This window comes from Hymenobacter amundsenii (assembly GCF_002204745.1).
Lineage (GTDB): Bacteria > Bacteroidota > Bacteroidia > Cytophagales > Hymenobacteraceae > Hymenobacter > Hymenobacter amundsenii.
Genome location: NZ_NIRR01000010.1, coordinates 56,540 through 113,748, shown reverse-complemented (window position 1 = coordinate 113,748; position 57,209 = coordinate 56,540). Strand labels below are relative to the sequence as shown.

General features: G+C 61.3%; 50 protein-coding genes and 2 pseudogenes (2 of these 52 running past the window's edge). 24 read left to right on the top strand and 28 right to left on the bottom strand.

Annotation, left to right across the window (positions count from 1 at the left end; all coding sequences use genetic code 11):
- The 3 genes from CDA63_RS08560 to CDA63_RS08550 all read left to right on the top strand — a co-directional run.
- Positions 1-776, top strand: the 3' portion of a protein-coding gene (locus CDA63_RS08560; RefSeq protein WP_088464033.1) for a TolC family protein. Its footprint begins 583 nt before the window's first position; 776 of the gene's 1,359 nt are visible here — the last part of the coding sequence; its start codon lies beyond the left edge, outside the window; its stop codon occupies positions 774-776.
- A 23-nt stretch (positions 777-799) separates the two neighbouring features.
- Complete coding sequence (locus tag CDA63_RS08555; protein ID WP_088464032.1) at positions 800-1,942, top strand: efflux RND transporter periplasmic adaptor subunit; 1,143 nt, start codon at positions 800-802, stop codon at positions 1,940-1,942.
- Positions 1,943-2,168: 226 nt separating this feature from the next.
- On the top strand, positions 2,169-5,387 hold the full coding sequence (locus CDA63_RS08550; protein ID WP_088464031.1) for an efflux RND transporter permease subunit: 3,219 nt from the start codon (positions 2,169-2,171) through the stop codon (positions 5,385-5,387).
- A 50-nt stretch (positions 5,388-5,437) separates the two neighbouring features.
- On the opposite strand, the gene CDA63_RS08545 is transcribed toward CDA63_RS08550, so the two are convergent.
- Positions 5,438-5,725 carry a hypothetical protein gene (locus CDA63_RS08545; RefSeq protein WP_126546786.1) on the bottom strand — a complete coding sequence of 96 codons (288 nt, stop codon included), beginning with the start codon at positions 5,723-5,725 and terminating at the stop codon, positions 5,438-5,440.
- A 215-nt stretch (positions 5,726-5,940) separates the two neighbouring features.
- Here CDA63_RS08545 and CDA63_RS08540 point away from each other — a divergent pair, with 215 nt between their 5' ends.
- Both CDA63_RS08540 and CDA63_RS08535 read left to right on the top strand, forming a co-directional pair.
- Positions 5,941-6,462 (top strand): hypothetical protein, encoded by a 522-nt coding sequence (locus CDA63_RS08540; protein WP_088464029.1) that lies wholly within the window; start codon positions 5,941-5,943, stop codon positions 6,460-6,462.
- 100 nt (positions 6,463-6,562) lie between these two features.
- Positions 6,563-7,036, top strand: coding sequence for a YybH family protein (locus CDA63_RS08535; RefSeq protein WP_088464028.1), 474 nt, complete (start codon positions 6,563-6,565; stop codon positions 7,034-7,036).
- An 83-nt stretch (positions 7,037-7,119) separates the two neighbouring features.
- Here CDA63_RS08535 and CDA63_RS08530 read toward each other — a convergent pair whose 3' ends face one another.
- Entirely contained in the window at positions 7,120-7,524 is a 405-nt protein-coding gene (locus CDA63_RS08530) for a DUF779 domain-containing protein (protein ID WP_394335387.1), read from the bottom strand.
- A gap of 138 nt (positions 7,525-7,662) precedes the next feature.
- A complete protein-coding gene (locus CDA63_RS08525; protein ID WP_088464026.1) occupies positions 7,663-9,189 on the bottom strand; it encodes an aldehyde dehydrogenase family protein in 1,527 nt (508 codons plus the stop codon).
- Between the two features lie 209 nt (positions 9,190-9,398).
- Here CDA63_RS08525 and CDA63_RS08520 point away from each other — a divergent pair, with 209 nt between their 5' ends.
- Together CDA63_RS08520 and CDA63_RS08515 are read left to right on the top strand one after the other, a co-directional pair.
- Entirely contained in the window at positions 9,399-10,328 is a 930-nt protein-coding gene (locus CDA63_RS08520) for an AraC family transcriptional regulator (protein WP_088464025.1), read from the top strand.
- 100 nt (positions 10,329-10,428) lie between these two features.
- Positions 10,429-11,643, top strand: coding sequence for an MFS transporter (locus CDA63_RS08515; RefSeq protein WP_242434611.1), 1,215 nt, complete (start codon positions 10,429-10,431; stop codon positions 11,641-11,643).
- 534 nt (positions 11,644-12,177) lie between these two features.
- On the opposite strand, the gene rfbD is transcribed toward CDA63_RS08515, so the two are convergent.
- The 4 genes from rfbD to CDA63_RS08490 all read right to left on the bottom strand — a co-directional run bounded on the left by rfbD (position 12,178) and on the right by CDA63_RS08490 (position 15,710).
- The gene (rfbD, locus tag CDA63_RS08505; protein WP_088464023.1) at positions 12,178-13,035 is read right to left on the bottom strand and encodes a dTDP-4-dehydrorhamnose reductase; all 858 of its coding nucleotides are present in this window, start codon (positions 13,033-13,035) and stop codon (positions 12,178-12,180) included.
- 54 nt (positions 13,036-13,089) lie between these two features.
- Complete coding sequence (locus CDA63_RS08500) at positions 13,090-14,037, bottom strand: TIGR03915 family putative DNA repair protein (RefSeq protein ID WP_088464022.1); 948 nt, start codon at positions 14,035-14,037, stop codon at positions 13,090-13,092.
- 133 nt (positions 14,038-14,170) lie between these two features.
- Positions 14,171-14,350, bottom strand: a complete 180-nt coding sequence (locus CDA63_RS08495) for a hypothetical protein (RefSeq protein ID WP_088464021.1) — start codon at positions 14,348-14,350, stop codon at positions 14,171-14,173.
- A 91-nt stretch (positions 14,351-14,441) separates the two neighbouring features.
- Entirely contained in the window at positions 14,442-15,710 is a 1,269-nt protein-coding gene (locus tag CDA63_RS08490; RefSeq protein WP_088464020.1) for a putative DNA modification/repair radical SAM protein, read from the bottom strand.
- A 219-nt stretch (positions 15,711-15,929) separates the two neighbouring features.
- Between CDA63_RS08490 and CDA63_RS08485 the strand changes: the two genes are divergently transcribed.
- The 10 genes from CDA63_RS08485 to CDA63_RS08440 all read left to right on the top strand — a co-directional run bounded on the left by CDA63_RS08485 (position 15,930) and on the right by CDA63_RS08440 (position 30,546).
- Positions 15,930-17,843 carry a BamA/TamA family outer membrane protein gene (locus CDA63_RS08485; RefSeq protein ID WP_088464019.1) on the top strand — a complete coding sequence of 638 codons (1,914 nt, stop codon included), beginning with the start codon at positions 15,930-15,932 and terminating at the stop codon, positions 17,841-17,843.
- Between the two features lie 464 nt (positions 17,844-18,307).
- On the top strand, positions 18,308-19,621 hold the full coding sequence (locus CDA63_RS08480) for a hypothetical protein (RefSeq protein WP_088464018.1): 1,314 nt from the start codon (positions 18,308-18,310) through the stop codon (positions 19,619-19,621).
- Between the two features lie 53 nt (positions 19,622-19,674).
- Positions 19,675-22,923: a T9SS type B sorting domain-containing protein gene (locus tag CDA63_RS08475; protein ID WP_088464017.1), complete on the top strand. Its 3,249-nt coding sequence runs from the start codon at positions 19,675-19,677 to the stop codon at positions 22,921-22,923.
- Between the two features lie 105 nt (positions 22,924-23,028).
- Complete coding sequence (locus CDA63_RS08470; RefSeq protein WP_088464016.1) at positions 23,029-23,997, top strand: PorP/SprF family type IX secretion system membrane protein; 969 nt, start codon at positions 23,029-23,031, stop codon at positions 23,995-23,997.
- A gap of 631 nt (positions 23,998-24,628) precedes the next feature.
- Positions 24,629-25,375 carry a hypothetical protein gene (locus CDA63_RS08465; protein WP_088464015.1) on the top strand — a complete coding sequence of 249 codons (747 nt, stop codon included), beginning with the start codon at positions 24,629-24,631 and terminating at the stop codon, positions 25,373-25,375.
- Positions 25,376-25,425: 50 nt separating this feature from the next.
- A complete protein-coding gene (locus tag CDA63_RS08460) occupies positions 25,426-26,133 on the top strand; it encodes a hypothetical protein (RefSeq protein ID WP_088464014.1) in 708 nt (235 codons plus the stop codon).
- Between the two features lie 986 nt (positions 26,134-27,119).
- Positions 27,120-28,025, top strand: a complete 906-nt coding sequence (locus CDA63_RS20810; protein WP_165768244.1) for a T9SS type A sorting domain-containing protein — start codon at positions 27,120-27,122, stop codon at positions 28,023-28,025.
- A 228-nt stretch (positions 28,026-28,253) separates the two neighbouring features.
- A complete protein-coding gene (locus CDA63_RS08450) occupies positions 28,254-29,084 on the top strand; it encodes a CvfB family protein (protein WP_088464012.1) in 831 nt (276 codons plus the stop codon).
- A 170-nt stretch (positions 29,085-29,254) separates the two neighbouring features.
- Positions 29,255-29,923 carry an NAD-dependent epimerase/dehydratase family protein gene (locus tag CDA63_RS08445; RefSeq protein WP_088464011.1) on the top strand — a complete coding sequence of 223 codons (669 nt, stop codon included), beginning with the start codon at positions 29,255-29,257 and terminating at the stop codon, positions 29,921-29,923.
- Between the two features lie 59 nt (positions 29,924-29,982).
- Complete coding sequence (locus tag CDA63_RS08440; protein WP_088464010.1) at positions 29,983-30,546, top strand: hypothetical protein; 564 nt, start codon at positions 29,983-29,985, stop codon at positions 30,544-30,546.
- Positions 30,547-30,646: 100 nt separating this feature from the next.
- Here CDA63_RS08440 and CDA63_RS08435 read toward each other — a convergent pair whose 3' ends face one another.
- The 6 genes from CDA63_RS08435 to CDA63_RS08410 form a co-directional block, all read right to left on the bottom strand.
- The gene (locus CDA63_RS08435; RefSeq protein WP_088464009.1) at positions 30,647-31,318 is read right to left on the bottom strand and encodes an OmpH family outer membrane protein; all 672 of its coding nucleotides are present in this window, start codon (positions 31,316-31,318) and stop codon (positions 30,647-30,649) included.
- A gap of 98 nt (positions 31,319-31,416) precedes the next feature.
- Positions 31,417-32,526: a succinylglutamate desuccinylase/aspartoacylase family protein gene (locus tag CDA63_RS08430; protein WP_242434610.1), complete on the bottom strand. Its 1,110-nt coding sequence runs from the start codon at positions 32,524-32,526 to the stop codon at positions 31,417-31,419.
- A 119-nt stretch (positions 32,527-32,645) separates the two neighbouring features.
- Positions 32,646-33,551, bottom strand: coding sequence for a 30S ribosomal protein S6--L-glutamate ligase (gene rimK, locus CDA63_RS08425; RefSeq protein WP_088464008.1), 906 nt, complete (start codon positions 33,549-33,551; stop codon positions 32,646-32,648).
- A gap of 84 nt (positions 33,552-33,635) precedes the next feature.
- Entirely contained in the window at positions 33,636-34,109 is a 474-nt protein-coding gene (locus tag CDA63_RS08420; RefSeq protein ID WP_088464007.1) for an ATP-dependent zinc protease family protein, read from the bottom strand.
- A 77-nt stretch (positions 34,110-34,186) separates the two neighbouring features.
- Positions 34,187-35,311, bottom strand: a complete 1,125-nt coding sequence (locus CDA63_RS08415) for a PQQ-dependent sugar dehydrogenase (RefSeq protein ID WP_088464006.1) — start codon at positions 35,309-35,311, stop codon at positions 34,187-34,189.
- A 91-nt stretch (positions 35,312-35,402) separates the two neighbouring features.
- Positions 35,403-35,690 carry a 2TM domain-containing protein gene (locus CDA63_RS08410; protein ID WP_088464005.1) on the bottom strand — a complete coding sequence of 96 codons (288 nt, stop codon included), beginning with the start codon at positions 35,688-35,690 and terminating at the stop codon, positions 35,403-35,405.
- Positions 35,691-35,879: 189 nt separating this feature from the next.
- Between CDA63_RS08410 and CDA63_RS08405 the strand changes: the two are divergent.
- Positions 35,880-36,460 (top strand): annotated as a pseudogene (locus CDA63_RS08405) (O-acetyl-ADP-ribose deacetylase).
- 18 nt (positions 36,461-36,478) lie between these two features.
- Here CDA63_RS08405 and CDA63_RS08400 read toward each other — a convergent pair.
- From CDA63_RS08400 to CDA63_RS08380, 5 genes are all read right to left on the bottom strand, one after another.
- Positions 36,479-37,033: a DUF502 domain-containing protein gene (locus tag CDA63_RS08400; protein WP_088464004.1), complete on the bottom strand. Its 555-nt coding sequence runs from the start codon at positions 37,031-37,033 to the stop codon at positions 36,479-36,481.
- Between the two features lie 267 nt (positions 37,034-37,300).
- On the bottom strand, positions 37,301-38,191 hold the full coding sequence (locus CDA63_RS08395) for a 4-hydroxy-3-methylbut-2-enyl diphosphate reductase (protein ID WP_088464003.1): 891 nt from the start codon (positions 38,189-38,191) through the stop codon (positions 37,301-37,303).
- Positions 38,192-38,365: 174 nt separating this feature from the next.
- Positions 38,366-39,067, bottom strand: coding sequence for a (d)CMP kinase (gene cmk, locus CDA63_RS08390; protein ID WP_088464043.1), 702 nt, complete (start codon positions 39,065-39,067; stop codon positions 38,366-38,368).
- A gap of 53 nt (positions 39,068-39,120) precedes the next feature.
- Positions 39,121-39,513 carry a hypothetical protein gene (locus CDA63_RS08385; protein WP_088464002.1) on the bottom strand — a complete coding sequence of 131 codons (393 nt, stop codon included), beginning with the start codon at positions 39,511-39,513 and terminating at the stop codon, positions 39,121-39,123.
- Between the two features lie 10 nt (positions 39,514-39,523).
- Complete coding sequence (locus CDA63_RS08380; protein ID WP_088464001.1) at positions 39,524-40,180, bottom strand: hypothetical protein; 657 nt, start codon at positions 40,178-40,180, stop codon at positions 39,524-39,526.
- 284 nt (positions 40,181-40,464) lie between these two features.
- On the opposite strand from CDA63_RS08380, the gene ade reads away from it, so the two are divergent.
- Complete coding sequence (gene ade, locus CDA63_RS08375; RefSeq protein WP_088464000.1) at positions 40,465-42,150, top strand: adenine deaminase; 1,686 nt, start codon at positions 40,465-40,467, stop codon at positions 42,148-42,150.
- A gap of 105 nt (positions 42,151-42,255) precedes the next feature.
- Here the strand turns inward: ade and CDA63_RS08370 are convergent, their stop codons facing one another.
- Complete coding sequence (locus CDA63_RS08370; RefSeq protein WP_088463999.1) at positions 42,256-42,666, bottom strand: response regulator; 411 nt, start codon at positions 42,664-42,666, stop codon at positions 42,256-42,258.
- Between the two features lie 44 nt (positions 42,667-42,710).
- Positions 42,711-43,685: pseudogene (locus CDA63_RS08365) on the bottom strand (PLP-dependent cysteine synthase family protein); the annotation flags it as partial.
- A gap of 269 nt (positions 43,686-43,954) precedes the next feature.
- Here CDA63_RS08365 and sucD point away from each other — a divergent pair.
- Complete coding sequence (sucD, locus tag CDA63_RS08360; protein ID WP_088463997.1) at positions 43,955-44,836, top strand: succinate--CoA ligase subunit alpha; 882 nt, start codon at positions 43,955-43,957, stop codon at positions 44,834-44,836.
- Between the two features lie 114 nt (positions 44,837-44,950).
- Here sucD and CDA63_RS08355 read toward each other — a convergent pair whose 3' ends face one another.
- The 3 genes from CDA63_RS08355 to CDA63_RS08345 form a co-directional block, all read right to left on the bottom strand.
- Positions 44,951-45,742: a hypothetical protein gene (locus tag CDA63_RS08355; RefSeq protein WP_126546783.1), complete on the bottom strand. Its 792-nt coding sequence runs from the start codon at positions 45,740-45,742 to the stop codon at positions 44,951-44,953.
- A 59-nt stretch (positions 45,743-45,801) separates the two neighbouring features.
- Positions 45,802-46,536 (bottom strand): hypothetical protein, encoded by a 735-nt coding sequence (locus CDA63_RS08350; RefSeq protein WP_088463995.1) that lies wholly within the window; start codon positions 46,534-46,536, stop codon positions 45,802-45,804.
- Positions 46,537-46,722: 186 nt separating this feature from the next.
- Positions 46,723-47,457 carry a hypothetical protein gene (locus CDA63_RS08345; RefSeq protein ID WP_126546782.1) on the bottom strand — a complete coding sequence of 245 codons (735 nt, stop codon included), beginning with the start codon at positions 47,455-47,457 and terminating at the stop codon, positions 46,723-46,725.
- A gap of 141 nt (positions 47,458-47,598) precedes the next feature.
- Here CDA63_RS08345 and CDA63_RS08340 point away from each other — a divergent pair, with 141 nt between their 5' ends.
- From CDA63_RS08340 to CDA63_RS08330, 3 genes are all read left to right on the top strand, one after another.
- A complete protein-coding gene (locus CDA63_RS08340) occupies positions 47,599-48,999 on the top strand; it encodes a mercuric reductase (RefSeq protein ID WP_088463993.1) in 1,401 nt (466 codons plus the stop codon).
- Between the two features lie 108 nt (positions 49,000-49,107).
- Positions 49,108-49,800, top strand: coding sequence for a hypothetical protein (locus CDA63_RS08335; RefSeq protein WP_088463992.1), 693 nt, complete (start codon positions 49,108-49,110; stop codon positions 49,798-49,800).
- A 102-nt stretch (positions 49,801-49,902) separates the two neighbouring features.
- Positions 49,903-50,436 (top strand): GNAT family N-acetyltransferase, encoded by a 534-nt coding sequence (locus CDA63_RS08330; RefSeq protein ID WP_088463991.1) that lies wholly within the window; start codon positions 49,903-49,905, stop codon positions 50,434-50,436.
- Between the two features lie 18 nt (positions 50,437-50,454).
- Here CDA63_RS08330 and CDA63_RS08325 read toward each other — a convergent pair whose 3' ends face one another.
- From CDA63_RS08325 to pheT, 5 genes are all read right to left on the bottom strand, one after another.
- A complete protein-coding gene (locus tag CDA63_RS08325) occupies positions 50,455-51,198 on the bottom strand; it encodes a hypothetical protein (protein ID WP_126546781.1) in 744 nt (247 codons plus the stop codon).
- Positions 51,199-51,373: 175 nt separating this feature from the next.
- The gene (gene rny, locus CDA63_RS08320) at positions 51,374-53,002 is read right to left on the bottom strand and encodes a ribonuclease Y (protein WP_394335388.1); all 1,629 of its coding nucleotides are present in this window, start codon (positions 53,000-53,002) and stop codon (positions 51,374-51,376) included.
- A gap of 219 nt (positions 53,003-53,221) precedes the next feature.
- Positions 53,222-53,512, bottom strand: coding sequence for a cell division protein ZapA (locus CDA63_RS08315; RefSeq protein ID WP_088463989.1), 291 nt, complete (start codon positions 53,510-53,512; stop codon positions 53,222-53,224).
- A 39-nt stretch (positions 53,513-53,551) separates the two neighbouring features.
- On the bottom strand, positions 53,552-53,851 hold the full coding sequence (locus CDA63_RS08310) for a hypothetical protein (RefSeq protein ID WP_088463988.1): 300 nt from the start codon (positions 53,849-53,851) through the stop codon (positions 53,552-53,554).
- A gap of 129 nt (positions 53,852-53,980) precedes the next feature.
- Entirely contained in the window at positions 53,981-56,416 is a 2,436-nt protein-coding gene (gene pheT, locus CDA63_RS08305; protein ID WP_088463987.1) for a phenylalanine--tRNA ligase subunit beta, read from the bottom strand.
- A gap of 313 nt (positions 56,417-56,729) precedes the next feature.
- Here pheT and CDA63_RS08300 point away from each other — a divergent pair, with 313 nt between their 5' ends.
- On the top strand, positions 56,730-57,209 hold the 5' portion of the coding sequence (locus tag CDA63_RS08300; RefSeq protein WP_088463986.1) for a T9SS type A sorting domain-containing protein. It continues 1,983 nt past the right edge of the window; the window shows 480 of its 2,463 coding nt (coding positions 1-480); it begins with the start codon at positions 56,730-56,732; the stop codon falls past the right edge of the window.

Here is a 57,209-nt window from a genome sequence, read left to right as displayed (position 1 = left end):
TGGGCATTGCCGACAAAACCGAGTACCTGCAGGCCGAAGTTTCGCTCAACAACTCGTTGGTGGGCCGCAAGCAGAGCCAGGAAGCCGTGCGGGCGCGGCTGGCCTACCTCAAGCAGCTGATGGGCGTGCCCCCCGAGCGCCCCTTGGCTTTGCAGTACGACACGCTGCAGCTGGAACTGAACGCCACCCTGGACACCACGGCGGCCCTTAACTTCAGCAACCGCATCGAAATCCAGCAGCTCCAGACCCAGAAGGCGCTGCAGGATCTGACGGTGGACTACTACCGCAACGGGTTTCTCCCGTCGGTGTCGGCGTTTGCCAACTACAACTCGGTGTTTCAGAACAATGCGGTGAGCGACCAGTACCGCACCCGTTTCCCCAACTCTTATGCCGGTGTGCAGCTGGGTTTGCCGTTGTTTACGGGCTTCCGGCGCACTCAGAACATCCGCCGGGCGCGCCTGCAGAATACCCGCCTCGACGAGGACCTAACGAACACCCGCAACCAGATCAACACCGAGTACGCCACCGCTTTGGCCAATTACCAGGGCTACTACACCCAGTACGTGCTGGGCAAGCGCAACCTAGAGGCCTCAAAGGAGGTGTACACCGTCATCAACCTGCAATACCGGGAAGGCATTAGGGCCTACGTGGACCTGATTGTGGCCCAGACTACCCTGCGCACTTCCCAGCTCAACTACTACACCGCCCTGTTCCAGCTACTCGCCAGCAAAGTGGACGTGCTGCGGGCCCGCGGCGAACTGCCGACGGACTACTGATTTACCGCTGTTTGCTGACCCTCATGAAGAACCCAAACTTAATTGCCGGCAGCCTGCTGAGCCTCGCGCTGCTGGCCGGCTGCGGTAAGAAAGAAGACGAAAAAGCGGCCGGTCCGCCGCCCGCTACACCCGTAACGCTGGTGGCGGCCCGCACCACCGACGCCGTGTACTACGACGAGTACCCCGCCACCGTGGTGGCCCTCAACAGCGTGGAGCTGCGCAGTCAGGTGGCCGGTTTTATCACCAATATCTACTTCAAGGAAGGTGAGGTGGTGGCGAAGGGCAAAACGCTCTACGAAATCGACCGACGCAAGTACGAAGCGGCCTACCAGCAGGCGCTGGCCGGCCTGCGCAGCACCCAGGCCACCGTCCAGAATGCCAAAACCAACCTCGACCGGTACCAGCGCTTGGCCCAGCAGGACGCCATTGCCCTGCAAGTGGTAGACAATGCCGCCACGGCCTACGCCACCACCCAGGCCCAGGTAGCCGCCGCCCGGGCCCAGGTAGCCGCCGCCCACACCGACCTCGACTACTCGCTCATCAAAGCCCCATTCAGCGGGCGCATCGGCATCTCCCAGGTGCGGTTGGGCTCTCAGGTCAGCCCGGGCACCACGCTGCTTAACGCCATCAGTGGCGAAGACCCGGTGGGCGTGGATTTCGTGGTGACCCAGTCGGACCTGGGACGCTTCGTAGAGTTGCAGCGCAGCGCCGGCAGCAACCCCGATTCGCTGTTCCAGCTGGAGCTGTCCGGGGGCGTCATGTACCCGCAGCCGGGCCGCATTCTGGCTATTGATCGGGGCGTGGACCAGCAGACGGCCACCATCCAGATCCGGGTGCAGTTCCCGAATCCGCAGCGCGAGCTCAAGGATGGCATGAGCACCGTGCTGCACGTGCTCAACCGGCAGTCGGGCCAGCGCGTGGTGATTCCCTTCAAGGCCGTAACCGAGCAGATGGGGGAAAACTTCGTGTTCGTGGCCGGCGACAGCAGCAAGGCCGAGCAGCGCAAAGTGCAGCTCGGCCCCCGCCTGCGCGACCAGGTCGTCATCATCGACGGCATCAAATCCGGCGACCAGGTTATCACCGAAGGCATCCAGCGCCTGCGCGACGGCGGCGCCATCCAGGCCGGTACCCCGGCCGCGGCGGCAGCACCAGCGGCTAAGAAGTAGTGCTAGGACCTAGCTCCCCTCCTCAGCTGAGGAGGGGTTGGGGGTGGTTGACCTGCCGTTGAACGATGACTAGAGCTAGTGCTAAAAACCGTTCGCCCATCATCAACCACCCCCAGCCCACACTCGCTCTATGCGCGACATTTTCCAAGGAGGGGAGCTAGGTTCTAGTCTTAGCCTAACAACGCTGAACATCAAGCGAATAGCCATCAGCTAACAGCTCAACCACATGATTGCAGAAACCTTTATCCGGCGTCCCGTTACGGCCATTGTCATCTCGCTGGTGATTGTGCTGGTGGGCGTGCTGGCCATCCTGAACCTGCCCGTGGGGCAGTACCCGGAAATCACGCCGCCCACTGTTTCCGTTTCCGGTATCTATACCGGGGCCGATGCCCAGACGGTGGAGCAGACCGTGGCCACGCCCGTGGAAGTGCAGGTGAACGGCGTGCCCGGCATGACCTACCTACAGAGCAACAGCACCAGCAACGGGCAGATGAACATGACGGTGAACTTCGAGCTCGGCACCGACGTGAACATTGCCGCCCTCGACGTGCAGAACCGCGTGGGTATTGCCCTGCCCACCCTGCCCCAGGAGGTGCAGCGCCTGGGCCTCACGGTGCGCAAGCGGAACCCCAGCATTCTGATGCTGGTGGCCCTCTACGCGCCCAAAGGAACTCACAACACCACCTTCCTCGACAACTACGCCAACGTGTTCGTGAAGGACGCGCTGCTGCGCACCAAGGGCGTGGGCGACATCGTGAGCCGGGCCGACGACTTCTCGATGCGCATCTGGCTCAAGCCCGATAAACTCTCCCAGCTCGGCATCACGGCCCAGGAAGTAACGGCCGCCATTCAGGAGCAGAACGCCCAGATTGCGGCCGGCTCCATCGGTGCGCCCCCGGCCCAGTCGGGCCAGACGTTCGAGTATATCGTGTTCGTGCAGGGCCGCCTCACCGATACCGAGGAGTTCGGCAACATCATCGTCAAAACCCGGCCCGAAGACGGCTCCCTGGTCTACCTCAAAGACGTGGCCCGGGTCGAGCTGGGTAAGTTCAACTACGCCAGCAACTCCTTCGTGGATGGCAAGCGCGCCGCCTACCTGCTGGTGTACCAGGCCCCCGGCGCCAACGCCCTCGAAACATTCGAGAACGTGAAGACCACCATGGAGCAGCTCAAGCAGAAGTTCCCCACCGACCTGAGCTACATTGTGCCCTTCGAGGCCGCCACGGTGGTAAAAGTGTCGATTGAAGAGGTGCTGCACACGCTCATCGAGGCCCTGGTGCTCGTGATTATTGTGGTGTACCTGTTCCTGCAAAGCTGGCGCTCCACGCTCATTCCGGTGCTGGCCATTCCGGTGTCCATCATCGGCACGTTCATCCTGTTCATTCCGCTGGGCTTCACCATCAACACGCTCACCATGTTCGGCTTCGTGCTAGCCATCGGTATCGTGGTCGATGACGCCATTGTGGTGGTGGAAGCCGTGGAGCACAACATGAACGCCCGCAACATGCCCGTGCTGGAAGCCACGCTGGCGGCCATGCGCGAAATTTCGGCCCCTGTAATTGCCATTGCCCTCATTCTGGCGGCAGTATTCGTGCCGGTGGGCTTTATTCCGGGCATCACCGGGCGGCTCTACCAGCAGTTCGCCATCACCATCGCCATTTCGGTGGTTATCTCGGCCTTCGTGGCCCTCTCGCTCACGCCGGCGCTGTGCGTACTGCTGCTCAAGCCCCACCAGCGCGACGAGAAATCGAAGGGCATCGACCGGCTGTTTTTCCGCTTCAATACCTGGTTTGATAAAGTGACCAGCAAGTATGGCAACGGCGTGCAGCGCGGCATCAAGCACTCCCGCTTCGTGGTCATTATCCTGATCTGCATCATCGTGGGCACGGGTTTCCTGTTTGTAAAGAAGCCATCGTCCTTCATCCCAACCGAGGACGAGGGCCGGATTTTCGTGACCTTCACCCTTCCCGAAGCCGCTTCCACCGAGCGTACCGTGGCCACGCTCAAGGAGGTAATGAAGGAGCTGAGCCAGATCAAGGGCATTGCCCACTACGCCGGTCTGGGCGGCCTGAACGTGGTGACGTTCTCCTCCAAATCGAACAGCGGCACCGTCTTCTGCCAGCTCGAACCCTGGGAAGACCGCACCGACAAGGAGCTGCAATTGCAAGCTTTGATGGCCACCGTGCAGCAGCGCCTGAGCCGCCTCAAGGAAGCCAACATCGTGGTTATTTCGCCGCCGCCTATTCCGGGCCTCGGTAACAGCGGCGGCTTCTCGTTTATTCTGCAGGAACGCGACGGCGACGGTAAGGTCCAGACCTTCGATAAGAACCTGCAGAAATTCCTGGCCGACCTCAACGCCCGCCCTGAAATCGTGCGGCCCTTCTCGTTCTTCACCGCCAACACGCCCGGCTACCAGCTCACCATCAACCGCGAAAAGGCCAAGAAGCTGGGCGTTTCGGTGGCAGAAATCGGTACCGCTTTGCGCACCTACCTAGGCTCGGCCTACGTGAACGACTTTACGCTCTACGGCCGCAACTTCCGCGTAGTGGCGCAGGCCGACAGCATGTACCGCGGCGACATCAAGGACCTGGGCCAGTATTTCGTGCGCAACTCCACCGGCGGCATGGTGCCCCTGAGCGCCCTCACCAGCTACCAGCGCACCGAGTCGGCCCCGCTGATTTCGCACTTCAACCTGTTCCGCTCGGCCGAAATTAACGGCAGCGCCGCCCCCGGCTATTCCTTCGGCGACGCCATTCAGGCCCTCAAGGAAACGGCCGCCAAGTCGCTGCCCCAGGGCTACGACTACGAATTCTCGGGCCTGACCCGGGAAGAGCAGCTGGCCGGCGGCCAGACGATTTACATCTTCGCTTTGTCCATCGTGTTCGTATTCCTGTTTCTGGCGGCATTGTACGAAAGCTGGTCGGTGCCGTTTTCGGTGCTGCTGGCCGTGCCGGTGGGCGCGTTCGGGGCTATTCTGGCCCTCACCTTCCTGCCCAGGCTCACCAACAACGTCTACGCCCAAATCGGCCTGATCACGCTCATCGGCCTGTCGGCCAAAAACGCCATCCTCATCATCGAATTCGCCAAGGAGCGGGTCGATAAGGGCATGCCGCTGGTGGATGCCACCCTGGAAGCCGTGCGCCTGCGCCTGCGACCCATCGTGATGACCTCCCTAGCCTTTATTCTGGGCGTAACGCCGCTGGTATTTGCCTCGGGCGCGGGCGCCATCAGCCGCCAAACAATAGGCTGGACGGTGCTCGGCGGCATGCTTTCGGCTACGCTGCTGGCCATTTTCATCGTGCCGGTGCTGTATGTGCTCATCACGCGCTTCGCCTACGGCAAGGAGAAGCTGGCTGAGTTGGAAGCCAACTACCAGCCCGATGAAGAGCACGGCGGCCCCGCTGGGGCCGGTGAAGGCGACCATCCGGCTCCGCAGCCGGCGTAAGCAGTAGTGCAGCCACGTGCAGGGCTGAGCGGGCGTGAGCATCTGCAGGGCTAGATTAGCTGCTCCCAACTGGGTTCATTGCCACTCGCCCAGACTTCCGTTCCGGCCGGGGGCAGTACGGCATCAGGCTGCGTGAGCAGCAAAGCGCGCACGGCCGGCTGCCCTGGCCGGGCGATTTCCTCTACGCTGGCAATGGCGGAAATCTCCTGTTTATCAGGGTAACGCAGGCGGACCGCCAGGGCAGTATGCAAAGGCCAGTTCGCCAGTTCCGGAGCAGCTGATTCGGGATGCAACAACATGCCCAGGCCCGTTAGCGAGTGGCTTTCTAACACGCGCATGATTATTTTTTCATCCATTGCAGCATTTACGCAAAAACCGCCGTAACTAGCCGTAAATACGCATTCACCGCTTCTCTGAGCTGAACTGAAAATCGTCGTTTCACAGAATCCGGCAACTGAACTGCCCCCCGAATTTGTACGTGTTGGCATGGTGCTTGTAAACTACCCTTCAACACCGGGCCGCAAGTGCCCTCTCCACTTAAAGATTCCACGCCATGAAAAAGATCAGTTTGCTTCTCGCCTTTGTACTGTTTCTCACCACTGCGTTCAGTGGTTTCGCTCAGGACCGCAAAGTTAGCTCCAGCGCCAAAGGAGCAGTGCTCGGTGGCCTGGGTGGCGCTGCCGCCGGTGCCATTATCAACAAGAAAAACCGCGTAGTAGGCGGGGCTGTGGGTGGCGCTGCTGGTGCCGGTATCGGTTACAGCATCGGCCGTACCGCCGACAACAAGCGTCGGGCCGAAGCCGCCCGCATAGCTGCTGCCAACCGCGCCGAAGCTAACCGCCGCGCAGCTTACCGCTCGGGCGTTGCCCAGGCTAAAGCGGATGCCGCTCGCAACAACGCCAACGCCATGGCCGCCGCTCCTGCCCGTCAGGCTCCGGCCATGATGAGCAGCTTTGCTGCTCCCGGCGCCGCCCCGGCCGCTTTTGCCATGAGCTCGGGCTACCTGCCCAATGAGGCCTACGGTCAGCGCGAAGCCGCTTACCCAACCTCGGAAGTTCGTCGGAAGAGCTGGTAATCCGGTTGCCTTCCGTAATTTCAAAGCCCAGGCCTTCGGGTCTGGGCTTTTTGTTCCGCGCTATTTTGTAGTTCTGCTCTTCAACCTAACCCCTGTTCTCATGAAATCCATTTTCGGCCTATTGCTGGGCGGCGCCCTGCTGGCTTCCTGCTCCGCTCCCAACCCCAACGGGGCCACCGATGCCAATGCCGTGAACGTGCAAAGCCTCAACCAACAGTTCATCGGGGCCTGGAACGCCAAGAACACGGTGCAGCTCGATTCCCTGCTGGCCGACGACGTGCAGTATGCCCAGGGCGCCACGCGCTTCAACGGTAAATCGGAGGTATCGGACAAGTGGGTACGCGCCACGATGGGCACCATTGCCGACCTGAAACTCTACGCCACCACCTCCGGCAGTGGCCCGGCCATGGCCTACGAGGCCGGTACGTTCTCCACGGAAGTGCTGCCCGAAGGCCCCGACCAGCCCCGGGGCGAAGGCGAAGGCAACTTCATCCTGCTCTGGAAGAAGAACGCCAAGAACGCCTGGAAGCTCAGCTACGTACAGCTCGAAGGACTGCCTGTAAAAGTAAAATAGCCGTCATTCAGACGACATAAAAAGCCCCGTCGGTAGTTGCCGACGGGGCTTTTTGGGTTATCGGGGCAAAGCAACACGATGCGCTACCCTGCCAGTTCCGGCCGGGTCAGGTACTCCTCACCGTCGTAGACCGGCGCCATCTGCTTGGATTCTTCCTCAGTAAAAATGCGGGAACGAATCAGAAACCGGACGCCCAACGGAATTTCCAGCGAGAAGCTGGCTCCGCGACCCTTCACTACGTCCACGGTCAGTTGGGTGTGCTGCCAATACTCGAACTGGGAGGCACTCATGAAGAAGTCGCAGCCGTGAATCTGGCCCAGCCATACGTCGTTGGTTCCTACCCGGAATTCGCCCTTCGTGAAGCACATGGGCGAAGATCCGTCGCAGCAACCCCCACTCTGATGGAACATGAGCGGGCCGTTTTCGTCGCGGAGCAGGTCAATGGTGGCTTCGGCGGCGGTCGTAACGAGGACGCGGGGAGTTTTCACGATGGGTAGCTAGGTGAATGGAATAACGGGGAATTGATTTGTCGCCCTGAGCTTGCAAAGCACCCTAAGGCACTTTATCGACGGTGTTACAAGGTCCTTGCAAGCTCAGGATAACAGTTGTCCTTATCAACTTAACGTTTAAAAGAAGCCCAGCTTCTGCTGGCTGTAGCTGATGAGCATATTCTTGGTCTGGCGGTAGTGGCCAAGCATCATTTTATGGTTCTCACGGCCGAAGCCCGAGTTTTTGTAGCCTCCAAACGGCGCACCGGCGGGGTAATCGTGGTAGCAGTTTACCCACACGCGGCCGGCCTGGATGGCGCGAGGCACCTGGTAAAGCTCGTGGGCGTCGCGGGTCCAGACGCCGGCGCCCAAGCCGTAAAGCGTGTCGTTGGCTAGTTCGATGGCCTCGTCCATGTCCTTGAATGTCGTCACGGACACCACCGGGCCGAAGATTTCCTCCTGGAAGATGCGCATTTTGTTGTGGCCCCGGAACACGGTGGGCTTGATGTAGTAGCCCTCGGCCAGCGCCCCGTCTTCCTGGGTAAACGCCTCACCGCCGGTCAGTACCTCGGCCCCCTCGTCCTTACCAATTTCGAGGTAGCTCAGGATTTTCTCGAACTGGTCGTTGCTGGCCTGGGCGCCCATCATGGTCTGCATATCGAGCGGGTTGCCCAGCTTGATGGCCTTCACGCGTTCCACGACGCGGGCCATGAACTCATCGTAGATATCTTCCTGCACCAGAATCCGCGAGGGGCAGGTGCAGATTTCGCCCTGATTGAGCGCAAACATCACGGCACCCTCAATGGCCTTGTCGAGGAAGTCGTCGTCGGCGTCCATCACGCTCTTGAAGAACACGTTCGGCGACTTGCCGCCCAGTTCCATCGTAACGGGAATCAGGTTTTCGGCGGCATACTGCATGATGAGGCGGCCGGTGGTGGTTTCGCCCGTAAACGACACCTTGTTAATGCGCGGCGACGAAGCCAGCGGCTTGCCCGCTTCCAGCCCGAAACCGTTCACCACATTTACCACGCCGGGCGGCAGCACATCCTGGAGCAGCTCCATGAGCACCATAATGCTGGAGGGCGTTTGCTCAGCGGGCTTCATGACTACGCAGCAGCCGGCGGCCAGGGCCGGGGCCAGCTTCCAGGTAGCCATCAGCAACGGGAAGTTCCAGGGAATGATCTGACCCACCACGCCCAGCGGCTCCTCAATAATAAGCGACAAGGTGTTGCTGTTGAGTTCCGTAGCCGAGCCTTCTTCGGCCCGGATGACGCTGGCGAAGTAGCGGAAGTGGTCGACGACCAGCGGCAGGTCGGCGAGCATGGTTTCGCGGATAGGCTTGCCGTTTTCCACGCACTCGACGGCCGCCAGGTGGGGCAAGTTTTCCTCGATGATGTTGGCGACCTTGTTGAGGATGTTGCTGCGCTCGGTAGCCGAGGTTTTGCCCCAGGTTTTGAATGCCTCATGGGCCGCGTCGAGGGCTAGGTTGATGTCCTCTTTGGTGCTGCGGGCTACTTTGGTGAACACCTTGCCGTCGATGGGTGAGATGTTGTCGAAGTACTGGCCTTTCACCGGCGCTACCCACTTGCCCCCGATAAAGTTATCGTAGTGGTCTTTGAACTTGGGCCGGTCGACGAGGGTACTGGGCTTTTCGAGCGTTTCCATGAATAGGTAGGGTTAAGGATTTGATGATGAGTCAAATTACGACGCATTTATGCCTAATTTGGTGTAGTATTCTCTCACAAACCGGGCATATCATCTCAATTTGTGAGTACATACTCACTTAGACAACGGTTCAGGTTAAGCCTTTGTTTGTTCGTGTCCGTTTCCCGGCCGGTTGTTAGCTACCCCACTCCGTTTTTCGCCCCCGACGTATGGCCCACCTGCCTGCTCCCATTGCGCTGCTTGCCCCCCACCAGCTCAGTACGCTGGTGGAAAACCGCACCGTGTACTCGTTGGATGCGTTTGAGCTCAGCGTGTTTGAAACTCACCAGCGGGCTTTGCACGTGCCCCTGAGCCTGGGCCAAGTGGTGCTTACCACCATGTTGCGGGGCAAAAAGGTGATGCACTTGGCTGGCCGCGACGCCTTCGAGTATCTGCCCGGCGAATCGGTGGTGGTGGGCGAGCACGAAACCATGCACATCGACTTCCCGGAGGCCGACGTCGCCACGCCTACCCAGTGCCTGGCCGTGGCCATCCCCACCGATACCATCCGCCAGACGGTGGACCTGCTCAACGAAGACTACCCGCGCGCCGAGGCCCACCAGCCTTGGCAGCTAGATACGCGCACGCCCGCCCACGCCCATTTCCACAACCCGCCCGAGCTGACCGGTACGCTGGAGCGCCTCGTGCAGCTTTCGCGCAGCACCGGCCGCGTTAAGGATGTGCTGGCGGGCTTCACCATCCAGGAGATGCTGGTGCGCCTGATGCAGACCCAGGCCAGGCAGCTGCTGTTCCACAACTACCGCCAGCACGCCACTTCTCACCGGTTCGCGGCCGTGGTGCAGTACGTGAAGCAGCACCTCAGCGAGCCGATTACGGTGGAGAAATTGGCCGGACTGGCCTGCATGAGCAAGGCCACGTTCTTCCGGGTGTTCAAGCGCGAGCTGGGCCTTACGCCGGTCGAGTTCGTGAATCAGGAGCGTCTCGCGGAAGCCAAGCGCCTGTTGCGCCTGCCCGCCGCTACCGTGGCCGACGTGTGTTTCCGGGCCGGCTTCAACAACCCGGCCTACTTCCAAAAGCTCTTCAAGCAGTACGAGGGCATCACGCCGGGCCTCTATAAGCGCCAGCAGATGGCCGGGTAGCACATGATGGGGTTGAGGGGGCGCAACCTTTCCGGCGGTTCGCTGGTTTGACTGCCCGTACCTATGTCGCTGTGCCTCCCGCGCAGCGGCTTTTTAGTTGATGAGCCAATCTGTTGCCGTAGCGGCACCGCCCGAAACGCCTGCTGCCACCCCGCCACTGGCCTCTTCCCAAGTCTGGCTGATGGCCGTGACCTGCGGCTTGGTGGTAGCCAACCTGTATTATAACCAGCCCCTGCTGGCCGAAATCGGCCGCACGTTCGGCCTTTCCGAAAGCCGGGTGAGTCTGGTGGCTACTATCACGCAAATAGGGTACACGCTGGGCCTGCTGCTGGTGGTCCCGCTCGGCGACAAGCGGGAGCGGAAAAGCCTGACGCTGATCCTTCTACTGTGCGCCGCCGTCTGCATGGCCGGGGCCGCTTACGCGCCCACGTTCGCGCTGCTGGTCGGGGCCAGCCTGCTCATTGGCCTGTTCTCGGCGGTGCCCCAGCTCCTGATTCCGATGGCTGCCTCTTTGGCCAGTGATGAACAGCGAGGCCAAGTGGTGGGCAAAGTAATGAGCGGCCTGCTGATTGGTATTCTGCTCTCGCGCACCATAAGCGGCTACGTGGGCCTGCACTTCGGCTGGCGGGCCATGTACTGGGTGGGTGCTGGTATAATGGTACTCCTCACGGGCGTGCTGGCCCGGATGCTGCCGCGCAACCAGTCGCACTACGCGGGCAGCTACGCCAGCCTGCTCCGCTCCCTGGGCACCCTGGCCCGGGAACTGCCGGTGCTGCGCCGCTCGGCCATTGTGGGGGCCTGCCTGTTCGGAGGCTTCAGCGCCTTCTGGACTACCCTGATTTTTTTCCTGGAAAGCGACGCCTACCACTACCACAGCGACGTGGCCGGCCTGTTCGGGCTGGTGGGTGCCACCGGGGCTTTTGCCGCCTCCTTTGCCGGCAAATCCGCCGACCGCAAGGGGCCGGACTACGCCCTCACGCTGGGCATTCTGCTGTTTCTGGGCGGCTACCTGCTGCTGGGCTTCGGCGGCTACCACTTGGTGGGCCTGATTGCGGGCGTGGTTATCCTGGACGTGGGCCAGCAGATGGCCCACATCTCCAACCAGACCCGCGTGTTCAGCCTCCGCCCCGAAGCCCGCAGCCGCCTCAACACCGTGTACATGACGGCCTGCTTCATCGGGGCCTCCGTCGGTTCCTTCCTCGGCGGCCTCGCCTGGGATCATTTTCAGTGGCCCGGCGTCTGTGCCGTGGGCCTGGGGCTAGTGGCACTGGCCTACGGCGCGAACCGGTTTTATGGGAGGGAAGCCGGCGAGTAAAAAAACGCCTAACCCGAGTCGTGGATTGGCCGCGTAGCGGCTTTCGGTTTGTAGGTGGTAAGCCTGCCGAACGGTCGCGCCGCGTAGCGGTGCCCGAAATGGCAGCTGAATCGGACACCGCTACGCGGCGCGACGCGACTACCTCATCATTATTTTTCTACAAACCGAAAGCCGCTACGCAACCTGAACCCTATTAGTATTGAAGTTTGCTCAACTATGGCTCTGTTAATCCTTATATATGTAGTAGACGTTTTCACCCCCAAATGACCGTCTCAGAGCCTGAGCAGTAACGGTACTATGATTCTCTGCGGCACAGGTGACATAACAGATAATGGACCCCGCTTTTATATTCCCAATTGTCACATTAACGATGAGCATGTACGGTTCATCATCGTTTAGTCGCACCAACATATAGTCGTAAAAATCCTTTTCGAGCGACACACCCATCATACCAACATTAGTACAGCGAAAAGCCGATCCAGACCAGAAAAGGTGACCATCCGGAATCTGATGTAATGGGGTCAATTTCATGATTTACTCCCCCAACCGTCCCATGCACTCCACCAAACTCGTGCGCCAGTGCGGAATGGCCAGGCCCAGCGCGGTTTTGGCTTTGGTCTTGTCCATCACGGAGAAGGCGGGGCGGGTGGCTTTGGTGGGGTACTCGGCGGTGCGGATGGGCACGGTGCGGGTGGTCAGGCCGCCCAGCTCGAAAATGGCCACTGCGAAATCGTACCACGACGTGACACCCTCGTTGCTATAGTGGTAGAGGCCGTAGGCGGTGCTGCCCGATTCGATGATGTGCAGCAGCGCGCCGGCCAAATCGATGGCGTAGGTGGGCGTGCCCAGCTGGTCCCAGATCACGCGCATTTCTTCGCGCTCCTTGCCGAAGCGCAGCATCGTTTTCACGAAGTTGCCAGCGTACTCGGAGTAGAGCCAACTGGTGCGCAGGATGAAATACCGCTCGGTGTGAGCCGGAATCACTTGCTCGCCTTCCAGCTTGGTGAGGCCGTACACGCTGATGGGCGCGGTTTCGTCGGTTTCGAGCAGGGGCTCGTTGCCGGTGCCAGCAAACACGAAGTCGGTGGAAATGTGCAACATCGTGGTGCCGAACTCGCCGCAGAGGCGGGCCAGGTTTTCGGCCCCGTCGCGGTTTACTTTCCGGGCAATTTCTACCTCGTCCTCGGCCTTATCAACGGCCGTGTAGGCGGCGCAGTTGATGATGTAGGCCGGACGGTGCTGCTCGAACGTGGTCCGCAGGATATCCGGGTTCAAGATGTTGGCCTGCTCCTCGGGCAGAAACACGATATCGGTGAAGCTGCGCTGTTGGGCAACGTGTTGCAGGCACTGGCCCAATTGGCCGGAGCCGCCGAAAACGAGGGTTTTGTTCATGGGTAAGCAGTGATGACGGGGGAGGCCGCAAATTACGCCTTTCCCGCTTCCCTCCTACCCTTGCGCCACACTTCCCGCGCCTAAAGCGGGGCCGCCGGGTTGCACGGGGCGCTTGTTGTTGATGGGCTGGAAGGGCTGCTCCCGGGGCTGCTTCTCGCTCAGGTACTTCCAGTAGCGCAGCGGCATGTGGCGGCGGTGGAGCTTCATATTTTTGCGCTCCGGAATGTTCACGTGGTCGAAATACGACTGCCAGAGCAGCTGAAACAGCGGTTCCCGCTCATCCAGCACCGTGGCCGACACGGCCGCGCGGCGCTGGGGCGCGGTGTCGGCGTCGAACTGCACGATGTCGGTGCGGTGCAGGTCGTAGTAGAGGCCGTAGTGTCGGCGGCGGTCGAAAATCAGCCAGCGCTGGTCGGCGTAGCGCTTGGTGAAGTGGGCCGCGATGAGGGGCAGCACGTCGAAATCGGGCTCGATGGTGGCGTGGAACAGGCCGTCGCTCGTCTTCTCGAAGCGCACGAAGGCTTCCATGCGGTGCTTTTCGCGGTACATCTGCTGGGCCAGGCGCTGGATGCGGCGCACGTTGTCGTCGGCGTAGTTCTCGGCAATGTCACGGCCAGCGCGCATGGCCGTATCGGCGTAGCGGAAAATGAGCAGCTCCCGGTCAGGCACCTCGCTCAGAAAGGCGTGAAACAGCCGCGTGCGGGCCTCCTTATCCATGTAGCGCAGCAACCCATCCCAGACGCGGGCGGCGGCCGTTTCGTCGGTGTCTACCTGCACCGGCTGGGCAAACAGCCCGGCCTGCACCGCGCCCAGGGGCTGGATGCTGTTGGGGGCTGCCTTGCGGTCATACACCTGAAAAATCACGGTCAGCAGCCCCTCGAAAGAACCGTCGTAGGCGTAATCCAGCGGCGGGTTACGCAGCTCGGGCGCGGTCCGGCGCCGGGTAGCAGCGGCGGACAGCGCTTCGGCGGCGGAACGGCGGCGAACGGGGAAACGGGACATGGGCAGAAACAAACGGCTACGGGTCCCAGGGTCGAAACCCTGGGCTAGTCAGTGGGAAGAAAAGAAGCGGCAACCCGCAACCACAGGGAAGCTACGCAACCCAAGCCTTCGGCCCTGGCAACTCTGCCCAGCGTTACGCCGCTTTCGGCTGGCGGAATTTACCGTGGTTGCGGGCAGCCTCCTGGTGCATACGCTGCACCACCGGCAGTAGGTCGGCGAGCTTGCAGCAGCAGGCCACTCGGGCCACTTTCAGCGGTTGGGCCGCCTCCGTGGCGGTGGGTACTTCGGCGGCGTTTCGGTAGGCGACGGTCATGGTAGTTGGCAGTTTGTTTTTGGTAGGTGGTTAGTGGTTTTCGGTGGAATGTGGAGCTTGTGCCGAAGCCAAAAACCACCAACCAAAAACCTCAACTGGGTTGGGCGAAAAGGTCGAGTTGCTGGGTAACGAGGGCGGAGCGGACGGAACCGGCCCCGAACAGAATCTGGCGGCGGATGGTCTGTTCGTCGTAGTCGCGGGTAGAAAGGGCCTGGCCCCGGCAGGTGAGGAAGAACTTGGCCCGCTTGAGCACCACGCCGAACTTGTGCAGGTGGTCGAGGTGAAGCGGCCCGAACCGGCGGGCGGCCACGATGCGCTTAGCCGAGCGCGAGCCCACGCCCGGAATCCGCAAAATCAGCTCGTAGTCGGCCGTATTCACATCGACTGGGAATACGTAGCGGTTGCGCAGGGCCCAAGCCAGCTTGGGGTCCACTTCGAGGTCGAGGAAAGGATGCTCGGGGTCCAGGATTTCATCGGCCTGAAAGCCGTAGAAGCGCATGAGCCAGTCGGACTGGTACAACCGATGCTCCCGGATCAGGGGCGGCTGCGTGACCTGGGGCAGGCGGGCGTCGTCGGTAATCGGGATGTAGCCCGAGTAATACACCCGCTTCAGGCCGTAGCCCTTATACAAGGAGTCGCTCAGGTTAATGATCTGCAAATCGTTTTCGGCCGAGGCTCCCACGATGAGCTGGGTACTCTGGCCAGCGGTGGCAAACTGGGGCACTTTCTTGAAGAGCGCCTTTTCCTCCTTGTTCTGGCGGATACCGTCCCGGATCTGGCCCATCGGGGTTAGGATTTCCTCGTAGTTCTTCTCGGGGGCCAGGTTCTGGAGGGCCATTTCCGAGGGCAGCTCAATATTCACGCTCAGGCGGTCGGCATACAAGCCGGCCTCCTGAATAAGCTCCTCCGACGCGCCCGGAATGGCCTTCACGTGGATGTAACCGTTGAAGCGGTGCTCGGTGCGCAGCTTCTTAATAATACGCACCAGGCGCTCCATGGTGTAATCGGGCGAGGAGAAGATGCCGCTGCTCAGAAACAGGCCCTCGATATAGTTGCGGCGGTAGAAGTTCATGGTCAGATCCACCACTTCGTCCACCGTGAAAGCGGCGCGCTTCACGTTGTTGCTCTTGCGCGAAACGCAGTAGGCGCAGTCGAAAATACAGTGGTTGGTGAGCAGAATCTTGAGCAAACTCACGCAACGGCCGTCCTCGGTGTAGCTGTGGCAGATGCCCATGCCCTCGGCGTTGCCCAGGCCCTTGTCGACGTTTTTGCGCTTGCCGCCGCTGCTGGAGCACGAAACGTCGTACTTAGCGGCGTCTGCCAATATACTTAGCTTTTCCTGAATGCGCTGTTCGTTCATGAGGCAGTTTGCTGGCTTAAAAATAGAACCTTGTGCGCAAATACGCAATCTTTAAAAGACTAATTTCATTGGAATCGTTCCGCCGCGAGCCAGTAAAAAAGGTGTTGGGCTTAGGCTTATTCGCCGCCGCCCACTAGGATGGCCGCACCGCCAAAAACCGGCGGCTGGAACGGCGGAAAGCCCCGCCCGCGTTGTACCTTGCTTACTCGGCGTGCGCAAATGAGAAACTACCTGTGGTGGCTTGGCGGATTACTGTTCTGGCTGGGGGCCGGCCTCGGGCCCGCCGCCGCCCAAACGGCCACGCCCGGGCTAGCCGCCGATACCACCCGCCCGCAGCCGCCCGCCCGCCCCGACTCGCTGCGCCGCCGCTTCGATGAGGAGCGGATGCTCAATGGCCTGAAGGCGTACACCCGCCGCAAAACCATTATGGGCAAGGCGGCGGCGGCGCTGTTCACGTTCCGGGAGCGGCGCGAAGACCAAGCCGGCCTCGATGCCGCGCTACTCGACCGGCAGTTCGAGCAGCACAACTATAAAATCGTGCGCCGCGTCGATATCCGCACTCTCGACGCGTTCGGCTACAGCATCACCGACTCGTTACGGGCGCCGCGCAACATTCTGGAGAAAACCGGCAACACGTTTCACATGAAAACCAGCCGCTCACGGGTGCGGCAGGTGCTGCTGCTGCGCGAGGGCCGCGAGCTCGAACCCCAGGCCCTGGCCGAATCGGAACGCCTGCTGCGCCAGACGTCTGAGATTCTGGACGCCCGGGTATTCGTGGACGAGCGCACCAGCACGGCCGACAGCGTCGATGTTATCGTGATTACCAAGGACCTGTTCAGCCTCAACGGCTCGTACCAGCTACGCGACGTGGGCGCGGGCATCGTGGGCCTGCGCGACGTAAATTTCCTGGGCTTGGGCCACCAGTTCCGCAACAAGTTCGCGTACGGCCGCCGCGACGACGGCCCCCAGGCCCAGCCCTGGGCCTACGAAGGAAGCTACCAGGTGCCGTTCCGCGAGTTTATTTACGGCCGGGCCCGCTACCTCAACGAAACCCGCCACCGCGAGGGCAACATCGGGTTCTCGCGCGACTTTTACTCCATCAATACCCGCTACGCCGGGGCAGTTAATTACAGTTTCTACGACCGGCTTTTTCCTATTGGAGGCGACGGCTCGGCCGAGAGGCCCTACAATTACCAGGCGTTGCGCTTCAACGTGCAGGATGTGTGGCTGGGTCGCGCGTTTCAGCCCAAGAGCTACGATCTGGGTTACGAAAGCCCCGGCCGCATTATCGGGGCCGCTCGGGTTATCCGCACCAACTACCAGGAAAAGCCCTTTGACTACTACCAGAGCGCCAACCTGATGCTGGGCACGGTGGGCTACAGCGTGCGGCGCTATTATAAGGATAAGTACCTGTTCGGCTTCGGCCGCACCGAGGACATCCCGACCGGCTCGCTAGTGAGCTTTACGACGGGCTACGAGTTCAACCCGGCCGGTAACCGCCGCTACTACGGGCTGCGGGTATCGTCGGCCACCTACCGGCCCCAGCGGGGCTACTTGTACCTGAGCGGGGAGTTTGGCGGCTTCGTGCGCGGACGCGGCAACGACTGGCAGCAGGGCCTGTTGAGTGGGGAAGTGTTGTATTTCACCCGCCTCTACCACACCGGCAACCTGCAGTGGCGGCACTTTCTGTGGCAGCGCACCAGCCTGGGCCTCCACCGCCGCCCCGACGAATACCTGACCATCGAGGGCGAGCGGGGCCTGCGCGGGTTCCGGCCCGCGAACTTCCTCTCGGGAACCAGCCGCGTCACGCTCAACTACGAAACCACCATGTACACGCCGCTGTCGTTTCTGGGCTTCCGGATGGCGGTAGTGGGCTTTGCCGATGTGGCTTGGCTCAACGCCCGCAAGCCCGACCGGCTGCTGCCGTTCTTCGAGAAGCCCTACTCCGGCTTCGGCATGGGCCTGCGTTTCCGCAACGAGTACACGGCCATCCGCACCATCCAGATTACGCTCGGCTTCTATCCCCGGGGCCTCGACGCGCCCAATGGCGTCCGCCTGTTCGAGAACTCGCGCCCCTACTACGGCTTTTCCGATTTTAGCTTCGGCCAGCCCGGCATTACGCGGTATCAGTAGCGTGGCTGACGAATTCTATTTAGCTGACTGCTGCTGCTGCCTGGGACCAGCCTATCACCAATGAGGCACTCTATCAGGAACCATGGCAACTGAGCACCATTGAGTGCGGAAGCTGGCCAAGCGCAACGTACCAACTCCAATAACAACTCACCTAACCGCTTGATTAGCTTATCAGGTGGGTGCTGGGGCATTATTGATAGTGGCGCCTGAGTAGCTGTTTCGTCTGCCGGGTGAATACGACAACGGCGGTGGCCAGGCGCTTTTTTACAATATGAACTGGGTTCGGTGCAAACCTGGCCAGCAGTGCGTAGCTTTACTAAAGACGGGAGGTGTGTTTTTCAAATAACTGCCTATCAGGCTGCGTTTCATAAAAGCGCAAGGAAGCTTTGCTCCCTGCTTTCCAAGCCGCTTGCCCGCCTGTTTAGCTCGCCCGTCTGCCTATTCGCCTACTTGCCCGCTCCCATATGCCCGTAGAGCTCCTTCTTACCTTAGCTACTGCCCCGATTTCCACCCGCCCTATTCGCCGCCGCCGTCGGCCGGCCGGCCCTAGCGGCGCGGGGCTGCTGCGCCTTGGGTGGCTGCTGCCCCTGATGCTGCTGCTGATGGGGTTGCTGGGCGGCACAACCACCACGGCTCGCGCCCAAACCGCGCCCCCGACGTGCAGCGAGGATGAGAAGTTTGCTAACACCTGGTATTTCGGCTCCAAGGCGGGGCTCGACTTCAACCAAGCCACCGACTCCATTAAGCCTGTTGTGCTAACCGATGGCGCGATGACGGCGCCCGCCGGCGCTGGCGTAATGTCGGATGGCAGCGGCAAGATTCTGTTCTACAGCAACGGCGACACCATCTGGAACGGCAACGGCACCATCATGACCAACGGTACGGGCATGGGCGGCAACCGCCTGACCACCGACGGCCCCCTGCCCATCCGGTTGCCCGGCAGCCCGCCCCCCACGATGCCGGGAGGCGAAACGCGCTACCTGATTTTCACGCAAGACGCCAAGGGCGGCCCCAAGGGCCTGAGCTACTCGGAAATTATTATTCCCGCCGGAGGCGGGGCGGGTACGGTGGTAGCGGCCACTAAAAACACGCCGCTCACTCAGGGCACCACCGAAAAAATGACGGGGGTGTTTCACAAAAACGGCTGCGACATCTGGATTATCGTGCACGGCTGGGGCAATGCTACAACCGGCACCGCCAACCGGGGCGACGCTTTCCTGGCATACCGCGTACGGCTGGTAGCCGGGGGCGTAGGGCCGGTGCTCATCGATCCGCCGGTAATTTCTGCTGTGGGCTCTTTACACGCCCCGAGCGTGTCGCCGGAAGGCTACCGGGGGCAGATGAAAGTGACGCCCGACGGCCAGCAGCTGGCGTTGTCGCGCTACAGTGCGGTGGCCGGCGACAGCAGCAGTAGTGTGGAGCTGTTTAGTTTCGACACCTCCACGGGCATGGTCGGCAGCCCCCGAATCATTGACAGCAAGGAAGGTGGCTATTATGGCGTCGAGTTTTCGCCGGGCCGCAGCCGCCTTTATGCCACCGTGCTGGGCGCGGCGCCCCGATTGCCCCAGCTGTTGCAGTTTGATATCAGCGGCCCCGGAACCGGTATGGCTGCCAAAGCGGTTATTCCGCTCAAGCAGACCACGCCCGTCAACCTGGGCTCCATGCAGGCAGCCCCCGATGGCAAGATTTACGTGGCCCGCGAGGGCAGCCGGCGCTGGGCTTTATCCCCTACCCCGATTCGCTGGGGGCCGCCATTGCCTACGCCGACGACAGCCTGACGCTGGGCGGGCGCCGCAGCGGCCTCGGGCTCGTCAACTTCAACCAAAGCTCTTTGCTGCGCTTTGGCTTCGGGGGCCGGCCTACGGCGTGCCTCGAATACACGTTCACGGCCCCGCCCGTTGATTTCGACAAGAAGCAATACGCCTGGGATTTCGGCGACGGCACGACCTCCACTCAGCCTGACTCGGTAAAGCATACCTACCCCCGCCCGGGCGATTACGTGGTGACGCTGCGCATCACGACTGACTGTTTTTGCCGGGAAACGAAGAGTATGGTGCGCATTTTCGGACCGCCTACCCCAGGCACTATTGCGGCCGACCAGACCATCTGTGCCGGCGATTCGGCGGCCGTGCTCACCAGCGCAACGCCCGCGGGCGAAGGCACCGGGCAGTTCAACTACCAGTGGCAGTCATCAATTGATAACACTACCTGGGCCGACATCAGCGGGGCTACGGCTGAAACCTATGCGCCGGGCGTGCTGAGTGTCACGACCTACTTCCGGCGGCTGGTTACCTCGGGCTTCTGCGCGCCGCGCACGCCCTCGGCCTCAGTTAAGATTACGGTGACCCCGAAAGTTGTGGCCGGCACCATTGCCGCCGATCAGGCGCTGTGCGCCGGTGCCACCCCGGCTCCGCTCACTAGCACAACGGCCCCCACGGGCGGCACCGGCACCTTTACGTATCAGTGGGAATCGTCCGTTGACAACACGACTTTTACCGCCATCGGCGGCGCGACCAGTGCCGGCTACGCACCCGGCCCACTGACGGTCACTACTTATTACCGCCTCCGCACAACTTCCGGATCCTGCGCGCCGGTGCTCTCCAACGTGGTAACTATTACCGTGACGCCGGCGGTTGTGGCTGGCACCATTGCCGCCGACCAGGCCCTGTGCGCCGGCACTACACCAGCCCCACTAACGAGCGTAACCCCGGCTACGGGCGGCACCGGTACGGTTGCTTATCAGTGGGAAACATCTCTTGACAACGCGACCTTTACTGCTATTGCCGGGGCTACCGGGCCCACGTTCGCGCCCGGAGCCCTCGCCGTTACCACCTACTTCCGCCGCCAGGCAATTTCGGGAGCTTGCGCAAACGTACCTTCCAACGTGGTAACCATCACGGTAACGCCGGCCCTGACGGCCGGCACCATCGCGGCCGACCAGGCCGTGTGCGCCGGTAGCCCCGTGGCCCCGCTCACGAACAGCGCGGCCCCGATGGGCGGCACTAGCACCTTCGCTTACCAGTGGGAATCCTCGGTTGACAACGTAACCTTTACCGCTATTGCCGGGGCTACCACGGCCGAATATGCCCCCGGTCCACTCACGGTTACCACCTACTTCCGCCGGCAGGTAAGCTCCGGCACCTGCGCCAACGTGCCTTCCAACGTGGTGACCATCACGGTAACGCCCGCCCTGACGGCCGGCACCATCGCGGCCAACCAGACGCTGTGCGCCGGTACCGCACCCGCGTTGCTGACCAGCACTGTAGCGGCCGCGGGCGGCAATGGCACCATTACCTACCAGTGGGAATCCTCCTCTGACAACACCACCTTTACCGCCATCGGTGGGGCTACCGGGCCGACGTACCTGCCCGGCCCATTGACGGCTACGACCTACTTCCGCCGCCGCGCAACGTCGGGGCCGTGCGGGCCGGTGGTTTCCAATGTGGTAACCATTACGGTGACGCCGGCCCTGGTGGCTGGCACCATCGGCACCGACCAGGCCCTGTGCGCGGGCGCTACCCCTGCCCTGCTGACCAGCACAGCCGGCGCCAGTGGCGGTACAGGCACATTTACCTACCAGTGGGAATCGTCGGTTGACAACACCAACTTTACGGCCGTTGCCGGGGCTACCGAGGCCACTTTCGCGCCCGGTCCGCTCACGGTTACCACCTACTTCCGCCGCCAGGTAAGCTCGGGCCCCTGCTCCAACCTGCCCTCCAACGTCGTCACCATCACGGTGCTGCCGACGCTGACGGCCGGGACCATTGCGGCGGATCAGGATATTTGTGCGGGCACAGCGCCCAACCCGCTAACCAGCACCGGCCCGGCTGGTGGCGGCACCGGTACGTTTGCTTATCAGTGGGAATCTTCCCTGGATAACGTATCCTTTGCGGCCATTGGCGGCGCTACGGGCGAAACCTTCGCCCCCGGGGCCCTTACGGCTACCACTTACTTCCGCCGCCGGGTGAGCTCGGGCACCGGCACCTGCTCCACCAGCATTTCCAACGTCGTGACGGTGCGCGTTTCGCCCGTCGTGACGCCTACCGTGACCCTGACGACCCCGCCCACGCTGTGCCCCGGTACGCCGCTGACCTTCGCGGCCGCCACCACCAACGCGGGCCCCGCCCCGACTTTTCGGTGGTTCGTCAACAACATTCCCGTGGCCAGTGGGCCGACCTTTACCAGCAGCACGCTGGTTACCGGCGACCAGGTCCGGGTGGAAGTAACCGCCACAGCAGGCCTGTGCAGCACCGGCCCCGCTACGGCAACGGTGACGGTAACGCGCACCCCCACGCCCACGCCCACCCTGGCTATTGCCGCCCAAACGGGCCCACCGGTATGCCCGGGCGAACCACTAACCTTTAGCGCGACCAGCGTGACGAATGCCGGACCGAACCCGATGTACCAGTGGCTGGTCGATGGTACGGCCGTGGCCGGTGCGACGGGGCCGGTTTTCACCAGCAGCACCCTGCGCGACGGCCAGATCGTGACGCTGCGCCTGAGCACGGTCAACAGTTGCGGCCAGACCGTGACGGCCGTTTCCAATGCCGTGGCGGTACGCGTTCAGCCCCCGGTAAAAATCAGTGCCGGCCCTGACAAGCAGATTTTCCTGGGCTCATCGGTAGTGCTGGAAGGCACTGCTGATGGCACCTACCCCGTGACGTGGACCCCAGCGACGGGGCTCACGTTCCCGGGCAACGACCCGCTGCGGCCCGTGGCTGCACCTACCGTCACGACTACCTACCGGCTTTCGGCTGGGGCAGGCGGTTGCGCTGCCTTCGATGAGGTGACGGTAACCGTGCTGCCGCCCATCCGGATTCCCAACGCCTTCACGCCCAACGGCGACGGCCGCGACGACACCTGGCAAATCGAGAACATCGAGCAATTCCCCAACACCACCGTCACGGTGTTCAACCGCTGGGGCAACAAGATTTTCTCGGCCGAAAACTACAGCCGGGCCAACGAGTGGCGCGGCGACATCAACGGCCAGCCCGCACCGGTGGGCACCTACTACTACGTGGTCGTCACGAAGGGTCCCTTGGGCAAATCCTACAGTGGCTCGATTACGGTCCTTTATTGATGCGTGGTCAGCTACTGGTGGTCAGTTCTGAATCAAGAACTGACCACCAGTAGCTGACCGATCCAGCCCAGCCCTATTTCCTCAGACGCTAACGCATTTGCTGTTATGAAAAGAGCTTTCCTACTCCTGCTGCCGCTCCTGCTGCTGGCGGCCGCGCCGGTCCTGGCCCAACAGGAGGCGCAGTACAGCCAGTACATGAACAACAACTACCTGCTCAACCCCGGCGCGACGGGCGTGGAGGACTACATCGACGTCAAGTTCAGTTACCGTACCCAGTGGGTGGGGCTGGAGGGCGCCCCCCGCACCTACTACGCCAGCGTCAACTCCTCGCTGGGCAAGTGGCTCACCACCAACAAGCGCACCATTCACGACCTGCGCCGGCCGTTTCACGCGGTGGGCGGCCTCGTGTACCGCGACGTGACGGGCCCCTTGAGCCGGACTACCGCCTACGTTTCCTACGCCTACAACGTGGTACTGACGCCCAAAATCCGGGCCTCGCTGGGCGTGTCGGCCGGCGTGCAGCAGTTTGCCGTCGATGGCAGCCAATTGCAGTTCTTCGACCCCACCACCGTAGCGGCCAGCGACGCCTCGCGGGTGCTCGACGGCGCGGTGGGCCTGTGGGTGTACGGCCCCAGCTTCTACGCCGGGGTGTCGAGCACCCAGCTGCTGGCCAACAAGCTCGACTTCTCTTATAGCGACAACCAATTGGGCGCGGGCGCGGGCAACTCGCTTAGCCGCCACTACTACCTCACGGGCGGGGTGCGGCTGCCGCTCACCGACGACTGGTCGCTGGTGCCGTCGGTGCTGGTGAAGGCCGTGAGCCCGGCCCCGGTTTCGGTCGATGTCAATGCCAAGCTCAAGTACCAGGATTTGCTGTGGGCGGGCGTGTCGTGGCGGGCCTTCGACTCGGCCGTGGCCATGGTCGGCTTCAGCTACGAGCAGTTTCAGGTGGGCTACTCCTACGATACCGGTCTTTCGCGGCTGGCCGACCACCACGCCGGCAGCCACGAAATACTCATAGGGTTGCGCATCAAAAAGAAAGCCCAGGTAGTGTGCACCAACCGCTTCTGGTAGCACGAGGCTGCGCAGTACCAGTTCCCCTCAAGCAGGCGGGGCCCGGATGCTTGGCGTCTGGGTCCCGCTTTTTTTGGGAGCAGGTATATGGGGCAGCCGCGTCGTGGCCCGGCTCGTGCGGGTTAGGCAACGGCGCGGCTGCCCCGTTGCCGGTTGCGCAACCCTGCCCGCTGCTCCTTGCACCTCCCGCCGGGCCTCCATCCTCAGGTCCTCGACGCACCCAACGGCATCTGGCCTGTTCGATCACTATACCCCTACCACGGCTTCTCTGACTTCAGCTTTGGCCCACCGTCGGCATCAATATGGCGGAACATAGAATATCTCAAATAATTGCAAATCAAAGTATTGTAAATTATTTCATGGGGGGGGGGGGTACGCTATTTTTGTATTCTACGGTGATACTCAGTAGTATCGCAGCGGCTTAGCCCAACCCGCTCAGGCACCGCCCTATCTTATCGCCGCCCGCACCTATCCTGTTACCCCGCGCTGGGTGGCGCCCCCTCCCACACCTCGTCCTGTTGCTCCGCTCCCCAGGCTCCGGTTGGGCTGGTGGCCTTGCGCCGACTTTCGCTACCCGTTCCACCGCCACGGTGGGCTGTTCTGTCCCCTTCCCCTTTCTTCCTGTTCCGCTATGAAAGCCCCCCCTACCCTGCTGCCGCTGTGGCTGCTGGCTGCCACCGCCCTGCCCCTGGCCGCCACGGCCCAAAACACCCCGCCCGACTCGGCCGCCACTTACAAGCACCAGCTGGGCCTGACGGCCAGCCCCGTGCTCGACGGCTTTTTCAAGAATAACCGCGCCCTGCCCGTGGGCTTGCTGTACAAGCGCCAGACCAAGCCGAACCAGGCGTTGCGGCTGGGGCTGGTGCTCGACCTGCGAAACGAGCGGCGCAATAAGAGCAGTGATTTAGCCGCCAACCCCACCTTCTACGAAAACAGCTTTGGCCTGCAAGCTTATATCGGCCGGGAATGGCAGCGAAGTATTGCCCGCCGCTGGGTGGCTTATGCAGGCCTGGATGTGGGGGCCGGATATGACCGGTTTCGTCGCCGCGACGAAGCAATTACTGCGATTAATGTAGATGGAGGTTCTGCTTTATTCCTACGTAAATCAGACTATGCCATTACTACTTATTCTACTTTTCTACGTCCGCTAATAGCAGTACGTTATCAGGTGAAACCCTACTTGTATCTCAGTGCTGAATCAGTAATATCCGTTCGGTATTCGCATAGGTCATTTCAGGATAAAAACTCAATTAATCGCGTTGATAGCAATTCCACTGATGGCGCTAATACGAATACCCAAAACAATGCTATTAGCATATTTTTAAATCCAGTGAGTCAAGTCGCGTTGCACTACTGCTTCGGATCTACTGAACGCTGAAATATTTTTTTCGCAATTTATTTTCACTCTTTCCCCTTCTTTCTGCTGCTATGAAATCCTTTGCCTGCCTGCTCTTGGCCACCGCCCTGCCCCTGGCCGCCGCCGCTCAAACCGTCCCGCCCGACTCGGCGGCCATTTATAAGCATCAGTTGGGCCTGACGGCCAGCCCCGTACTCGACGGCTTCTTCAGAAACAACCGCGCCCTGCCCGTGGGCCTGCTCTATAAGCGCCAGACCAAGCCCAACCAAGCGTTGCGGGCACGCTTGGTTGGGCAATATAGCCGTCGCGACAGCACCGACTTTCTGGGTACCCTGCCCGGGTCCGTCACCTACGAATGGTCGGCGATGCTGTTTGGGGGCTACGAGTGGCAGCAGTCGCTGGGCCGGCACACCAGCTGGTACTATGGCGCGGAGCTGGGCAGCGGCTGGGGCCAGGCAAAATCACGCGATGTGCGGGAGGTACCGAATCAGTTTGGGCCGGGCAAGTATGCCTATGAGAGCCGCTACGTGATCAACCGCTGGCAGGTGCAAGCCCGCCCATTCGTTGGCCTCATGCTGCACGCATCCGCCCGGGTTCGGGTGTTTGCCGAGGCGGCCCTGGTGGCGCGCTACGAGCGCCGCCGCTACAATCTGACCAACACGGTATTGCGGCAGAACACCGACGGCACACTGGTCAACGGCTATGCCTTTTACACGGGTAATACTTTTCAGATGCAGTTACGCCCCGTTCAGCTGGTGGGCGTTTCTTACCTATTTTAACTCATTTCTTCACCTTTCTTTCAATTACTCTTATGAAAACACTTTCCACTTTGAGCAGCCGATTAATTCTATTGCTGCTACTGCTTATAAGCAATTTGGTTGATGCTCAATCGATCAGTATAATCGGTGAAACCGGCGATAGTCGTCCCGTTTGCCCTGGTAAAGAGTATGTTTACTCGGCAAACCTTGCAAATTCGGGGGGATGCGGGTATAGCTGGAATGTAGTAGGAGGCACTATTAAAGGAAACACTAACTCTCCCATTATTACCGTTGTCTGGGCTGATGTTCCTACCACTTCTAATAATCGAACATCAATTGGGGTTACAACTTCCGGGTGCAGCAACCCTTCGTCTATTCAATCCTCACCTGTCACTCCTGTCTTTGTTCTCTCATTGAGTCAGGCTCAACCTGGCCCAATTGCCGTAAGCGGAGATATTACGTTTGGTAATAATGGCAGCGGCTCCGTTACGCTTACTGTCCCACTGGTCGCGCTGCCTTCTCCACCTAATACCGCTACTATTTACGCTTCCGCTTATCTATGGACCATTCCTGCGGGCTGGCGATTTCCTAATGGGGCACTATCCGATGGCGGAACGCCACAACTAATCAAAGGGTCATCCGCTAACAGTATCCGGGTTACGCCTTCGGCAGATGGGGGTGGCGCCGTTATAGTTCAGGCAGCCAGTACTCTATGCGACCCCAATACAGTATCCAGCCGGAGCTTAGCCGTCAGCACTACTATTACCCGTACTCTGCCTACCCTCACGATCATCAGCAACAAGACACCGCAAGGGGGTAACATCAACTTGTTTTGCGGCCAACCCTTAGAGAATGAGCAAGTAAGAGCCGCAACCAGCAATTTGCCAGCTGGTGGAACATTCAGCAACTATACTTTCTCTGTTAGTGGGGTGGTTCGCTCCTCTTGTTGTCTGAATACAGCGACTCCAGGACTTTATCTGAGTGGCACCGGCACCGGTACTATCGGATTGACCACCACCTATACCCGCAACGGCGCGAGCACCACTATCACAGCCAATCCGATTACCGTTACTGTTGCTTCCCAAACTGCTACGCCGGAATTCACCGAGTACGGCGATATGTGCCTGGGCACGAGCCGTACGTTTGCCGTTGCGCCGGTCCCGGGTGCTACCTCCTACACCTGGACGCTGCCGGCCAACTTCGTCGGCCCCACCACCGTCACGACCACCGAGCCGCGGCTGCTGGCAACGGCCCCCACCACGGGCGGCTGCAACTTCTGCTTCGTGCAGGTGGCCGCCAATGCCAACGGCTGCCCGGCCGGGGTAGCCAGCGCGCCGCTCAACTACGGCGGCATGAGCGTCCGCATCAGTACGCCCTACGGCTTGCCCAGCGAAGTATGCCGCGATACGGAGGTTACCTACGAAGCCAACGTATCGGACCGGCCCAACCTGCCTAATCTGCCCCAACTCGTGTACACCTGGACCGTGGACGGCGTAATAGTTGCCCAGGGGCCCACCGAGGCACGTATTTCGGTGCTCTCGCCCCCACCCGGCCAACAGACCTCCATCCGGGTAGACGTGGAGGATGGCGGCTGTAGCCGGTCCACTTTCGACGCCGTGGGCCTGCAATCGGTGTCGCGCCTGAGCAGCGGCGAGTACTGCGCCGAGTTCAGCATGTACCGGCAGAGCACGTCGCTGGCCTACCCCAACCCGGCCGATGCCACGGTTACGCTGGAGCAGGCCCCGGGCGCGACCATCACCATCTTCAACAGCCAGGGCCAGCCCATGTACGAGGGCAAGGCCAACAAGGAGGCCGTGCGCATCGACACCCGCGCCTGGCCCGCCGGCCTGTATTTCGTGCAGCGCCGCCAGGGCAACACCATCGAGCGGCAGCAACTCCAAATAAAGCACTAGCTCCTACGCGGCACCCTATTATCAAAAACGGGTTCCGGCTGCCAGGCAGTCGGAACCCGTTTTTTTGGCCGGCCGCACCGGGCGCGGGCCCCTAACCACTCCACTCCAACTGGCCTCGAAAATGGCCCGGCAACCCCCGCCCCCGTTTGCGTAACTTTGCCCGGCTCCCCGGCACGGCCCACTCACCGGCCATTCATAACTCATAATTCATACTTCATAATTCTCAGCATGAACCTCGGTGACTTTAACGACCTGGAAGTGGTGCGGGAGGTGGATTTCGGCCTCTACCTGACTTCCGACGACGGCGACCTGCTGCTGCCGCGCAAGTACGTGGAGCCGGGCACCCAAATCGGCGACATCGTGCACGTGTTCGTGTACCGCGACTCCGAAGACCGCCTCATCGCCACCAACCTGGAGCCTCACGCCCGGGTGGGCCAGTTCGCGACCATGAGCGTGCGCGACGTGACGACGACCGGCGCGTTTCTGGACTGGGGCCTCGAAAAGGACCTGCTGCTCCCTTATAACAACCAGCGCCGCGACCTGCGCCCCGGCGAACGGGTAACGGTGTTCGTCTACCTCGACGAAACGTCGGACCGTATCGTGGCCTCGGCCAAGTGGGAGTGGTTTCTGAGCCCCGACCCGTTTCCGGGCAAAGTGGGCGACACGGCCAACTTGTTCGTGGCCGAAGAAACCGACCTGGGCTTCAAGATGCTGGTCGATGGCACCCACCAGGGCCTCATCTACCACAACGACGTGTTCAAGCCCCTGCGCCTCGGCGACGTGCACACCGGCTACGTGCGCGCCATCCGCCCCGATGGCAAGCTCGACCTGACCCTGCAGCGCCCCGGCTACGATGAGGCGCTAGCCCAGACCGATCCGCTCCTCGAAGCCCTGCGCCAGGCCCCCGACGGCCGCCTGCCCCTCGGCGACAAAAGCCTGGCCGACGACGTGTACCGCCGCCTGGGCATGAGCAAGAAAGTGTTCAAAAAAGCCCTCGGGGCCCTCTACAAGCAGGGGTTAGTCGACCTAGCCCCCGAACACACCCAGTTGCGGAAGTAGCGCTAGACTTTAGCTGGTTTGCCCGGGGTAGGGGCGGGGCTTGCCCCCGCCCGCCGTTCGCACCATCTCAACGATTCCGGCCCACGACAACCGTTAAACGGCGGGCGGGGACAAGCCCCGCCCCTACCCCGGGCACGCCTACTGCAACCAATCACCATCACCTAACCCAGATGCGCAAAACCGCTCTTATTGCCGGGGCCAGCGGCCTGATTGGCCACCAGCTACTGCCGCTGCTGTTGGCCTCCGAGCGGTACAGCCGCGTAATTGCCCTGGTTCGCACGCCCCTGCCGCTGGTGCACGAGAAGCTGGAGCAGCGAGTCGTGGCGTTTGACCGCCTTGCCGATTATCAGACCCAGTTGGTGGCCGACGACGTATTTTGCTGCCTCGGCACCACCATGCGGCAGGCGGGCTCCCGCGAGGCGTTTTACCAGGTCGATTTCACCTACGTAACGGAGCTGGCCCGACTGGCCGCCGCGAACTTCGGTGGCCAGCTGCTGGTCGTATCCTCGCTTGGGGCCCACCTTCACGCCCGCAGCTACTATGCCCGGGTGAAGGGCGAGATGGAGGCGGCCGTGCAGCAAACCTCGTTCCGGGCCATCCACATTTTCCGGCCCTCGCTGCTGCTCGGCCACCGAGCCGACCCCCGATTCGGCGAACGGGTAGCCGGCGCTTTGCTGGGCCTGCTGCACCCGGTGCTGCGCGGCCCACTCCGCCCCTACCGCGCCATCGGGGCCGATACGGTGGCCCGGGCTATGCTCCGCGCCGCTGAAGAGGACGGCGGTGGCACCCGCATTCACCTTTCCGATGCTATTGCAGCTAAAGGTGTGGCGGCAGGTTGATTAACAACGCCACTATGGTACTTTTGCGGGAAGTCTCTTTTTATTCAATTCTCCTTCCCATGAAATTCTGGTTGGTTTGTGCGGCGCTCCTGGCGCTACTTACAGTAAGTACGGGGGCGCAGGCCCAGAAAAAAAGCAGTGGCGGCGGAGCCGGCTACAACACCGGCATCGGCCTGCGGGGCGGCGGCTGGTCGACGGGCCTCACGGTAAAGCACTTTCTGAGCGGCAAGAATAATGTGGCCTTCGAGGGCCTGCTTACCCGCGAATACGATGCCCGCGGGGGCCGGCTGACGCTGCTACTGGAAAAACACCTGCCCCTGGCCGATATTAGGGGCCTGCAGTTTTATTACGGCGCGGGTGCCCACCTGGGCGTTTACCAGGGCCGTTACTACTTCGATGATGTGCGCTTTCGCCGCGGCAAAGACAAGTACTACTACCGCCAGTATGCCTACGACGAAAGCAACCACGTAGTGGGCGGGGCCGACTTCATCCTGGGCCTCGAGTACAAATTCCCCGACCTGCCCTTCGTAGCGGCCGTCGACTACAAACCATTTTTTGAAGTATTCCGTGGTTACACGGGTTTTTACAACGATGCGGCCCTGAGCCTGCGCTTCGTTTTCTAACCCAGCCCGCCCGCTGGGCAACGCAACGCCCCCGCCGACCTGGTCAGCGGGGGCGTTGCGTTGCCCAGCGGGCGCCCCGGCCAGGGGCGTAGCGCAAGGGCTATTTCTTGCCTCCGTACTCGTTGTTGAGGTGGCGCAGCACGGGTGTGGTGATGTCGAGGTCTTTGCGGCCGTAGGCGATGGTGCCGCTGGGCGAGGCCACCAGAATAAGGCGGTAGCCGTTGGCTTTGCCGTATTTTTCTACCTGCTTGTTGATGCGGGCCAGCACCTGCTCGGTCATTTTGGCTTCCTCTTCCTGGGCCTGGCGCTGGAGTTTCTCCTGCTCCTGGGCTACTTTCATCTGCTGGGCCTGGAGCTGCTGCTCGGTGGCGGCCCGCTGCTCGGCGCTCATGCCTTCTGCCTTCTGCTGGTACTGCTGCACCGCCGCCTGGAAGCCCGTCACGAGCTTCTTGTTCTGGGCTTCCCAACCGCGGGCCTTGCCCTCGAACTTCTTGCGGGCGTCCTTCATGCCCTGGTAGCCGTCGAGCAGCTTACCCGACTCCACGTAGCCCACCTTATTGGTGTCAGCCACGGCCGTGAGGTCGTTTTTCTCCTCGGTTTCCTCAGGCAGCTCCGCGGCGGCAACCGCACCCGTCGAGTCGGTGGTAGTTACCACGGCCACCGGCTTGCGGGTGGGCTTTTTAGGCGGCTGGCCGGCAAAATGCAGGTAAAACAATACGGCCACGGCCACCACCAGCGCCGCGTTGATAATAAGTTGAAGCGAATTTTTCATTCAAAAGATGCGAGAGGAGCGAAAAGGAGTGCTGGAAAGTGGGCAAAAGTAAGGGGAATGTACCAGAACCAGAATAGGACGGCAGCCGATGCAGGGTTCTACCAGATTTCCTCGCCCCGCGAGTCGTCTTCCAGCGGGTGGTCTTCGGCCTGGTCTTCTTCCAAAGATTCCTGCTCGGTGCGTTTGGCGGGTTTTTCGTCGAAGGGCACCACGGCATCGGCGCGGCTGGGCGCGGCATCGAGGCGGGCTACGTGCACCAGCGCATCGCCCTGGTTCACGACGGGCATGTGGTTGAGGCCGATGATGTAGCCCGTCACGGGCGATTCGAGCCGCACCGACCGTTCGCCGTAGGGGTCGGCCACCGAGCCGTACACCTGGCCTTCCTCCACGTGCTGCCCTAATTGTACATGGCTCCGGAAAATACCCGCGTACTTGGCCCGCAGCCACGTCGAACGCAAACACACGATGGTGGGTTTGGCCGGCAGCGGGGCCGCGGGCGCCATGCCCAGATGATGCAGTACCCGCAACGTACCGGCAATGCCTAGGTCGATGCCCTCCTCATCAAGCCGCATCGATTCGCCGGTTTCGTACACGATAATGCGGCGGTTGTCCTGCATAGCCGTCTCGCGTAGCGAGCCGGGCCGCAGGCTGGCGTGCAGCGTAAAAGGCGCCCCGAAGGCCTCAGCCAGCGCATCGGTCTGGGCATCTTGGTGCAGCAGACACCGGATTTGGGGCGTGTTGGCCCGCACCGCGCCGCCGGTATGGAAGTCGATGCCGTAGTCGATGAGCGGCATGATTTCGCGCATGAAGCGGTGGGCCACCCGGCTGGCCAACGAGCCCCGGGGGTTACCGGGGAAGCTGCGGTTCACGTCCTTACCATCGGGCACTTCGCGCGAGAAGTTGAGAAAGCCGTAAATGTTAAGGATGGGAATGGCGATGATGGTGCCACGTAAAGGCTCCAGCAAATCGCGGCGAATAAGGCGGCGAATGGTCTCGATGCCGTTTACCTCGTCGCCGTGCATGCCCGCCATCAGCAGCACCGTCGGCCCCGGCTCCGTGGCCCGAAATACGTGCACCGGAATGTCAATCACGGTGCCCGAAGGCAGGCGCGAAATCACGAGCCGGGTAAGCACCTGCTCGCCGGGCTTAATGGTCAGGCCGTTGATGTGGAGCAGATTATCGGCGGAGTAGGCGGCAGAATCGGGCAAGGGCGGGAAGGAAGTTTAGACGTGAAACTGTGCAAATCAGCCAAGAAAAAAGCCGCAAGAACGTCATGCTTCGCTGCGCTCTGCATGACTTCTTGCGGTTCTCTATTTATTCAGATTACCTACTGCTTTACCGTGGTCGTGGGCTTGCGCTTCTGGGCCAGTTGCTCGGTGTACTCGATAACCTTGCCGGCAATATCGAGGCCAGTGGCGCGCTCGATGCCTTCGAGGCCGGGCGACGAATTTACTTCCAGCACCAGCGGGCCGCGTGTGCTTTGCAGCATATCAACGCCGGCAATGCCCAAACCCAACGATTTGGCGGCCAACAAAGCGGCAGCTTTCTCGGCCCGACTTAGCTTCACGAGCTTGCCCGAGCCGCCCCGGTGCAGGTTCGAGCGGAACTCGCCCTCCTTGCCCTGGCGCTTCATGGCCCCTACTACTTCGCCGTTCACAATGAAAGCCCGCAAATCGGCGCCCTTGCTTTCGGCAATAAACTCCTGCACAATAATGCGGGCCTTGAGGTTATGGAAAGCCTCAATTACCGACTGGGCCGCTTTGGCCGACTCGGCCAGCACTACGCCCAGTCCCTGGGTCCCTTCGAGCAGCTTGATGATGACCGGCGCGCCGCCCACCTGCTCAATCATGGCGGGCACATCGTCGGAGTAGTTGGTGAAGGCCGTTTTGGGCATGCCCACGCCGGCCCGACTCAGAATCTGCATCGAGCGCAGCTTGTCGCGGCTACGCACAATCGACTGGCTGTCGATGGCCGTGCGCACCTTCATCATCTCGAACTGGCGCACCACGGCGCAGCCGTAAAACGTTACCGAGGCGCCGATGCGCGGAATAATGGCATCGAAGCCTTCCAGCTTCTGGCCCTGGTAAATAATGCCGGGCTGGCCTTGCTCCAGCACCAGGTTGCAATGTAAATGGTCGAGCACCACGGCCTCGTGGCCGCGCAGTTCGGCGGCTTCCACCAGGCGGCGGGTCGAATAGAGCTTCGGCTCACGCGACAGAATCGCTAATTTCATCAGATGCGGGGATTGAAGGCGAATGGTTGGGCAGCCGCAGGGGCTGCGTAGGGGTTGGGAGCAGGTAAGAACCCGGTAATGAGTTCAGGAAGAAGAGGAAACGGCCAGCTGCTGTTTGTATGATACGTTACGCCGCGCCACATCAACTACCAGCCGGGCCTGGCGCAGCAGAACCCGCCCCACAAGAACGGGATATTTCATATCTGAACGGTCGGAAAGCGAGAAATCGGTCACGAAATCTTCCCCGAATAGCCGGATGGTGGTCTGAATAACGAAGCGCTGCTGTACCTCGCCGTTGGAGCTGCGGATGTCGCGCACCCCAAACTTCTCGAAGCGCATGGGCTTGCCATCGAAATCGGGATGAGAGGGGTCGAGCAGCTGCACATGGAGGCGGGTAATGCCCTGGGCGTCGGTTTCCTGGTGGATGTTGGAGCAGTGCAGCGCTCCGGTAAAGGCGCCGGTATCTACCTTGGCCTCTACGCCCCAGAGCTGAAACTCCGGAAAATCAACCAGCTCCCGCCGCCCCACGGTGCGTTTGGGTTCACGTTGCTTTTTCATAGGGGGCAAGATAAGGAGGTCAGAAAGAACGTCATTCAGAGCGGAGCGAAGAATCTCGTTCTTTTTCGCTCTCACCCCTACCCCTTGTAGCTGATCCGGTACACGGCGTCGTTCTGGTCATCGCTCACGAGCACAGAGCCGTCGGGCAGCACGAGCAGGCACACTGGCCGGCCCCACGACTGCTGGCCCTGGAGCCAGCCTTCGGCAAAGATCTGGTAGCCGACGGCCTGCTTACCAGCCGCATCGAGCGTGACCAGCGTGATGCGGTAGCCGAGTTTGTTGCTGCGGTTCCAGGAGCCGTGCTCGGGAATGAGAATCTGGTTACGGTACTTGGCCGGGAACTGCTGGCCGGTGTAAAACTTCATACCCAGTGCGGCCACGTGGGGGCCCAGCTTCCGGGCCGGCTTCGCGTACGTATCCATTGACTTGCCCTTGCTGAGCTTGGGGTCGGGCACATCGCCAGCAAAGAAATACGGAAAGCCGAAGTGCTGGCCCGGGGTAGCCGCGCGGTTCAGCTCGTCGGCTGGCAGGTTGTCGCCGAGCATGTCGCGGCCGTTATCGGTAAACCACAGCGCCTTGTCCTGGGGGCTCCAATCGAAGCCAACCGTGTTGCGCACGCCGTAGGCGTAGGTTTCGAGGCCCGAGCCGTCGGGGTTCATGCGGTTGATGGTGGCAAAGATGGGCGCTTCGGGCGGGCAGCTGTTGCAGGGTGCACCCACCGGCACGTAGAGCTTGTCGTCGGGCCCGAAGGCAATGTAGCGGTAGCCGTGCCACTCCTTATCGGGCAGGCTACCGTACACCACGGCCGGTTTGGGTTTCTGCTTGAGGCGGGCGGCCACATTATCATAGCGCAGCACCCGGTTGATTTCGGCCACGTAGAGGTCGCCGTTGCGCACGGCCACGCCATTGGGCGCATTCAGGCCGGTGGCCAGCGTTATCACCTCGTCAGCCCGGCCATCCTTATTGCGGTCGGGCAGGGCGTACACTTTATCGTCCTTGGTACCCACGTACACCGTGCCGTCGGACCCCACGGCCAGCTCACGGGCACTCTTCACGCCCCGGGCGAAATAGCTGATGGTGAAGCCGGCGGGCAGCTTGATTTTGCTCAGGTTAGCATCGGCAGCCGACGCGGGGCCGGGTCCGACAGAAGAAGACAGGGCCAGCGGGGCCAGCAGCAGGGGCAGGAAGAAGCGCGTTTTCATAGTGCCTACAACCCACGCCAAGCCGGGAAGGTTGCCGTGGTGGGCGGCCGGGTCCGGGTTTCCAGCCCCCGGCCACGTTCGGGCAGCGCTGTTAGCGCAGCTCGGTGCGCTGCTGGCGCACGAGCTTTTCGTACTCGCGCTCCGAGAGGTTGGCGCAGCCGAAACTGGTGTACGCCCGCAGGCCTCGGGCCACTACGCCAATACCCCAGAAGAACGTCACCCACAGCGGCCAGGGAATGGGGTTTGACTCGCGGCCCGTAAACGCCCACACGGCCCAGAGAATCGCGTTTACGAACAGGAACGTGAACAGACCAGCCTGAAATTTCGCACGTTGGCGGGCCAGGTGCCAGAGTTGGGGGTCGCGGTCGGGAGTTTCCATGATACAGAGGCGTTTGAGTGATTAGCTGCTTCAAACATACCCCTCTTACAGCCCTGCTCCAACCGGTATCTACCCAACCGTCGGGAGCCAGGGCCGAAGCGTTGCTGCGGCCGGTTGAAGTGTAAGCATACGTGAGTAGAATCGGAGCTTATGGGGCGTTATACGCCAATTTTTAACTTCCTTTAGCTTATGCCTGCTTCTCTCACCCCCAACTGGCGCACGACCGCCCAACGCTTCGGCTCCATCCTACTCTACCGCGGTAATATTATTCATCTCGATACGGCCGCCATCGTTAATGCAGCCAACTCCAGCCTGCTTGGTGGGGGCGGCGTCGATGGAGCCATCCACCGGGCAGCGGGGCCCGAGTTGCTGGCCGCCTGCCGCAAACTACGGGCCGGGCATTACGGCAAGGGGCTAGCCACTGGCCAAGCTGTCATCACCCCGGCCGCCGCCTGCCAACTCAACATGTTATCCATACGGTAGGGCCGGTCTGGAACGGCGGCCACAAGCGGGAGCCGGAGCTGCTGGCCAACTGCTACCGGCATAGCCTGGAATTGGCCACCCAGCGCGAGCTAATTAGCATAGCCTTTCCTGGAATCAGCACCGGCATCTATGGCTACCCCAAGCCCGAGGCTACGGCCATTGCCGTGCGCGAAGCAAGGCAGTGGCTGGCACAGCACGAGTTGCCACAGCAAATAGTATTCGTAGTCTTTGATGAAGAGAATGAAGAGTTGTATAAGAAGGAATTGAGTGCCTCGGCGGATGCGTGAGCCGAACTAGTATGCACCCTACCCCAACCGCGAAACACCGCCCGAAACGATGAACTTCATGATTTCGCTGCTGGGCAGTTCCAGGTAGGTCACGTTCTCGACGGGTACCAGCACCAGCTCGCCCGAGAAGTTGTAGGAGTGCGGAAAGTATACGGCCAGCAGGTCGTCGCGCAGAATAGCGGCCATGCTGGGTTGGGTCACGAAGCCCATCTTGAAGAGCTGCTCGGAACTGCTCATGCGGACCAGCACGGGGCGGTTGAACTTCTGGTTGTCGCCGACGAAAGCGTCGAACAGGTCTTTAAGGCTCGAATAGATGATGCTCACCAGCGGCGTGCGGTGCAGCAACCGCTCGGTAATGATCAGGAACGGCCGCACCAGAAACGACTTGGCCACGAAGCCCACGGCCGTAATCAGCACCACGGCCACCACCAGCCCCAACCCCGGCACATCGAAACTCAGCCCCGCGAATAAGTCATTGAGCCAGCGCAACAGCGCGAACAGAATGTAAATCGTGAGCCCGATGGGCGCCACAATCAGAAAGCCGCTGAGGAAGTAATTGAGGTATTGCCGCATTTTGGTTGTGAACGGTTGGAGAAACTGGGGTGCAAAAGAACGTCATTCTTCGCTTCGCGCTGAATGACGTTCTTTTGCACCCCAGTTGCGGAGAGCTAAAACTAGATTTAGCAGTTGGCTCCCCTCCTCAGATGAGGAGGGGTTGGGGGTGGTTGATGACGCCAGAATATTCGTGACAGGGGTTATTCAACGATTGTCAACCACCCCCAGCCCCTCCTTTCCAAGGAGGGGAGCTAGCTTTAGTTTCTAGTTCGCAACTTGGGTTATTTAAGAACTAACCGCCACCTCTCCCACTTCTTCAATGCTTGCCTTCACGCGCTCCATCAGCCACATGGGGGTGCTGGTGGCCCCGCAGATACCCACCGATTCGGCGCCCTGGAACCAGGCTTCTTCCAGCTCCTGCTCGTTCTCGACGAAGTAGCTGCGCGCGTTGGTTTGGTGCACGACGGAGAACAGGGCCTTGCCGTTGGAGCTTTTGCGGCCGCTCACGAATATCACCACGTCGTGCTGCTGGGCAAAAATGCGCAGGGCGGGCTCACGGTTGCTCACCTGCCGGCAGATGCTGTCGTTGGCGTCGAAGGAGTCGAGCGAGCCACCTGCCGCTTTTATGCGGTCCTCCATCAGGGCCTTCATACGGTAGAAACCGGCGGTGCTCTTGGTGGTCTGGCTGAACAGGGTCACGGGCCGGGCGAAGTCCACCTGGTCAAGGTCGGCCTCGTTCATGACGATGATGGCCTGGTTGCGGGTCTGGCCCGTGAGGCCGGCTACTTCGGCGTGGCCGGGCTGGCCGTAAATCACGATCTGGCCCTGCTGGCGGTTCGAGGCATCGAAGGCGTGCTTCACGCGGTTCTGGAGCTTGAGCACCACTGGGCAGGAAGCATCGATCAGCTCCAGGTTGTTGCGCAGGGCCAGCTCGTAAGTGGCCGGCGGCTCGCCGTGGGCCCGTATCAGCACCTTGGCATCATGGATTTGCTCCAGCTGCTCGCGGTCGATGATGCGCAGGCCCAGCTCGTGCAGGCGCTCCACTTCCATACGGTTGTGCACGATGTCGCCCAGGCAGTACAGGTTTTTCTCGTGGGCCAACTCGTCTTCGGCCATCTGAATGGCGAACTCGACGCCGAAGCAGTAACCGGAATTCTTATCAATGAGGACGTTCATGGGCTTTGCTTGGTTAGGCCGGGGGGGACCCGACAGGCGGCCCCGATTTCTATTCGCAGGGGCCGACTGCTCCCGTTGCCGGAGGCGGCTCCAGGCCCAGCGAATTTCGGGCCGGACTCCGACAGTACAACAATTGCGGCCGGGTTTTGGCTCCGCTGCTGCGGTAACGCCCACTTAGCCAGCCGCTCCTGCCGCCCGCGAAAAAAGGGCCGCCGAAACCCGTTCGAGCACGAAATCTACTTGCTCGTCAATCATCATGTGGGTGGTATCGAGCAGCACGGCGTCGGGGGCACGGCGCAGGGGGCTTTCGGAGCGGGTCGAGTCGAGGTGGTCGCGCTTTTGCAGGTTCTCCACGATTTCCTCCACCGTTACGTGCTCGTTCTTGATGGCCAGCTCCTCCTGGCGGCGCAGGGCCCGCGTTACCACGTCGGCCGTCATGAACACCTTCACTTCAGCATCCGGGAACACAGTTGTGCCAATATCGCGGCCGTCCATCACGATGCCGCGGTGGCGTCCCATGCGCTGCTGCTGGCGCACCAGCGCGTGGCGCACGGCCGGAATGCCCGATACCTCGCTCACGGAGTTGGAAATGCGCATCTGCCGGATTTCATCTTCCCGAATCCGGCCGTCGAGGCATAGCTCGTTGCGGCCGGTCTGGCGGTTGCGCCGGAAGGTAATCTGCATGTCGTGGAGCGCCTCCTCCACTTTGGGCAGGTCGTGGAAGGCAATAGCGTGCTCCAGCAGGTACAGCGTTACGCCCCGGTACATGGCCCCGGTATCAATATAAGCGTAGCCCAGCTCGGCGGCCACGGCTTTGGCCGTGGTGCTTTTACCGCAAGAGGAGTAGCCGTCGATGGCAATAACGATTTTTTGCATGGTGAGGTCGGGGCGGCGGCCGTGGTCGGGGTCAGACTTACTCGAAGAACTCACTAAATCCAGGTTTTACGGCCCGGCTTGGCCGCCAGGCGCTCGGGTACAGCCGCAAAAAAAGCGGCTACCGACTGGGCCGGGCCCTGGGTCAGCTGCTCGCTCACGCGGTAGAAGGGGTTGAAAAAAGAATTCTTGTTAACGCCCACACCGGTATTGCCTTGGGGGTCCTGGGCCCAGGTGCCGCCATAGGTCTGCACCAGGCACTGGCCCAGAAAGCAGCCCAGCGCCGTAATCACGCCCTGGCGGTCGGCTTCCTTGATGATGGGCCGCTGTACCTCGATAAACTCGTCGAGGCGCTGCACGGCATCGGCATCGTAGGCATTCACCCGCAACTGGTGGCGGACGGCTTCGGCAGCGGTTTGCAGGGCGACTAAGGGCGATTCGTCGGGCATAGAAGAGCGGTTAGGGAGTGGCGGGCCGGGGGTTGGCCTGCTGCCAGCGGGCGTAAGTCTGAAGAATTTGGCGGGTGTGCTGGCGGCCTACTTTGCCTCTGCGAATCTGATCGGCCAATTCCGGGCAGTCGTCGAACAGTGGCAGCATAACCCGGGTGAAGGCCCCACGCGTGGTGGGTACGATTACCGGGTCGCCGGTTGGGGGTTGCAACACCAACTCGGCAATGCCGGCTGCCACTACGGGGTTGCGGGTGAGTGAATAATCGCCCTCGCCGGTGTAGCTGTGGTCGAGCTTGAATGCAGTGAACTGGCCGTAGCGGTAGAGCCGCTGGGCGAAAACCGCCTCCAGCCACCGCGACGAGGCATTCAGCCTTCGCACTACCCCAAAGGTATCGGCTTTTAGCACGAACACCTCTACCTGGCCGGGCCGGTAATAGGTAGCCTCCCGGGCTCCGGCAGTACGCACCCGCAATTCCCCCGATGTTTCGAGGTACAGCTCCGCGGCCTGCCAGTCGCCGCCAGTCAATCGGTAAAAGCCCGGTTTAAAATTAACAATGCGTGGCAGCCCCACCGTGCCGGAGCTATAGGTTTGCGCCCGCACCGTAGTATTTCCAAGCCCCCATAAGAGCAACGGCAGCAGCGCACTGATTCGCGTAACGAATTTCATAAATGAAGCAGCAGATAGAATGCTGGCGGCAAACTGTAACACTAGTGACTTTCGCAGGGGCAGGGCACTTTGCCCGATTTGGCTTTCCGCTTGAAGGAGGCCGTTTTTTTCTGCTGAGGCGAGCGGGAGGCGCAGCCCGCCGTCGTCAGGCCAGAAGCCCCGATCAGGGCAGCTAAGAGCACAGTCACAATCTTTCTCACGGCGCAGATTTTCGACAAATATACGGTTCTTTACCCGGCTGCCGCCCCCCGGCTCCGTTTTTCCCCGCGCTTTTTCATCCGCTTATGTCCACCGCTTTCTCCCTTGAGGCCAACGTTATCGACTTGTTTAACAACACGATAACCCCCGCCACCGTGCACGTAACCAATGGGCGCATTCGCCAAATCGAGCCCCTGGGGGCCACCGCTCCCAACCCGGCCCTGCCCTACGCGCTGCCCGGCTTCGTTGATGCCCACGTGCACGTGGAAAGCTCGCTGCTGGTGCCCTCCGAGTTTGCCCGGCTGGCCGTGGTGCACGGCACTGTGGCCACCGTTTCCGACCCCCACGAAATCGGCAACGTGCTGGGCGTGGCCGGGGTAAAGTACATGCTGGCCAACGCGGCTCAGGTGCCGTTCAAGTTCTGTTTCGGGGCGCCCTCCTGCGTGCCGGCCACGCCTTTCGAAACGGCCGGGGCCGAAATAACCGCCGCCGATATTGAGCTGCTGTTCCGCGACCACCCCGAAATCGGCTACTTGGCCGAGATGATGAACTGGCCCGGCGTACTCAACCGCGACGAAGTGGTGATGGAGAAAATCCGGCTGGCCCAGCGCTACGACCGGCCCGTGGACGGCCACGCCCCCGGCCTGACCGGGGCCGACGCCCTTCGTTACGCCGAGGCCGGCATCAGTACCGACCATGAGTGTTTTATGGCCGGCGAGGCGCTTGATAAGCTGGCAGCGGGCATGAAAATCCTGATCCGGGAGGGCTCGGCGGCCCGCAACTTCGAGGCCCTGATCGATTTGCTGCCTGAGCACTACGAGCACCTCATGTTCTGCTCCGACGACAAGCACCCCGATACGCTGGTGCTGGGCCACGTCAACCAGCTGGTGCAGCGGGCCGTGGCCCGGGGCCAGAACGTACTGCAGGTATTGCGCGTGGCCTGCCGCAACCCCGTCGAGCATTACCGCCTGCCGGTGGGCCTTCTCCGCGAGGGCGACCCGGCCGACTTCATCGTGGTCGATGACCTGGTGAACTTCCGCGTCCGCCAAACCTACCTCGATGGCAAGCTGGTGGCCGAAAACGGCGAAACCCTGATTCCGGCCGTGCCCGTGGAAGTCGTCAACAACTTCACTGCCCACGAGGTGCAGGCCGGGGATTTCCAGGTTCCTATACCAGCGGCAGATTCGGCTTCAGCTAACAACCAGCAGCCAACCATCCGCCTCATCGAGTGCTTCGACGGCCAGCTGATTACGGCCCGGCACGACGAGCCGGCACTAGTGGAAAACGGGCTGGTGGTGCCCGATCTGAGCCGCGACATCCTCAAGCTCACCGTCGTTAACCGTTACCACGCCGCCCCGCCGGCGGTGGCTTTCATCCGGGGCTTTGGCCTGCAAGGTGGCGCGCTGGCCAGCAGCGTGGGCCACGATTCGCACAACATCACGGCCGTGGGCACCGACGATGCGAGCCTGGCCCGGGCCGTACAGCTGGTGATGGAAGCCCGCGGTGGCCTGGCCGTGGTAACGCCCGCCGGCGAGGAGTTGGTGCTACCCCTACCGGTGGCCGGCCTCATGTCGGACCAGCCTGGCCCGGCCGTAGCGGCCGCCTACACTGCCCTCGACGCGGCAGCTAAAGCCCTCGGTTCGCCGTTGCAGGCCCCATTCATGACACTTTCATTCATGGCCCTGCTCGTTATTCCCAGCCTCAAGCTGAGTGATAAAGGGTTGTTCGACGGCGAGGCCTTCCGGTTCGTGGAGGCTGTGGCAGTAAATTAGAAATCAGTATAAAGAAGTGAGAGGTGAGACTTTCGTTCACATGGCGCGTAGCCAGAACGAAAGTCTCGCCTCTCACTTCTTTATACTGACTTCTCTCTTCTAACCTTAGAAGCGCTTTTCCAGCAGTTTGCTCATTTTCTCCTCCGTCAGGGGCTTGGCCAGATACTCCACATCGGCGTATTGGGCCACGCGGGCCGTGTCGGCGGCGTGCATGGAGGTGGTGAGCACGGCCATGACCGTTTTCTCCCGCACCTCGGCGGGCAGGGCGCTGTAGAGCTTGAGAAACTCGAAGCCATCCATGCCGGGCATTTTCAGGTCTACGAACACGAGGTCGGGTGCGTCGCCGGTTGGCTGCTGGCCCTTGTCGCCCCCCCAGATTTGCTGGTAGGCCTGCTCCGCCTTATGGAACGTCTGGACCTGCTCGGCCACCTCCAGGCGGCTGAGCAAGCGGTTGTTGAGGAAGCTGGTGGTTTCGTTGTCGTCGACCAGAACGATGTTGCGGAGCTTGGAGGCCATGCCGGGAGCTAAGTAGTGACCGGAGAAGAAGAATGAGTGGCCTAGAGCCAGCCCTGCTCCCGCATCCAGTCGTCGTTGTAAATTTTACCCAGGTAGCGCGTGCCGTGGTCGGGCAAAATAATGACCATGGTGTCGTCGGCCTGGAGGTGTTCCTTGGCATATTCGAGCGCGCCGAATACGGCCGAGCCGCACGACCAGCCCACGAACAGGCCTTCTTCTTTGGCCAGCCGGCGCGTCATCAGGGCCGCATCCTTATCGGTTACTTTGATGAAGAGGTCGATGAGGTCGAAGTTAACATTCTTAGGCAGAATATCTTCGCCGATGCCTTCGGTTTTGTACGAGTAAATCTCGTCCTCGTCGAAGATGCCGGTTTCCTTGTACTTCTTGAACACCGAGCCGTAGGTATCGAGGCCCACCGACACGATGGCCGGGTTTTGCTCCTTCAGGTACTTGCCGGTGCCGCAGATGGTTCCGCCCGTGCCCACGCCGGCCGCGAAATGCGTGATTTTCCCGTCCGTCTGGGCCCAGATTTCCGGGCCTGTGGTTTCGTAGTGCGCCTGGGCATTCGAGGGGTTGTCGTACTGGTTGGGGTAGTACGAGTTCTCGATTTCGGCGTTGAGCTTGCGGGCGATGGAGTAGTAGCTGCGCGGGTCGTCGGCCGCCACGTTGGTGGGGCACACGATAACCTCGGCCCCTACAGCCTTCAGAATATCCTGCTTCTCCTTGCTCTGCTTGTCGCTCATCGTGAAGATGCACTTGTAGCCGCGGGCAATAGCGGTAAGGGCCAGGCCCATGCCGGTGTTGCCGCTCGTGCCCTCGATGATAGTGCCGCCGGGCTTCAGCAAACCAGCTTTTTCGGCGTCGTCAATCATCTTCACGGCCATCCGGTCTTTCACCGAGTTGCCGGGGTTGAAGTATTCTACCTTCACCAGCACCGTGCCTTTGATGCCGTCGGTGACCTTATTAAGCTTCACCAGCGGTGTGTGGCCGATGGTTTCCACGATGTTATTGAAGTACATATTCGGGTGAGTGGTTTTGAGCCCACAAAGGTAACTTATCCTTAGCTGTTAGCTACTAGCTGAGAGCTGTTAGCTTTTGTTCAGCCAAAAACCATTCACCATCAATTAAAGAACAGCTGGTAGCCTGCCAGGCAGAAACGAAAAGCTACCAGCTAATGGCTTTCAGCTAATAGCTAAAGTAGAAAACCCTACTTTTGCCCTACCGCCGGCCTCGGGCCCGCGAATAGTATCCCACCCTCAACGCAACCCCTTTCGCTAACCCCACCTCTATGAGTGTTCTGGTAAACAAGGATTCCAAAGTGCTAGTCCAGGGCTTCACCGGCTCCGAAGGCTCGTTCCACGCCCAGCAGATGATTGAGTACGGCACCAATGTGGTGGGCGGCGTAACGCCCGGCAAGGGTGGCACCCAGCACCTGGAGCGTCCCGTGTTCAACACCATGGCCGATGCCGTAGCCGAAACCGGTGCCAATACCAGCATCATCTTCGTGCCCCCGGCTTTCGCCGCCGACGCTATTATGGAAGCTGCCGATGCCGGCATCAAAGTTATCATCACTATCACCGAAGGCATTCCGACCAAGGATATGATTGCGGTGAAGGAGTATCTGAAGGGCCGCGAGGGTCTGCGCATGATCGGGCCAAACTGCCCCGGCGTGATGACCGCCGGCGAGTGCAAAGTGGGCATCATGCCCGGCTTCATCTTCCAGAAAGGCCGCGTGGGCATCGTGTCGAAATCGGGCACCCTGACCTACGAAGCCGTTGACCAGCTCACCAAGGCCGGCCTGGGCCAGACCACGGCCATCGGCATCGGCGGCGACCCCATCATCGGGACCACCACCAAGGAAGCCGTGGAAATGCTCATGAACGACCCCGAAACCGAGGGCATCGTGATGATTGGCGAAATCGGGGGCGGCATGGAAGCCGAAGCCGCTCGCTGGATCAAAGAAAACGGCAACAAGAAGCCCGTCGTGGGCTTCATTGCCGGCCAGACGGCCCCTCCCGGCCGCCGCATGGGTCACGCCGGCGCCATCGTAGGCGGAGCCGACGACACGGCCGCCGCTAAAATGGCCATCATGCGCGAGTGCGGCATCCACGTCGTGGACTCGCCCGCCGAAATCGGTGAAACGATGCTGCGCGTACTGGGCGGCAAGTAGGTCACGCATTAATTTTCCGCATTTTAGAAAGGGGTTGTTCTTCATAGAGAACAACCCCTTTCTATTGGCTCTACTGACTGATACTAGCGCCGCTCGACACTACTGCGGGGCTGCTTAAAGCACACTGGTTTCGGTGGAGCGCTGAAACAGCATGGATGGCCGAACCACAACTCCTATCCCGATAAGCGTAGAAACCGGCGTTAGGTTATTCCTATAGGGGCTGCTGGAATCGGCACCAGGAGACACGGAAATGCCCAGCGTGACTTGGCCCTGAATTGGTCCCCGACCATAGCGCAGAAAGCAAGTGGGCTCTAGGAAAAAGCGGTTTGAGGTAACGAGGGGCAACTGGTCGCGGTGCAGTTTATAGTAATCGACCAGCGTGCCCCGTACCGAAAAGCCGTAACTGCTACGTTTCTGTTGGGCCGCCCAGTACAGTTGCCCATAGTAGCGCCGATAGTGGGCCTGATATAAATTGCCCTGTTTAGGAGTGCCAAGTGGCGGAAAGGGTAAAAGCAACACCGCAATATCCACTGACGGGTCATATACTTGGGTAGCGGCCAGTCCTATGCCCCCGATAGCAGCCAGATAGCCGGTCTGGTTACGGCCCAGCAGCCAGAAAGTACCCAGCCCCAGCCCAACTTGACGGTGGTAGTCGCGGTTTTTGATAGTGCTGCTGTTCGTTTTGCTGTCACTTGTCGGTTTAAAAGCCGCTTCGCCGGCCACCAGCAGCCGGCCAACCGGCACCCAGGCAGCGCCCGCCTCAAGGCTACTGAAACTCCGAACACCGGCCGTAACTTCTGTTTCACCCTTCTGGCGTAACAACGGTGTAGTAGGCACGGTAGGCACGTACACGGCGCAACCGGATAGCAGTATGGCCGGGATAATGGAGAATAAACGTGTCTTCATGATGCAGTAACTTATTTGCTGGTAAACTAACGGCATGGCGGCCCGCCATATACTGTCCGCTACTGCGGCCGCGGGCGAGGCTGCCAGCCAACGCCAAAGCTCATCACCAGCGCCGGCAGCCCACCAGCATACCACTGTTGGTAGGGCGGAGAAGTAGCGGGTTGAGAATCGTTGGGTGGCTGGCGGCCGCTAGAGGAGCTCCCCATCGCAAACTGCGTATACCAAGCATTGTCCACGCTCAGCGGATAGCGCACGGCCAGCGTCAGGTCGTGCCGGAAAAGGCCGAAATCGGCTATCGGACGCACTTCGTCGAGCACCTGCGAAAACTGCACCCGCGACAACCGGTAAGTAAGGCTCGTGCTGACCTGCCCGCCCACGTAGGCCAGCCCCACCTGCCCGAAGCCCTTGCCGTAGCGGCCCCGCAACTCGTCGCAGCCAATGAGGCAGTCGCGCCGCCGGACGCGGGCCAGCCCCGCTCCGGCGGTGGTGTTCAGGAGCCAGTTCTCGTGGCGGCCCAGCAGCCAGTAGCCGCCCAGCCCCAGCTCGCCCTGGCCGGTGCGCAGGTACTGCTCGCCGCGGGTCCAGAGCCCAACCATACCCGTGCCACTCACCGCTATGTGAGACGACGGGGAGTAAGCCGCCTTGACTTCGAGCCGGCCCGACGGGTGGGCAAGGGCCGTGAGCTCGGCTTCCTGCCGCGCTTTTACCAGCGGCATAACGGCCGTGGTGGGCACGTACAGAGCGCAACCGGAGAGCCCCAGCAGGCTCAGTCCAACGAGTAACAGGTGTTTCATGGGCGGGAGATTAATAACCGTCCCAAGAAACCCAGATTAACTGGCCCTGCCACCCCATCATTGCCACCGTTCAGACTTTACTAGCAGGCCCAGATCCTGGTCAAGCGGCCCAATAACCACCTATAACCCCCAAAAACCAAGTAAAGCATCTGTTGCCATCCGACTTTTTAAACGGCCCGGGCGCTGCTACTTCTCCCCTTCCTGCCCGCCCAAATTCACAATTATTCCGAACTGGAACACCGAGTTGGAGGCCTTGAGGAACTTGCGGTGCTTGAGGCCGAAGTTGCTGCCGCTGATGAACTGGGCATCGAGCGGGCCGACGAGCTTGACGCGGGCGTAGGTGATGGGCTCGAAGAAAATGTTGTCTTCGTTGAAGGCGGGCTGGCGGTTGAGGTGGAAATCGGTGAGCGTGACGTAGCTCGCCCGCATGGCCGTGCCGTAGGTCAGGGGCCAGTCGCGGCCCAGCACGTGGTAGCTTTTCTTCTCCTTGCTCGTGTAATTGACTTGCACGAAGTACTTGTTGAGTCCCCCCTCTAAAGTACGGGTAATGCCCTCGGTTGGCGTGCGCTCGACGCGCTTGGTGCGCCCGCCGCCGTAGCCGCCGTACACCTCCAGCACCCGGTGGTCGGCGATGCGGGTGAAATAACCCAGGCCCAGCTCTGCAAAATCGTGGTCGACGGCCTCCTTTTTCTTGTTGGTGTGCAGAAACGAGGCCGAGCCCATCACGCCCAGGTGGTCAGACACGGCGTAGGCGCCCTGTATGGCCGTGTTCTGGCTCAGGTTGGTGTGCATACTGGCGCTCCATTCGCCCTTCTGGGTGAGCAGCGGCACTTGGGGCGGGGGCGGGAAATAAAGCGAGGAGCACCCGGCCAGCAAAGGCAGTAGCAGGAAAGCAGAAACCGCGCGCGGTGAAAGGGGCATGGGGCAGGCAAAAGGAACTGTCGACTGAGGGCCAAACGAACGACATCGGGTTTCGTTGCCCGGCCGGAAGCCCGGCAGTTGCGTACTGAGGGCGGGAGCCGGCCGCAGGCTGCTTCCCCGGTTACTTCAAACTTCGCATTTATGTCTGCCACTTCCTACGATGTTCTTATTATTGGCTCCGGCCAGGCTGGCACCCCTTTGGCCTACGCCCTGGCCGATGCCGGCCGCCGCGTAGGCGTTATCGAGGGGGGGCACCTGGGTGGTTCCTGCGTTAATTACGGCTGCGCACCTACTAAAATGATGTTAGCTTCGGCTCAGCGGGCTCACCTCGTTCGCACGGCCAACGAGCTAGGCATCCGGGCTCCCGAGCCGGAGGTCGATTTCGCAGCCGTAGTGGGCCGCAAAGACCGCCTGACCCAGCAGGCCCGGGCCGGCATCGAGCACAAGCTCACGCAGGTGCACTCCAACATTACACTCGTGCGCGGCTGGGCCCGGTTCACGGCCCCCAATACCCTGCACGTCGACCTGGCCGATGGGGTGGGAACGACGACGCTCACGGCCCCACTCATTTTCATCAATACCGGTACCCGGGCCGCCATACCATTGCTGCCGGGCCTCGAAGTCGCCGGTTACCTCACCAACGACACGCTGCTGCTGGGCCTGCAGGAGTTGCCCGAGCACCTTATTATTCTGGGGGGCAGCTACATCGGCGTCGAATTCGGGCAGATGTTCCGTCGCCTGGGTTCCCGCGTGACCGTCATCGAAACGTCGGCCAGCATCATGGACCACGAGGACGCCGACGTGAGCGAGCCGCTGCAAAAACTGCTGGAGCAGGAAGGCGTCGAGTTCGTGCTGGAAGCCGAAACCCGGCAGGTGTCGCGCAACGCCGAGGGCATACTTACCCTCACCGCCGACACGCCCGGCGGCGAGCGGCGCATTCGGGGCTCCCACTTGCTGATAGCCACCGGCCGGATGCCGAACACCCAGGACATGGGCCTGAAAGCAGCCGGTATCAGCACCGATGAGAAAGGATACGTGGTAGTAGATGAGCACCTGCGCACACCAGCGAAAGGCGTGTATGCCCTCGGCGACGTGAAAGGAGGCCCCCAGTTTACCCACATCAGCTACGACGACTACCGAATCGTGCGCGACTTTGTACTGCACGGCCGGTCGCGCAGCTACCACAACCGGCCCCTGCCCTACGTGGTGTTCACCGAGCCCCAGCTGGGCCGCATCGGGCTCTCGAAGGAGCAGGCCCGGGAGAAAAAGGTGCCTTTTCGGGTAAGCCGGGTACCGGCCAGCTCCATCGGCCGGGCCACCGAAACGGGCCTGACTGACGGCTTCGTGGAGGTACTCGTCGGCGACGACGACCAGCTGCTGGGGGCGGCCGTGCTTTGCGAGCAGGGTGGCGAAATCATGACGATGTTCCAGCTGGCCATCGCCGGCAAACTGCCCTACCAACAGCTGGTAGACATGGTAATTGCCCATCCCACCTGGGCCGAAGTACTCAATAATGCCTTTCAGCGGCTGGAACGCGGCTAAGCCGTCATTTTCTGACCCTCTCTTTTTAATGTCCACACCGAACCAGTAGAACATGGTGGGCAGCAGACGTTGCGCGCCCCCTTTTTCCTTCTGACTAATTCTCAACCCATGACCATATCCTGCCTGACGACCATTACGAGCAAAGAAACGCTGGCCGAAATTCCCGGCACCTGGCAAACCGCCGACTACCGCGCCATTCTGAGCGCGGCCGGCTTTGCTGATGGCGACGCCCTTTCCGACCCCGAAACCCAGGAAATGACGCTGATGGCCCTAGCCGACCTCGATCCGGCCGAAGCGGCCAGCGTGCTGCTCAACTACCGCCTTAGCGAGGAGCTGAACGAAGGCCAGATCGACCAGATTTCGCACGACATGCAGAACGACAAGATTTTCGAGGAATACCCCGAAATCAGCCTGCATCGACACCTTTTTGATGCCAACCAGCTGTTGCGCCGGGCCTACAACGGCAAATTCCCCAACGGCGAGGCCGTGCTGGTGCAGGCCACCGTCAGCTTCCCCGAGGCCAGCACCGCCCCGGCCGAACTCACGGCCGGCCTCGTGCTCCGGGCCCTGGCCCCGGCCCTCTCCGACCGCTCGCTCGTCAAGCGCCTATACGCCGCCGACCTGGCGGCCGCCACGCCCTTCACGGCGGCCGACAACATCCTTTGGGAGCTGACCGCCACGCCCGCCGATGCCCCCGCGACTTTCGCCGTGCGCTTGGTTTCGTCGGAGTATTGGCTGCATGATCTGGCCGATTCAGGCGAATTTGAGGGTGAAATCACGCTGCCCGAAACAGAGGAATAGTTGCCGGGTCGAACAACGTGTCTGACCGGCCACCCGGGCTGAACAAGCGCGGCAGCACATAAGAAAGGCCGTTGCTACTGAGCGGCCGCCTTTCTTTGCGAGATGAAAGTGGTTGTTGAAACAGACCGGCTGCTGTTGCGGGAATTGACTCACACCGATGCCGCAGGCATGTTTGCGCTAGACTCCGACCCAGAGGTACACCGGTTTCTGGGCAACCAGCCGGTACAGACGCTGGCGCAAAGCCAGGCCATCATTGAATTCGTCCGGGAGCAGTACCGCGCCAACGGCATTGGGCGGTGGGCGGTGGAACTGCGGGCTACCGGGGAATTTGTGGGCTGGGCCGGCCTGAAACTAATTCAGGAGCCTCTCAATGGGCACGTGGGGTTTCACGACGTTGGCTACCGGCTCATCCGGCAGTTCTGGGGGCAGGGTTTCGCCACGGAAGCCGCCCGGGCCAGCGTGGCCTACGGCTTCGACGTGCTGCGCTTGCCCGCACTTTACGCCACGGCCGACATGCGCAACCTGGCCTCGCGAGCGGTCTTGGTCAAGGCCGGATTACGCCATGCAGGCGAGTTCGACTACAAAGGCGTTCCGACGGCGTGGCTGGAAGCCCGCTCGCCTCACCAACAGGGCTGATACAGCTGGTGTGGCCGCTTATTTGTCGGCTGCCCGGCCGAACCGATGCGGGTAGATAACGAGCCCGACGGAGGTAAAAATTCGGCCTTCCTTGAGGTCGGCCCGCTCCGGCGAATTCAGGCTCGACCCGATGTAATCGGACGACCACGAGAAGCTGCTGGCCAGCTGGAGTTGGCCCCAGCGCATAATTCCCTGCCGGTTACTCAGGCGCACAAACACCATCGGCTCGTTGCGCGTCATGCGCCGCAGCGGCACGGGCTGGCCGTTGTTAGTCAGGAAACCGAAGCGCACCTGCGACAAGCGATAGGCCACGCCCCAGGTGCTCCAGTTGCCTTCGTGAGCCAAAAATATATCGGTGAACAACGTGTGGTAGCGGGCGGCGTAGCGCCGATATGTCGTGGTATCCGAGAGCAGCTCAGCTCTGCCCAACCGAAAGTTGCGGTGGCCTTCGCCGCGCCCGTAGCCCCCGGAGCCGCCCACCAGCCACTCGGGGCCGAGTTGACGGTACGTGCCCAGGCTCAGCTCGAACTGGCGGTTGCTAAACACAGCCGAATCCTTTTGGGTGGTGGTCAGCCCCCCGGCGGCGCGCACTACTAGGTGGTTGAGGGGCGAGTAGGCCGCCGAGCCCTCCAGCCGGCCCGACAGGTAGGCGCTGGCCGTTACTTCTGCCTCGCCTTTGGCCCGTAGCAACGGCGTGGCGGGCTGCAAAGGGACATACACCGAGCAGCTCGCCAGCAAGCCGGCACTAAGACCTGCCAGCACAGTTTTTCCGCAGATTCTTGGTCGCATGAGCCGGCGCGTATAGGTTTTAGCAGTAGCCTTTTGAATGGTGTTGTACTCCGGGGAGCCCGCGAACTTGCGGCTGGTTGCATCGCGCACGAAAAAGCCCGCCGGAAGTGCAACCGGCGGGCTTTTCAGCTTCAGGTACGACGATGTGCTATTTGGCGTAGGCCACGGCGCGCATCTCCCGGATAACCGTGATTTTAATCTGGCCGGGGTACTGCATTTCCTTCTCGATTTTCTGGGAAATCTCGTAGCTCAGCTCGGCGGCGCGTTCGTCGGTCACGTTCTCGGCGTCCACCATTACGCGCAGCTCGCGGCCGGCCTGAATAGCGAAGCACTGGTTCACGCCTTTGAAGCCGTTGGCGGTTTCTTCAAGCTGCTTGAGGCGCTTGATGTAGCTCTCCATCATCTCGCGGCGGGCACCGGGGCGCGAGCCCGAAATGGCGTCGCAGGCCTGCACGAGCGGCGAAATCATGGCCGTCATCTCCATCTCGTCGTGGTGGGCACCGATGGCATTCACCACGTCGGGGTGCTCCTTGTACTTTTTGGCCATCTCCATGCCCAAAATGGCGTGGGGCAGCTCGGGCTCCTCAGTACTTACTTTACCGATGTCGTGGAGCAGGCCGGCACGCTTGGCGTGCTTCACGTTGAGGCCCATTTCGGCGGCCATCGTGGCGCAGAGGTTGGCTACTTCGCGGCTGTGCTGGAGCAGGTTCTGGCCGTAGCTGGAGCGGAAACGCATCCGGCCCACCATTTTAATCAGCTCGGGGTGCAGGCCGTGGATGCCGAGGTCGATGATGGTTTTTTCCCCGATTTCTACGATTTCCTCATCGATGTTCTTGCGGGTTTTGGCCACAATCTCCTCGATGCGGGCGGGGTGAATCCGACCATCTTTCACCAGCAGGTGCAGGCTCAGGCGCGCCACCTCGCGGCGCACCGGGTCGAAGCCCGAGATGATGATAGCCTCCGGGGTGTCATCTACGATGATTTCAACGCCCGTAGCAGCCTCCAGGGCCCGGATGTTGCGGCCCTCACGGCCGATAATCTTGCCCTTCACGTCGTCACTTTCAATGTTGAAAATGCTGACGCAGTTCTCGATGGCATGCTCGGCGGCGGTGCGCTGAATGGTTTCGAGCACAATTTTCTTGGCGTCTTTGGTCGCCGTGAGCTTGCTCTGGGCCACCACGTCCTTGATGTAGGAGCTGGCCTGAATCTGGGCTTCGTTCTTGAGGCCTTCTACCAGCTGCTCACGGGCTTCGGCGGCGGTCAGGCCCGAAATGGTTTCGAGCTGGGTGGTGATGGCGCTGATTTTCTCAGTTAGCTGCTGGCGGATGTCGCGCAGTTCGGTTTCCACTTCCTGTTCGCGGGTTTCAAGCTTGGCCAGTTGAGCTTCGAGAGTGGCTTTGCGCTTCTCGTCCTGGGCTTCGAGCTTCTCGCGCTGCTGCTGGGCCTGGGTTTCAAGGCGCTCCTTGGTGGCATCAAGTTCCTTTTCCTTGCGCTGAACCTGGTCGAGCTGCTTCTGGGTGGTCAGACTGAGCTGCTTGATGCTCTGCTCCTGCTCGACTACGCTGGCGCGGCGCTCGATCAGCTCCTGGTCGAGGGTTTGCTTCTGGCGACGGCTTTCCTGCTCGAACTCTTGCTTGAGGGTCCGAAACTTGTCTTTCGATTGTTGAATCCGCTCGTCGCGGGTGCGGGTGGCCTGGGCTTCGGCCTCAGCGAGTAGCTGCTGCGCTTTGGCTTTGGCATCACCCTCATGATCCTGCTGGGCCTTCCCGGCCAGCAGCGCCCGAGCACCACGCCAACCACGAGGGCCAGCACGGCTGCCAGAACGATATAAAGAGTTTGAGACATGAGCTTATGGGGGGGTTATGTAGAAGGGGAAAGAAACCCATAGCCTGGCAGAAACGCCAAATGCCCGCGCGGTGGCCGGGCCGTTTGCCCCGCCCCGCTCCGGGCTGTTACTTCGCGCCGAATCGGCCCCGCTGCTATAACAGCAACGGGATCAGACCAACACCGTACCCGACAGCAGCTTGTCCAAACGCGCCAGGCGCTCGGTCAGGGCCGCATCGGTCCCATCCTTTTCCGTGCTGACCTTGAGGCGGTCAGCCATGGTCGATAAGGCAATCATGGCCAGCAAATCCTGCTTGTCCTGAATGCCATACTGGTCCCGAAATTCCTTCAGCCGCTCGCTGAGCAACCGCCCCGCAATGCGCAGGCGCTCCTCGTCCTCGGGGCTTACCTTCATAGGGTAATCCCGGTCGGCGATGCGGATTTTGATGGACAGATCAGACATCAGTGGTTTCTAGCGGTAGTAGGTCGGTTTGGGTGGTGGTTACTCCCTCAAATAGGCAAGGCACTTATCTATTTCGCGGATGTATTCGTTAAGGCGAAGTTTCAGCTCGTTGACATTGGCCGCTTCTCCGGCGGCTATGGTATTGACAAGTTTAGTGATATTCTCCTGATTCTGGAAATCCTTGATTTCACGCTCCCGGTCGCGCACGTCGGCCCGGAGCTGCTCCACGGTCGTCTGGGCGTCGGCCAGCTCCTCGCGCAACTGCTGATAGGCAGACACTAAAGTGGTCACCTGCCGTTCCAGACGGTCGAGTTGGGCAAGCTGCTGGGTTGAAGCCATGCTCTTCGTTTTTCGTTGTTAGTTTTTCGTTTTTCGTCCGGCCGTGTTCTTTCAAAGTTAAGCCGGTCGGCAGTACCGACCGGCAACTAAGCGAAAAACAAAAAACCAATAACGAGAAACGAAATCAATCTACCGCCGGATAACGGCCCCGGCCTGCTGCTCGAACTGCTGAATGAAGCGGTTCATCACCTCATCAATAGCTGGCTCGGTAAGGGTTTGGGTGGCATCCTGGAGCAGGAAGCTCACGGAATAGGACTTCTTGCCTTCGCCCAGGTTGTCGCCTTCGTACACGTCGAACACGTTTACCTGGCGCAGCAGCTTCTTCTCGGCGCGGCGGGCAATCTGCTGGAGCTGGTCGAAAGTCACGGTGCGGTCTACCACCAGGCTCAGGTCGCGGCGCACTTCCGGAAACTTAGGCAGTTCGCGGGCCACGAGGGTGTTTTTGTACTTGCGCATCAGCCAATCCCAATTCAGCTCGGCGTACCAGACGGGCTGGCCCACATCGAGGCGCTTGAGCACGGCCCCCGACACGGCCCCGAGTTGAGCCACCGGCTGGTTTTGGGCCAGTAGCGTGAGGCCGCCGGCCAAGTACGGGTGCTGCACAGGTTGCGAAGCGGGTTCGGGGAAGCCCAGCGCGGCCAGCACCTGCTGCACGGCCCCGGCCAACTGGTGGAAGGCACTTTTCGCCGACTTCTGCTGCCAGGTTTCGGATGCTGAGTTGCCGGTCAGGTAAATAACGAGCTGGTTCTGCTCCTCGAATTTACCGTTGGGCAGATGGCGGTAGGTTTTGCCAAATTCGTAAAGCTTCAGGTCGCGCTGGCGGCGGTTCACGTTGTGGCGCACCACTTCGAGGCCGCTGAACAGCAGGCTGGGCCGCATCACGTTCAGTTCGGCACTGTTGAAATTAAGCAAATGTACCAGCTCGGCATTGGGCTCGCCTTCGCGCTCGAAGTACTGGGCATTGGTAATCGAGTTGGTGATGATTTCCGAAAACCCCTGCCCGCTAAGCAACCGGGCCGTATTCTGGCGGATAATTTCGGGGTCGGGATTGGGGAACTGGGCCAGGAAGGAAGCCGAGTTGTGGGGCCGCAGCGCCACGTGGTTGTAGCCGTAGATGCGCAGAATTTCCTCCATCACATCGGCCTCGCGGGTTACGTCTACCTTGTGCGGCGGTACCGACAGCATCCACTCCTCGTTGCCGACTTCGTCCGTCAACTCCTCCGAGATGAGAATATCGAGGTCTGTCAATATCTGGCGGATGCGCTCGGGGGCGATGAACTGGCCCACCAGCTTCTCGACGCGGGGCAGGCGCAGGCGTACGGCCGTGTGACCGATGGGGCTCGGATACTCATCGACGATGGGCGCGGCTACGGTGGCACCGGCCACTTCCTGGAGTAGCAGCGCTGCCCGTTTCAGCCCCGGTAGTACCATGTGGGGGTCGGTGCCGCGCTCGAAGCGGAAGGAGGCATCGGTTTTGAGCTGGTGGGTCTGGGCAGTTTTGCGCACTACGGCGGGCTGGAAATAGGCGCTTTCCAGAAATACCCGGGTCGTGCCCGCGCTTACGCCCGAGGTTTTGCCCCCAAACACGCCGGCCAGGGCCAGCGGTGTACCATTGCCATCGGCAATTACCAGGTCCTCGGCCCGCAGGGTACGTTCTACATCATCGAGCGTAACGAATTTCTCGCCCGCCGCGGCCCGCTTTACCCGTATCTGGTCGCCGGCCAGCTGGTCGGCGTCGAAGGCGTGCAGGGGCTGGCCCAGCTCGTGGAGGACGAAGTTGGTGACGTCGACCACGTTGTTGATGGGTGCCAGGCCGATGCTGCGCAGGCGGCGCTGCAACCATTCGGGCGACGGGCCGACTTGCACATTCTCCAGCAGCAGCCCGGCGTAGCGGGGAGCCGCCTCGGCATCTTCCAAGGTTACCTGAATGTTGCGGGCAGCCTCTGTGGGCGCGTGGAAGGCGTTGAGCTCGGGCAGGTGGCAGGGCTGGCGCAGCAGGGCGCGCAGCTCGCGAGCCACGCCGTAATGCGAGGCCGCGTCGGCGCGGTTGGGCGTCAGGCCGATTTCGAACACCGAGTCGGAGCCCAGGCCAAAGTAGTCGGCGGCGGGCGTACCGTTGGGCAGGTCGGTGTCGAGCACCATAATGCCGTCGTGCGACTGGCCCAGGCCAATTTCGTCCTCGGCGCAGATCATACCCTCGGAAGCGGCGCCCCGAATTTTAGACTTCTTGATTTTGAACGGTTCGCCGCTGCTGGGGTACAGCATGGCACCCTCCAGGGCTACTACCACGCGCTGGCCGGTGGCCACGTTGGGGGCGCCGCACACAATCTGGCGGGGGGTGTCGTCGCCCACGTCCACGGTGGTCAGGCTGAGCTTGTCGGCGTCGGGGTGCTTTTCGCGGGTGAGCACGGTGCCCAGCACGAGGCCGCGCAGGCCGCCGGGCACGCTCTCCAGCTCCTCAATGCCCTCTACCTCCAGCCCCGAGCCGGTGAGCAGCGCCCCGATTTCAGCGGCGGGTTTATCAGTGGGAATAAGCGTGCGGAGCCAGTCGTAGGATATCTTCATTTCAGTTGCCAGTGGTCGGTTGCCAGTTGCCGGGGTGCGATGGGCCGCCAGGTTGGTTGAGAAACAAACCGGCAACCGACCACTGGCAACTGAATTCGGGCAAAGGTACGGATTCGGGCGGGTGGCTGAAAACGGCCATCATCAGCTTGCGGCCAGCAGGTGGCCAGCTGGTTTCGGGGGCGGCCGGGGCCTTGGCAAGCTGGACTGCCAGCCGGGCCGGAAAGCTACCGGCGGCACTTGGGGAAGCGCGGGCAATCCCGTAACTTTCAACCCTCTCCCCTGCTAATCATCGTATTTCTTTTCGCTGCATCTGATGAAAAAATTACTCCTGTTGCCGGCCTTGCTGCTGGCTGGGGCAACTACCAGCCAAGCACAGAAGTTCGTGCGCAGCACGGCCCCAGCTCCGGCCACCATCTGCTACTCCCGCCCCGAGAGCATGAACACCCAGTTGCCGCTGCCCGCCGCCTATTTAGAGCAGCAGCGCGACGGCAACCGGACGGCCGCCGCCAGAATCGAAGTAACCTACACCGACTTCCCGCCCGACGCCCGGGCGGCCTTCCAGCACGCCGTCGACATCTGGCAGTCGCTGCTAATTTCGCCGGTTACCATTCGGGTACAAGCCACCTGGACAGCCCTTACTGCGGGCACACTCGGCTCGGCCGGGGCCACGGCTTACTACCAGGACATCAGCGGGGCTACCCGGAGCGGGGTCGATTACCCGGTGGCGCTGGCCGAGAAAATCAGCGGCCAGGAGCTAAACGCAGCCAGCGAGCCCGACATCAACGCCCGCTTC

Excerpts from the sequence above, each read along its gene's own strand:
- CDA63_RS08555 (WP_088464032.1), top strand. The coding sequence starts at position 800 with ATGAAGAACCCAAACTTAATTGCCGGCAGCCTGCTGAGCCTCGCGCTG.
- CDA63_RS08550 (WP_088464031.1), top strand. The coding sequence starts at position 2,169 with ATGATTGCAGAAACCTTTATCCGGCGTCCCGTTACGGCCATTGTCATC.
- CDA63_RS08545 (WP_126546786.1), bottom strand. The coding sequence starts at position 5,725 with ATGCGCGTGTTAGAAAGCCACTCGCTAACGGGCCTGGGCATGTTGTTG.
- CDA63_RS08540 (WP_088464029.1), top strand. The coding sequence starts at position 5,941 with ATGAAAAAGATCAGTTTGCTTCTCGCCTTTGTACTGTTTCTCACCACT.
- CDA63_RS08535 (WP_088464028.1), top strand. The coding sequence starts at position 6,563 with ATGAAATCCATTTTCGGCCTATTGCTGGGCGGCGCCCTGCTGGCTTCC.
- CDA63_RS08525 (WP_088464026.1), bottom strand. The coding sequence starts at position 9,189 with ATGGAAACGCTCGAAAAGCCCAGTACCCTCGTCGACCGGCCCAAGTTC.
- CDA63_RS08520 (WP_088464025.1), top strand. The coding sequence starts at position 9,399 with ATGGCCCACCTGCCTGCTCCCATTGCGCTGCTTGCCCCCCACCAGCTC.
- CDA63_RS08515 (WP_242434611.1), top strand. The coding sequence starts at position 10,429 with ATGAGCCAATCTGTTGCCGTAGCGGCACCGCCCGAAACGCCTGCTGCC.
- rfbD (WP_088464023.1), bottom strand. The coding sequence starts at position 13,035 with ATGAACAAAACCCTCGTTTTCGGCGGCTCCGGCCAATTGGGCCAGTGC.
- CDA63_RS08500 (WP_088464022.1), bottom strand. The coding sequence starts at position 14,037 with ATGTCCCGTTTCCCCGTTCGCCGCCGTTCCGCCGCCGAAGCGCTGTCC.
- CDA63_RS08495 (WP_088464021.1), bottom strand. The coding sequence starts at position 14,350 with ATGACCGTCGCCTACCGAAACGCCGCCGAAGTACCCACCGCCACGGAG.
- CDA63_RS08490 (WP_088464020.1), bottom strand. The coding sequence starts at position 15,710 with ATGAACGAACAGCGCATTCAGGAAAAGCTAAGTATATTGGCAGACGCC.
- CDA63_RS08485 (WP_088464019.1), top strand. The coding sequence starts at position 15,930 with ATGAGAAACTACCTGTGGTGGCTTGGCGGATTACTGTTCTGGCTGGGG.
- CDA63_RS08480 (WP_088464018.1), top strand. The coding sequence starts at position 18,308 with ATGCCCGTAGAGCTCCTTCTTACCTTAGCTACTGCCCCGATTTCCACC.
- CDA63_RS08470 (WP_088464016.1), top strand. The coding sequence starts at position 23,029 with ATGAAAAGAGCTTTCCTACTCCTGCTGCCGCTCCTGCTGCTGGCGGCC.
- CDA63_RS08465 (WP_088464015.1), top strand. The coding sequence starts at position 24,629 with ATGAAAGCCCCCCCTACCCTGCTGCCGCTGTGGCTGCTGGCTGCCACC.
- CDA63_RS08460 (WP_088464014.1), top strand. The coding sequence starts at position 25,426 with ATGAAATCCTTTGCCTGCCTGCTCTTGGCCACCGCCCTGCCCCTGGCC.
- CDA63_RS08450 (WP_088464012.1), top strand. The coding sequence starts at position 28,254 with ATGAACCTCGGTGACTTTAACGACCTGGAAGTGGTGCGGGAGGTGGAT.
- CDA63_RS08445 (WP_088464011.1), top strand. The coding sequence starts at position 29,255 with ATGCGCAAAACCGCTCTTATTGCCGGGGCCAGCGGCCTGATTGGCCAC.
- CDA63_RS08440 (WP_088464010.1), top strand. The coding sequence starts at position 29,983 with ATGAAATTCTGGTTGGTTTGTGCGGCGCTCCTGGCGCTACTTACAGTA.
- CDA63_RS08435 (WP_088464009.1), bottom strand. The coding sequence starts at position 31,318 with ATGAAAAATTCGCTTCAACTTATTATCAACGCGGCGCTGGTGGTGGCC.
- rimK (WP_088464008.1), bottom strand. The coding sequence starts at position 33,551 with ATGAAATTAGCGATTCTGTCGCGTGAGCCGAAGCTCTATTCGACCCGC.
- CDA63_RS08420 (WP_088464007.1), bottom strand. The coding sequence starts at position 34,109 with ATGAAAAAGCAACGTGAACCCAAACGCACCGTGGGGCGGCGGGAGCTG.
- CDA63_RS08415 (WP_088464006.1), bottom strand. The coding sequence starts at position 35,311 with ATGAAAACGCGCTTCTTCCTGCCCCTGCTGCTGGCCCCGCTGGCCCTG.
- CDA63_RS08410 (WP_088464005.1), bottom strand. The coding sequence starts at position 35,690 with ATGGAAACTCCCGACCGCGACCCCCAACTCTGGCACCTGGCCCGCCAA.
- CDA63_RS08400 (WP_088464004.1), bottom strand. The coding sequence starts at position 37,033 with ATGCGGCAATACCTCAATTACTTCCTCAGCGGCTTTCTGATTGTGGCG.
- CDA63_RS08395 (WP_088464003.1), bottom strand. The coding sequence starts at position 38,191 with ATGAACGTCCTCATTGATAAGAATTCCGGTTACTGCTTCGGCGTCGAG.
- cmk (WP_088464043.1), bottom strand. The coding sequence starts at position 39,067 with ATGCAAAAAATCGTTATTGCCATCGACGGCTACTCCTCTTGCGGTAAA.
- CDA63_RS08385 (WP_088464002.1), bottom strand. The coding sequence starts at position 39,513 with ATGCCCGACGAATCGCCCTTAGTCGCCCTGCAAACCGCTGCCGAAGCC.
- CDA63_RS08380 (WP_088464001.1), bottom strand. The coding sequence starts at position 40,180 with ATGAAATTCGTTACGCGAATCAGTGCGCTGCTGCCGTTGCTCTTATGG.
- ade (WP_088464000.1), top strand. The coding sequence starts at position 40,465 with ATGTCCACCGCTTTCTCCCTTGAGGCCAACGTTATCGACTTGTTTAAC.
- CDA63_RS08370 (WP_088463999.1), bottom strand. The coding sequence starts at position 42,666 with ATGGCCTCCAAGCTCCGCAACATCGTTCTGGTCGACGACAACGAAACC.
- sucD (WP_088463997.1), top strand. The coding sequence starts at position 43,955 with ATGAGTGTTCTGGTAAACAAGGATTCCAAAGTGCTAGTCCAGGGCTTC.
- CDA63_RS08355 (WP_126546783.1), bottom strand. The coding sequence starts at position 45,742 with ATGAAGACACGTTTATTCTCCATTATCCCGGCCATACTGCTATCCGGT.
- CDA63_RS08350 (WP_088463995.1), bottom strand. The coding sequence starts at position 46,536 with ATGAAACACCTGTTACTCGTTGGACTGAGCCTGCTGGGGCTCTCCGGT.
- CDA63_RS08345 (WP_126546782.1), bottom strand. The coding sequence starts at position 47,457 with ATGCCCCTTTCACCGCGCGCGGTTTCTGCTTTCCTGCTACTGCCTTTG.
- CDA63_RS08340 (WP_088463993.1), top strand. The coding sequence starts at position 47,599 with ATGTCTGCCACTTCCTACGATGTTCTTATTATTGGCTCCGGCCAGGCT.
- CDA63_RS08335 (WP_088463992.1), top strand. The coding sequence starts at position 49,108 with ATGACCATATCCTGCCTGACGACCATTACGAGCAAAGAAACGCTGGCC.
- CDA63_RS08330 (WP_088463991.1), top strand. The coding sequence starts at position 49,903 with ATGAAAGTGGTTGTTGAAACAGACCGGCTGCTGTTGCGGGAATTGACT.
- CDA63_RS08315 (WP_088463989.1), bottom strand. The coding sequence starts at position 53,512 with ATGTCTGATCTGTCCATCAAAATCCGCATCGCCGACCGGGATTACCCT.
- CDA63_RS08310 (WP_088463988.1), bottom strand. The coding sequence starts at position 53,851 with ATGGCTTCAACCCAGCAGCTTGCCCAACTCGACCGTCTGGAACGGCAG.
- pheT (WP_088463987.1), bottom strand. The coding sequence starts at position 56,416 with ATGAAGATATCCTACGACTGGCTCCGCACGCTTATTCCCACTGATAAA.